We start from the raw sequence: 57,424 nt of genomic DNA, 5'->3' as shown, positions 1-57,424 counted from the left end.
GGGCAGGACGAGTTCGCGCAGGTCCTCGTCGGCCAACAGCGCGGCGTCCGTGCCGCCCATCCGGCCGACCGCGGCGAGCAGTTCGTCGTCGGTGGCGAAGGCGGCGGTGCGCGGGGTGAGCAGGTGCGGGGCCTTGCGGCAGGAGACGGCCAGCAGCGCCGGGGCGATGCCGTGCCGCTGCGCGAGGCGCAGCGCGATCTCGTAGCCGACGGTGGCGCCCATGCTGTGGCCGAACAGGGCGAGCGGGGTGTCGAGGTACGGGGTGAGCTCGGCGGTGATCGCGTCGGCGAGGTCCTCCAGGCGGGTCCACGGGTCCTCGGCGATCCGCTCCTGGCGGCCGGGGTAGCGCACGGCGAGGACTTCGACGTCCTCGCCGAAGGCGCGCCCCCAGCCGTGGAAGAAGCCGGCCGAGCCGCCGGCGTGCGGCAGGCAGAGCAGCCGCAGCCGCGGGGGCGCCTCGGTGGGGTGGCGGCGCAGCCAGATGCTCTCGGTGGCCTGTGTCATCGGGTGGTCCTCCTTGTCGGGTTCGGTGCCGGGGCCCGCCCTGGAACCCCTGCGCCGGCCCCGGTCAGCCCAGTGCGGCCGGGCTGTTCAGCGACACCACCCCGGTCTCCGGCGCGATCCGGCGGATCAGGCCGGCCAGGGTCTTCCCGGGGCCGATCTCGACCAGCCGGCGGCAGCCGAGCTCGTCGGTGAGGGTGCGCACGGAGGGCTCCCAGAGCACCGGAGAGGTGAGCTGGCGGGTGGCCAGGGCGGGCCAGTCGCAGTCCCCGGCGTACGCGCGGGCGTCCGCGTTGGCGACGACCGGCAGGTGGGCGGGGGCGAAGGCGGTGTTCTTGAGCGCGGTGCGCAGCCGTTCGGCGGCGGGCGCCATGTACGGGCTGTGGAAGGCACCGCCGACGGACAGCCGGATCATCTTGGCGCCGATCGAGGGCGCCTCGGCGCCGATCAGCTCGATGCCCTCGGCGGAGCCGGAGACCACGGTCTGGCCGGGCGCGTTGACGTTGGCGACCCACACCTCGGCGCCCTGCGCCCGGAGCCGGTCGGTGAGTTCGGCGACCTGCTCCAGCGGGGCGGCCACCAGGACGCCCATGGTGCCGGGGCGCTCGTCGGCGGCGTCCCGCATGGCCCGGCCGCGGGCCGCCACCAGCGCGGCGGCGTCGGGCAGGGTGAGCGCCCCGGCGGCGGTGAGCGCGGCGTACTCGCCCAGGCTGTGGCCGGCCACGGCGGCCACCGGCCCGTCCAGCGCGCCGCGGCGCACCGCCTCGGCGTACGCGACCATGGCCACCGTGAACACGGCGAGCTGCGCCAGGTCGGTGCGCCGCAGGTGTTCGTCCGGGGTGTCGAGGAGCAGTTCCGCGAGGTCCTCCCCGGTGACCCCGGAGATCGCCGTGACGATTTCCCAGGACGGGGTTTCCCGCCAGGGCTCGCCCATTCCCGCTTTCTGCGTCCCCTGGCCGGGGAACACCAGACCGATCGGGTTCTGGTCCATTGACCCGCCTTCCGCGCCGAATTCACCGGTGGGGGCGGGGGCCCGCCACCGGAGGTTTTCCGGAGGGCGGGTCCCCGCGCCGACGGCCGGCGGTTTCGGGGGAGTACGGCAGGCCATCGGGAAGGGGAATTCCGGGTGCGTGCGGCACCCGCCCCCCTTTCCGCGGCCCATACAACCGAGGGCGCCGGGGGAGCGGCAACAGCCCCTTCAGGAAGCTGCCACTCGCCCGGTGCCCGGTGGTCCGTTCCGGCCTCAGGCGCCCGGGCCGCCGCCCGGGTTGCCGCCGCCGGGCCCCGGCCGGGCGGGCCGCAGCAGGCCGAGTTCGGCGGCCCGCACGCCGGCCTGGAAGCGGGACTGCGCGCCCAGCATCGCCATGATCTCGGCGACGTGCCGACGGTAGGTGCGCACCGAGACGGTGAGCTCCCGGGCGGCGACCTCGTCGGTGACGCCCGCCCGCAGCGCGCCGAGGATCTGCTGGGCGAGCGCGGCCCGGTCCCGGTCGCCGAAGACGATCCGCTCGCCGGCCGGGACGGCGTTGCGCCACACGCTCTCGTACAGGGAGCCGAGGGTGAAGACCACCTTGGGCTCGCGGATGACCGAGGCCCGGACACCGGTCGCCGACTCGGCGACGACCAGCGCGGTCGTGCCGTCCACCAGCAGCGCCTGCAGCGGGGGCACCCGGGCCACCCGGATCGCCACCGGCCGCTCCTTGGCGAGCTGCTCGCGCACGAAGTCCTCGTCGATCATCGAGGGGTTCGTCAGCAGCCGCACGGCGATGCTCTCGGCGGCGCCGTAGATCAGTCTTCGCTCGGCGAACTCGCTGAGCCCCGGCTCCTGTTCCTCGGCACCGGGCATCCGCGCGTGCACGATGTCGATGCTGCGCACGGCACTGCGGATGAGGGCGGCGGCGCTGTCCAGCACCGCCTGGTAGCCGCCCTCGACCGTGGCGATCTGCTGGGCCCTGTGGCTGCGGTCGCGGTGGATCGCCACCGTCGACTCGATCAGCGCCCGCACTTCCAGGAGTGCTCTTTCCAGTTCGTCCTCTGCCTCGATGGGCACGTCGTACTCACCAGTTTCCCCGTTGGTGTTGCTCGCTGCGCCGCGGCTGGTGGGCCGCGGTCCTCCCCGTGTGGTCGGGGACGGCGCCCGGCCCTGCCGCGCAGGGCCCGCAGGGGCGCCGAAGAGCCTGTTTTCGAATCCCCGTCTGCCGTGCGGCGCCGGGGCACGCGCCTCGCCGCGCTGTCGTCGGTCGCCTATGTCCCCCAGCCTGGCGGCCGGGAGGTGCCCCACCGCACGGACGCCCTCCTCCGCCTTGCGATGCACGCACCCCAACGCCGCACGGCCCGCCCTTGCGGGCGGACGACGGGGGTCGCACGACAGGCTCTCATTCGTTGAGCAGGCCCAGCTCGACCGCGCGCACGCCGGCCTGGAAGCGGGAGCTGGCGCCGAGTTCGCGCATGATCTCGGCGACGTGGCGCCGGTAGGTGCGCAGGGACATGCTGAGGTCGCGGGCGGCCGCCTCGTCGGTGTAGCCGCTGCGCAGCCGCTCCAGGATGCTGCGGGTGAGGTCGCCGAGCAGGCGGGGGCTGAGCGCGAGGTGGTCGTCGAGCTTGCGGCCGAGCGACCAGGCGCCGGCGAAGAGCAGTTCCAGGGCGCGGACGGCGGCCCGGTCGTTGACCAGCGTGGCCTGGCCCTTGGCGTTGCCGGCGGCGGCGCGCACGAGGGCGGCGGCGCCGTCGGAGATGACGATGTCGCGCAGGTCGGCCTCGGAGACGCGGATCTCGAAGCGGGCGCCGGGTGCGTGGGCGAGCTTGGCCAGGGAGCAGTCGGCGACGCCGGGGGCGCAGAGGACCCGTACGACGGTGCCGGGGCGCATGGCGGTCAGGGCGTCGCGGGCGATCTGCTCGAAGGGCCCGGTGCCGGTGACGGCGACGCAGACCGAGTGCCGGGCGCCGTGCACGAGCTGTTCGACGGCCTCGCCGAGGGCGGTGACGTCGGTGTGCGGGGCGGGGGGGCTCTGGTCCGGGCGCTGCCGGTAGAGGGAGACCGTGGACTCGATCAGTTCCCGCGCCTGGAGCAGGGTCTTTTCGACGTGCGCGGCATGATCGCCCGGTGTCGATTCCTCCTGGCCAGGGCCGTTCGGCGAACCGGCTGCACTGGTCACTTGCGTCCCCCTTACGGTGGTGGTCTTTCCGTTCATTCGCCGTTCAACTGTTTAATCAAGAACATGTCAGATGACACCTGATCAGACCACCTGTGGCCGACAGTAGTTCGCACGTTCGAAGTCAGTCAACCTTTGCTCAAATCCGCAGGTCAACGGCCTTTGGGCCGGCACTCGGCGGGGGCGTCGCGAGAACGGCGCGAAGGGCGTCGCGGAGGACGGGGCGACGGGCATATATCAGGCCGGGATTTTCCCACCACCGACCTGGCGATTCTCCAGGCGCCCTGGCATCAACCTGCACTCGGGCGCCGGAAAGGAAGGATCGGCATTCCGTTTTCCTCACGAGAAGTAGCCCGCCCCTCACCGCCGGTCGCGGCCCTGTCCCCTTCCGGCCAACCCTGAACTCGCCCGGCTGACGTGGACTTGTCCGACCTTACGGTAAGCGACGTGACCATACGTCAGACGGGGACTTTTCGACCCATGACTTTGCCGGCCCGGCGGGCCACCGGCGCGACGGCGCGGTGGTCCGCGGAGCCGTCGCCGGCGTCCCCGCGCTGAACCGTCCGGTCGCGCCACGCTGCGGGCATCCGCACCCCTGTGGTCCTCAACCCCTGTTCGGCGTGCCAGGCGGGCTGCCCCGGCGCGCCCCGAAGCCAGGAGACAGACGGCCCGTGACCCGTCCCACCAACCTCACCGACCTGCTGCTGGACATCGCCGAGCGGCATCCCTCGGCCGGCATCGGCCACGGTACCGGCACCGCCGGCGCCGGACCGGCCGACCGGACCTACCCCGCCCTGCTCGACGCCGCCCGGCGCGTCCTGACCGGCCTGCGGGCCCGCGGCCTGCGCCCCGGCGACCGGGTGGTGCTGATCCTGGAGCGCGCCGAGGACTTCCTGCCCGCGTTCTGGGGCGCCGTGCTCGGCGGCTTCGTCCCGTGCCCGCTGGCCGCGCCGGCCGCCGCCGACCCGGAGCGCTGGGCGGCCCAGCTGGCCCACGTCGGCGCCCTGCTGGACGGTCCGCTGACGGTCACCACCGCGGGCCTGGCCGCCGTCCTCCCGCCCGACCCGGACCGCCCGCTCGCCGTCCTGGAGGAGCTGGCCGCGGAGCCCGCCGGGGAGCTGCACCGCGCCGCCCCCGGGGACACCGCCGTGCTGATGCTGACCTCCGGGTCCACCAGCGACTCCAAGGCCGTCATGCTCAGCCACGCCAACCTGCTGGCCTCGATGGCGGCCAAGAACGCCGCGCACCGGCTGGACGCCACCGACATCACGCTGAACTGGGTCTCCTTCGACCACGTCGCCGCGCTTCTGGAGTGCCACCTGCTGCCCCTGTCGGTCGGCGCCCGCCAGCTGCACGTCGCCCCCGCCGCGGTGCTCGCCGACCCGCTGGAGTTCCCGCGGCTGGTGTCCCGGCACGGCGTGACGATGACCTTCGCGCCGAACTTCCTGCTCGGTCTGGTCGCCGCGGCCGCCGACCGGCTGGAGGACGAGGAGGAGCGGATCGACCTGAGCCGGGTCCGGCAGATCATCAGCGGTGGCGAGGCCGTCCTGGTCAGCACCGGAGAAACGTTTCTGAAGCGGCTCGCACCGTACGGCCTCGCCGGCGACGCCCTGTGGCCCGCCTTCGGCATGACCGAGACCTGCGCCGGCAGCGTCTACTCCCGCCGCGGCTTCCCGGCCACCGACCGCGGCGCCGAGTTCGCCAACCTCGGCACCCCCGTCCCCGGCCTGTCCGTCCGCATCGCCGGCCCGGACGACCGCCCGCTGCCCGCGGGCGCGGTCGGCGAGCTCCAGCTCACCGGCCCGATGATCACCGGCGGCTACTTCCGCAACCCGGCGGCCACCGCCGAGGCCTTCACCGCCGACGGCTGGTTGCGCAGCGGCGACCTCGGCCGGATCGACGGGGGCCGGCTCACCCTGGTCGGGCGCAGCAAGGACAGCGTCATCGTCAACGGCGTCAGCCACTTCAGCCACGACGTCGAGGCCGTCCTCGAACAGCTCGACGGCGTCGCCCGCTCCTACGTCGCCGCCTTCCCGACCCGCCCGGCGGGCAGCGACACCGAGCACCTGGTGATCGCCTTCCACCCCGAGCTGCCCGAGGGCGACGAGAACGCCCTGCACCGGGTGCTCACCGCCGTCCGCGCGACCGTCGTCGCGCACTGGGGCTTCCGGCCGGCCCTCGTCCTGCCGCTGCCCGCCGAGGCCTTCCCCAAGACCAGCCTCGGCAAGATCCAGCGCGCCCTGATGCGCCGCCGCCTGGAGGAGGGGGCGTACACCGGGCAGCAGTCCGCCGTCCGCGACCTGACGACGCGCATGCTCGGCGGGTACACCGCGCCCGAGGGCCCGGTCGAGCACGCCCTCGCCGCGATCTACGCCGAGCTGTTCGACTGCGACCCGGCCGCGATCAGCGCCACCGCCGGCTTCTTCGACCTCGGCGGCACCTCGCTGGACATCCTGCGGCTGCGCGCCAGGGTGGCCGAGCGACTCGGCGTCACCGGCCTGGAGGTCATCACGCTGCTCACCGCGCCGACCGTCCGCGCCCTGGCCGCCCGCCTCGCCGAGCCCGCCGCCGCCCCGGGCGCCGCCGCCCGGCCCTACGACCCGCTGGTGCCGATGCAGACCGGCGGCGACAAGACCCCGCTGTTCTGCGTCCACCCGGGCGTCGGCGAGGTGCTGGTCTTCGTCAACCTCGCCCGGTACTTCGTCGGCGACCGCCCGTTCCACGCGCTGCGCGCCCGCGGCTTCAACGACGGCGAGAAGCCCTTCGTCTCCTTCGAGGAGATGGTCGACACCTACGTCGACGCGATCCGCGCCGAACAGCCCGAGGGCCCGTACGCGGTCGCCGGGTACTCCTACGGCGCCGCGGTCGCCTTCGAGATCGCCAAGGTCCTGGAGGCGCGGGGCGAACGGGTCGACTTCGTCGGCAGCTTCAACCTGCCGCCGCACATCAAGTACCGCATGGAGGAGCTGGGGCACGCCGAGACGGCCGCCCACCTGGCGCTCTTCCTGGAGCTGATCGACAAGAAGCAGTCCGTCGAACTCCCCGACACCCTGCGGCACCTGCCGCGCGAGGAGCAGGCCGCCCGGCTGCTCGCCCTCGCCCCGCCGCACCGGCTCGCCGAACTCGACCTGGACGCCGACCGCTTCGCGGCCTGGGCGGAGATCGCCGACACCCTCACCGGCCTGGGCCGGGACTACCGGCCGAGCGGCGACGTCCGCTCGATGACGGTGTTCCACGCGCTCCCGCTGCGCGGCACCCGCCAGGAGTGGCTCGACAACGAGCTGCGCCGCTGGGACGAGCACGCCCGCGAGGAGAACCGGTACCTGGAGGTGCCGGGCGAGCACTACACCCTGATGGGCCCGCGCCACGTGTCCGCCTTCCAGGCGGTCCTGCGCCGCGAACTGGACCGCGCGCTCGCCGGGGCCGACGAACTGGCCCGCCGGCGGGCCGCGCACCGATGACGAAGGAGCACAGCAGCACCATGCGGGGGAAGAAGATCCTGATCACCGGCGGCACCGGGCAGGTCGCCCGGCCGGTCGCCGAGGCGCTCGCCGAACACGCCGAGGTCTGGTGCATCGGCCGGTTCGGCACACCGGGCGTCGAACGGGCGCTGGCCGACCGGGGCATCCGCACCCGGCACTGGGACATGGCCGACGGCTCCGAGGCGGCGCTCGCCGGCCTGCCGCGGGACTTCACCCACGTCCTGCACTCCGCCGTCCACCGCGGAGAGGACGGCGACTTCAACGCCACCGCCGAGATCAACGCCGTCGCCACCGGCCGCCTGATGGAGCACTGCCGCAGCGCCGAGGCGTTCCTGTTCGTCTCCACCGGCGCCCTCTACAAGCGGCGGACCCTCGACCACGCCTACACCGAGGACGACCCGGTGGACGGCTCCGCCGACTGGCTGCCCGCCTACCCGATGGGCAAGCTCGCCACCGAGGGCGCGGTGCGCGCCTTCGCCCGGGTGCTCGCCCTGCCCACCACCATCGCCCGGCTCAACATCGCCTACGGTCCCGGAAGTTACGGCGGCGTGCCGATGCTGTACTTCAAGGCGATGCTGGCCGGACAGCCGATCCAGGTGCCCCTGGAGGGCCAGAACTGGTGCTCCCCGCTGCACACCGACGACCTGGTGGCCCAGGTGCCCCGCCTCTGGGAGGCCGCCGCCGCCCCGGCCACCGTCGTCAACTGGGGCGGCGACCAGTCCGTCGGCATCACCGACTGCATCCGCCACCTCGAGCGGCTCACCGGCGTGACGGCGAACCTCGTCCCGAGCGAGGTCACCCGCGAGACGTACCGGTTCGACCCGACGCTGCGCCGGAAGCTGACCGGCCCGTGCACCGTCGACTGGCGCGACGGCATCGAGCGCACCCTGCGCGTGATGTACCCGCAGTACCTGGACGGCCGCCGCGTGGCGACGAAGGGATGAGGACCGACATGACCGACACCGCTCTCACCGCCACTGCCACGACCACCGGCAGCCGCGCCCTGATCGAGCGCGCCTACCGGGCCTTCCACGACCGCGACGTCGCCGCGCTGCTGGACACCCTCGATCCGCGCGTCGAGTGGGTGCACCCCGACGGCATGGCCGAGTACGGCCTCGGCGGCACCAAGCACGGCCACGCGGGTGTGCGCGAGTTCCTCGCGAAGGTGCCCTCCGTGCTCGGCGGGATGCGCCTGCGACCACAGGAGTTCGTGGCCGCCGGGGACCGCGTCGTGGTCTTCGGTGTGCGCGAGGTCACCTCGAAGCGCGGCACCACGGTGACGCTGCCGTTCATCCACTCCTGGACCCTGCGCGGCGGCCGCGCGGTGCGCATGGAGGACGTCTTCGACACCGTGCTCTTCCGGCGGGTGATCGAGAGCTGAGACCCCGCCCCACCTCCCGGGATCCCGGTTCGCGCACGGCGGGCCGGGCTCCCGCCCGCACCGCGCCGCCGGCGCGGAGACCTTGGTCACACGGTGCGCGATCGACCGGCTTGTATTCTCCGGTGATGGCCGTGGTTCTTATATGGCCTTCGTATTGTGCAACCCGGGTGCGGTCCCGACCGTCTCCCAGAGTACGGTGTGCCCGATCATCACGGGCAGCGCTTCCGGCGGTGAAAGGTACGCGGATGGCAGGCAAACGGGGCGAGAGCCCGGCTCGTGGCGAGGACGCGCCCGACGCGGCCACCACGGACGGCGGCAGCGCCGTCCCGCAGCCGCGCGCCGGCGGACGGGCCGAGGCCCGCCGGGCCGCACAGGGCAAGGGCGGCAAGGGCGCCCCGCCCGCGGGCGGCGGCGGCCGCGCGGCGGCCCGCAACAGCCGGAAGCCGAAGAAGAACGTCAAGAAGATCGTCGCCTGGTCGGCGGCGGGCGTCCTGGTGCTGCTCGCCGGCACCGGCGGCGCGATCTACTTCAAGCTGAACGCCAACATCAAGTCCTTCGACGCGGACGCGATAGCCACCGACCGCCCGCCCGAGGCCCAGGCCGACGCGGACGGCAACAGGCCGGTCAACGTGCTGCTCATCGGCTCCGACAGCCGCGGCGGCTCCAACTCCGACCTCGGCGGCGGCGAGGACGGCGGCGCCCGCTCGGACACGACGATGCTGCTGCACGTCTACGCCGACCACAAGCACGCCGTCGGCATCTCCATCCCGCGCAACGCGATCGTCCAGATCCCGTCCTGCAAGCTGCCCAACGGCAAGTGGACCAAGGCCGGCAACGACCTCTTCAACGCGGCCTTCTCGGTCGGCGGCACCGACGCCGGCAACCCCGCGTGCACCCAGAACACGATCGAGAAGCTCACCGGCATCCGGGTCGACCACACCATCGTCGTCGACTTCAACGGCTTCTCCTCGATGACCAAGGCCGTCGGCGGCGTCGACGTGTGCCTGCCCAAGGCCATCTACGAGGGGGACATCAACCCCAACCTGCACAAGAAGGGCGAGCTCGTCCTCCCGCAGGGCAAGCAGACCGTCGACGGGCAGAAGGCGCTCGACTACGTGCGGCTGCGGCACGGCATCGGAGACGGCTCCGACATCGGCCGGATGAAGCGCCAGCAGGCCTTCATGAGCTCGCTCGCCACCAAGGTCAAGACGGAGGGGCTGAGCCCCACCAACCTGCTCCCGCTCGCCGACGCCGCGACCAAGTCGCTGACCGTCGACCCCGGGCTGAGCTCCGCCGACAAGCTGCTGTCCTTCGGCCTGTCGCTGAAGAACATCGACATGCACAACCTCAAGTTCGTGACGGCCCCCTGGCGCTACCGCACCCAGGACGCCAACATCGACCTGGTCCAGCCGGACGCCCAGAAGCTCTGGGACACCCTCAAGGCCGACCACACCATCGACGGCCAGAACGCCACCGGCCAGCAGGACGGCGCCCCCGCCGCCCCGAGCTCGCCGCAGCCCGCCGCGCCGAGCTCGGCCGCCCCGGCGGCCGGTGACCCCTCCAACGAGGCCGTGAAGGTGGCCGTCTACAACGGCACGGTCACCAACGGCCTGGCCGGCAAGGCGACCGAGCAGCTGAAGGCCGCCAAGTTCTCGGCCACCACGGCGGGCCAGGCGGCCAGCACGAAGTACAGGACCACCACGATCGAGTACAGCGCCGGCCAGAAGGCGAACGCCGAGAAGGTCGCCGCGCTGTTCCCCGGCGCCAGCCTGGAGGCCAGCAGCTCGCGGGGCATCTCGGTGATCGTCGGCCAGGACTTCGCCGCCGCCACAGGCGCCGGCACCGGCGCGGCCACCGGCTCCAGCAGCGCGCCCGCGGCCGGGACCCCGGCCGCACCGGCCCCGCTGCCCACCACCGTCACCAACGACGCCCGCTCCGCGGACGACGACATCTGCGCGAACACCACCTACGGCAGCGGCGGCTGATCCCGCCCGCACACCGCTCGCACGACCCCGGGACGCGTCCGTCCCGGGGTCGTGCCATCGCGGCCACGGGGGCCACGAAAGGCGGACCCGTGCCCGAGACCGCCCTCCGGACCGACACCGCCGCCGCGGGTCGATCGTCGTCCTGGACCCGGTCCCGAGCCCCGTCCCGCGACGCGCCGCCGGAAAACCGTCGGTTTTCCGGGCATCACGGACCGATCCCGGGTAAGACTGCACCCATGCTGGGCCTACCGGACGACATCCGCGCCTTCCTCTTCGACCTCGACGGAGTGCTCACCCAGACCGCCGTCGTGCACGCCGCGGCCTGGAAGGACACCTTCGACACCTTCCTGCGCGCCGAAGCAGCCCGCACCGGCGGGCAGTTCGTCCCCTTCGACGCCGTCACCGACTACGACACCTACGTCGACGGCCGTCCACGCCTCGACGGCACCCGTGCCTTCCTGCACAGCCGGGGCGTCGACCTGCCCGAGGGCACCGACGACGACCCGCCGAACGCCCCCACCGTGCACGGGATCAGCCTCGCCAAGAACGACACCGTCCTGCGGATGATCCGCGAGCAGGGCGTGCAGCCGTACGACGGCTCGGTGGCCTACGTGCGCCGCCTGCGCGAGCTCGGGCTGCCCCGCGCCGTGGTCTCCTCCAGCGCCAACTGCCGGGACGTGCTCCGGGCGGCGGGCATCGAGGACCTGTTCGACGTGGTCGTGGACGGGATCGTCGCCAAGCGCGAGGACCTCCCCGGCAAGCCGGCCCCCGACACCTACCTGTACGCGGCCCGGGTCCTCGGCGTCGAACCCGCGCACGCCGCCGTCTTCGAGGACGCCCTCGCCGGCGTCGCCTCCGGCCGGGCCGGAGGCTTCGGGGCGGTGGTCGGCGTCAACCGCACCGGCCAGGCCGGCGAACTGCGCCGGGACGGCGCCACCGTGGTCGTCGACGACCTCGCCGAACTGCTGGGGGAGCAGGCATGACCGTGTCCGGCACCTTCGTCGTCGAGCCGTGGCAGATCTCCGAACACGGCCTCGACCCGGCCTCGATGGCCCGCGCCGAGTCCGTCTTCGCGCTCTCCAACGGCCACATCGGCCTGCGCGCCAACCTCGACGAGGGAGAGCCGCACGGCCTGCCCGGTACCTACCTCAACGGCGTCTTCGAGCTCCGCCCGCTGCCCTACGGCGAGGGCGGCTACGGCTACCCGGAGTCCAGCCAGAGCGTCATCAACGTGACCAACGGCAAGATCATCCGGTTGCTCGTCGACGACGAGCCCTTCGACCTGCGCTACGGCGAACTCCTCGGCCACAAGCGCTGGCTGGACTTCCGCGACGGCCTGCTGCACCGCGAGGCCGAGTGGACCTCCCCGGCCGGCCGCACGATCCGGGTCCGCTCCACCCGGCTCGTCTCGCTCACCCAGCGCGCCATCGCCGCCGTCGAGTACTCGGTCGAGGCGGTCGACGGCCCGGTGCGCATCGTCCTCCAGTCCGAACTCGTCGCCAACGAGCAGCTCCCCGGCGGCCCCGAGGGCGACCCGCGCGCCGCCGCCGTCCTGGAGGCACCCCTCCAGCCCGAGGCCCACCACGCCGACGGGACGAAGGCCGTCCTGGTGCACCGCACCCGCTACAGCGGCATCCGGGTCGCGGCCGGCATGGACCACGTCATCGAGGGCCCCGAGCGGCTCGACACCGTCGCCGAGGCCGGCGCCGACCAGTGCCGGATCAGCGTCACCACCGTCCTCGAACCCGGACAGCGGCTGCGGCTGGTCAAGTTCATGTCCTACGGCTGGTCCGCGACCCGCTCGCTGCCCGCCGTCCGCGACCAGGTCGAGGCCGCGCTGACCGCCGCCCGGTACACCGGCTGGGACGGCCTCGTCGCCGAACAGGCCGACTACCTGCGGGAGTTCTGGAAGACCAGCGACATCGAGATCGAGGGCGACGTCGAACTCCAGCAAGCCGTCCGGTTCGCCGTCTTCCACGTCCTGCAGGCCGGCGCCCGCAGCGAGGAGCGCGCCATCCCCGCCAAGGGCCTGACCGGCCCCGGCTACGACGGCCACAGCTTCTGGGACACCGAGACCTTCGTCCTGCCGGTCCTCACCTACTGCCTGCCCGCCGCCGTCAACCAGGCCCTGCGCTGGCGGCACACCACCCTCCCGCTCGCCCGCGAACGCGCCGCCCAACTCGGCCTGGACGGCGCGGTGTTCCCCTGGCGGACGATCCGCGGCGAGGAGTGCTCCGGCTACTGGCCGGCCGGCACCGCCGCCTTCCACATCGGCGCCGACATCGCCGCCGCCGTCGCCCGCTACGTCCGGGCCACCGGCGACGACGAGTTCGAGCGCGAGTACGGCCTCGAACTCCTCGTCGAGACCGCCCGGATGTGGCGCTCGCTCGGCCACCACGACACCGCCGGCAAGTTCCGCATCGAGGGCGTCACCGGCCCCGACGAGTACAGCGCCATCGCCGACAACAACGTCTTCACCAACCTCATGGCGCAGACGAACCTGCGCGCCGCCGCCGAGGCCGCCGGCCGCCACCCCCGCGAGGCCGCCCTCCTCGGCGTCGACACCGAGGAGACCGCCGCCTGGCGCGACGCCGCCGCCGCGATGTACATCCCGTACGACGAGAGCCTCGGCGTCCACCCCCAGGCCGACGGCTTCACCCACCACCAGGTCTGGGACTTCGAGCGCACCCCGCCCGAGAAGTACCCGCTGCTGCTCCACTACCCGTACTTCGACCTCTACCGGAAGCAGGTCGTCAAACAGGCCGACCTCGTGCTCGCCATGCAGGTCCGCGGCGACGCCTTCACCGACGAGCAGAAGGCCCGCAACTTCGCCTACTACGAGCGCCTCACCGTCCGCGACTCCTCCCTCTCCGCCTGCACCCAGGCGGTCATCGCCGCCGAGGTCGGCCAGCTCGACCTCGCGTACGACTACACCGCCGAAGCCGCCCTCATGGACCTCCACGACCTCGGCGGCAACACCGGCGACGGCCTCCACATGGCCTCCCTCGCCGGGGCCTGCATCGCCCTCGTGGCCGGCCTCGGCGGCCTGCGCGACCACGGCGAGACGCTCTCCTTCCGGCCCCGACTGCCCGCCGGACTCACCAAGCTCGGCTTCTCGCTGATGGTCCGCGGCATGCTGCTCGAGGTCGAGATCACCCACGAGGGGACGACCTACGTGCTGCGCCGCGGCGAGGTCATGCACCTGTGGCACGACGGCGAGACTGTCCAGCTCAAGGCCGGGGAGCCGGTCACCCTCCCGACCACCGTCCCGCCCGCCCAGGAGCGCTGCGCCCAGCCCCCCGGCCGCGAACCCGCCCGCCGCCAGGCCCAGGCCGGCCTCGCGACGGGCAAGGTCGGCCAGAACCCCGACCACCTCGCCGCGGAGTGACGCGGGCCCGCCTCCCCGTTCACCCGTTCGGCCCGCCGGTCGTGCACCTGCGCCCTCCTCCCCGGAGGGTGCAGGTGTCCCGCGTCATCCGGCAGCCGATCGAGGAGACCCCGTGGCGAGCGTGGCCGAACAGATGGTGGAGGTGCTCCGGCAGGCCGGCGTGGAGCGGGTCTACGGCGTCGTCGGCGACAGCCTCAACCCGGTGGTCGACGCCATCCGCCGGGCGGAGGGCATCGGCTGGGTGCACGTCCGCAACGAGGAGGCCGGCGCCTTCGCCGCGGCCGCCGAGGCCGAGCTCAGCGGCCGGCTCGCGGTCTGCGCCGGCTCCTGCGGCCCCGGCAACACCCACCTCGTGCAGGGCCTGTACGACGCCCAGCGCAGCGGCCTGCCCGTCCTCGCGCTGGCCTCCCACATCCCGTCCGGGCAGATCGGCACCGGGTTCTTCCAGGAGACCCACCCCGAGCGGGTGTTCACCGATTGCAGCGGCTGGTGCGAGATGCTCTCGACCCCGGCCCAGCTGCCCCGCCTGCTGCGGATCGCGATCCAGCACGCGCTGGGCGCCCGCGGCGTCTCCGTGCTCGCCTTCCCCGGGGACGTCGCCGCGCTGCCCGCCGCCGGCCCGACCGGCAGCGGCCACTTCCTGACCGAGCAGGCCGTCGCCGCCCCGCCCTGGTCGCAGGTGCAGGCGCTCGCCGAACTGCTCAACTCGGCCCGCCGGGTGGCCCTCTTCTGCGGCGCCGGCGTCCGCGACGCGCACGCCGAGGTGCTGGCCGTGGCGGAGGCCCTGTGCGCGCCGGTGGGCCACTCGCTGCGCGGCAAGGAGTGGATCCAGCACGACAACCCGTACGACGTCGGGATGAGTGGCCTGCTCGGCTACGGCGCCTGCCACGAGGCCCTGCACACGGCTGACGTGGTGGTGCTGCTCGGCACCGACTTCCCGTACGACTCCTTCCTCCCGCAGGCCCGCACCGTCCAGGTCGACCACGACGCCACCCGGCTGGGGCGCCGGACGGTCCTGGAACTGGCCGTCCACGGGGACGTCGCCGCGACCCTGCGGGCCGTCCTGCCGTTGCTGGAGCCGAAGCCGGACCGGTCGTTCCTGGACGAGATGCTGCGCAAGCACTGCAAGGCGCTGGAGGACGTCGTCGGCGCCTACACCCGGGACATCGAGGCGCACCTGCCGATCCACCCCGAGTACGTCGCCTCGGTGCTCGACGACGTGGCCGCCCACGACGCGGTGTTCACCGTGGACACCGGCATGAACAACGTCTGGGCCGCCCGCTACCTCCAGCCGAACGGCCGCCGCCGGGTGATCGGCTCGTTCCTGCACGGCTCGATGGCCAACGCCCTGCCGCACGCGATCGGCGCCCAACTCGCCTGCCCCGGGCGGCAGGTGATCGCGATGGCGGGCGACGGCGGGCTCGGCATGCTGCTCGGCGAGCTGCTCACGGTGGCCAAGCACCGGCTGCCGGTGAAGACCGTGGTCTTCAACAACGGCGCGCTCGGCATGATCAAGCTGGAGATGCTGGTCTCCGGCTACCCCGAGTGGCAGATCGACAACGGCGACGTGGACTACGCCGGGATCGCGCGGGCGATGGGGATCCCGGCCAAGCGGGTGACCGAGCCGGCCCGGGTGCGGGAGGTGCTGGCCGAGGCCCTGGAGCGGCCCGGGCCCGCGCTGGTCGACGTGGTCACCGACCCCAACGCGCTGTCCATCCCGCCGCACATCACGGCCGCCCAGCTGAAGGGCTTCGCCCTGGCGGCCGGGCGCACGGTGCTCTCCGGCGGGGTGGGACGCATGATCGACCTGGCCCGGAGCAACCTGCGCAACATCCCGCGGCCCTGAGCCCGGGGCGGCTCCGCGGGTTTGCCCAGGAGGCAAATTCCTTGCCCCTGCGGCATGCGGGGTGTCCACTGGTCACATGACCACCAGCTCCACCGGCGCCCCCGCCGAAGGCGAGCAGTTCGACGACCAGGAGGTCGCCGGCCTCGCCGCCCGGCTCCGCGAGCACCGGCACAGCAGCCGCCTCACCCTCGAGGTGGCGGCCGCCCGGGTCGGGCTGTCCCCAGCCTATCTGTCCCGGCTGGAGACCGGCCGGCGCCAGCCGTCGCTGCCCGTCCTGCTCGGCCTCGCCCGCGCCTACGGCACGTCCGTCTCCGGGCTGCTGGGCGAGGCGATGACCGAACCCGACCCGGTGGTGCGCGGCGGCGTCATCGAGCCCGGCCGGGCCGGCGGCTGGGGCTACCGGCGGGCCGGCGCCCCCGGCCGGGCCATGCAGGCCCTGCGGGTCCACGTGCCGCCGGGCGTGCAGGACGCCGTCGTCCGGGTCCACCCGGGCGAGGAGTGGCTGTACGTGCTCCAGGGCGCCCTACGGCTGACCCTCGGCGACCGCGTCCACCACCTGGCCGTCGGCGACAGCGCCCACTTCGACTCGCTCACCCCCCACTGCATCGCCGCCGAGTCGGCGCACGGGGTCGAGCTGCTCTTCGTCCACACCCTGCTGCAGAGCCCCGGCGGCGAACTCTGCCTCGGCGGCGGGCCTGCCGCACCGCACTGAGGAGACACCCATGGCCGCTGACCCGACCACCCACACCTCGACCCCCGAGGCCCCCAAGACCATCGACGCCGGCAAGTGGGCCAACCGCCGCGTCGCCGTCCGCCTGGTCATCTACACCGCGGGCATCCACGCCTTCGCCGGCTTCATCATGCTCCTGTTCGAACTGGGCGGCCGGAACAAGTAGTCGGGGCCAGGGGGCCGGGCGGAGCGGAAGGCCCGGATCCGCACGCAGCCGCCACGCGGCACGCCGCACGTCATCGCTCGCGCAGCAACCCGCACAGCGCCGCCAGCGCGGCCGGGAACGCGTGCTCCGCAGGAGCGCCGTACCCGATCACCAGCGACGGCGGTCCGTCGGCGGCGGCCCCGTCCGCCCGGTGCCACGAGAGCCCGTTGAGCGAGACCCCGGCCGCCGCCGCCCGCGCCAGGAGTTCGGCCTCCGACGGCCCGTCCTGCGGCAGCCGCAGCACCGCGTGCAGCCCCGCCGCGATGCCGGTGACGCGGACGTGCGGGGCGTGTTCGGCGAGGGCGGCCACCAGCCGGTCGCGGCGGCGCCGGTAGTGCAGCCGGCAGCGCCGCACGTGCCGGTCGTACGTCCCGGAGGCGATCAGTTCGGCGAGCGTCAGCTGGTCGAGCACCGGCGCCATGATGTCGGTGAGCTGCTTCAGCCGGGCGACCGGTTCGACGAGCGCGTCCGGCAGGGCGAGCCACCCGAGCCGCAGGCCCGGTGCGAGGCTCTTGGCGGCCGTCCCGGCGTACACCACGCGCTCGGGGTCGAGGGCCTGCATCGCGCCGAGCGGCTGCCGGTCGTAGCGGAACTCGCCGTCGTAGTCGTCCTCGATCACGTACCCGTCGTGCTCGCGCGCCCACTGCACCGCCGCCGCGCGCCGGTCGGCGGCGAGCGGCGCGCCGGTGGGGAACTGGTGGGCGGGGGTGAGCAGGACACCCCCGACCCGGTCGTCGAGCAGGTCCACCCGGGCCCCGGCGTCGTCGAGCGGGAGCGGGACGGTCGCGAGCCCGGCCGCCCGGGCGACGGCGTGCTGCGGCGGCAGGCCGTACGCCTCGACGGCGAGGGCGTCGGCCCCGCGGTCCCGCAGGGCCGCGCACAGCAGCCCCAGGCCCTGCGTCACGCCGCCGCACACCAGCAGGTGGTCCGGGTCGGTGCGGACCCCGCGCACGCGCGCCAGGTAGTGGGTCAGCGCCTCCCGCAGCTCGGGGCGACCGAGCGGCGAGCCGTACCCGAGGACCTCGTGCGGCGCGGTGGCCAGCGCCCGGCGGGCGGCGGCGAGCCAGGCGGTGCGCGGGAAGAGCGACAGGTCGGGCCGGCCGGACATCAGGTCGTGCCGCGCGGCGGGGCGTTCCGGCAGCGGCCGGGCGGTCCGGTGCACGGGCGGCCGGGGCGCGGTCCTCCCCCAGCCTCCGGCCGGGGGGACCCCCGTGGCGACGGTCGTGCCGGAGCCCTGCCGGGAGGTGAGCCAGCCCTCGCCGGTGAGCTGGCCGTACGCCTCGACGACGGTGTTGCGGGCGATCCCGAGGTCCTCCCCGAGCGCCCGCGAGGAGGGCAGCCGGGTGCCGGGGGCGAGCCGTCCGTCCTGCACGGCCTCGCGCAGCGCGTCCTCCAGGGCGGCCCGCAGCCCGGTCCCGGCGGCGCGCCGCCCGGTGAGGTCGAGGTGCAGGTCGCCGCCGAACGCGCTCCACGAAGTGCTCATCGACGGGATTATCCCGCGTCGCCGCCGAGCCGCGGGTGGTGACGGTGCATCGCGGCGAGGACCTCTTCGAGCGGGACGGGGAGGGCGTTGGCGGCGATGTTCGCCGGTCCGTACCCGAGGGAGCGGTTGGGGCCGGCGCTCGCACGGACGAGCCGGGGCGCGCGGGCCAGGTAGGCGTCCGGGTCGTGCAGGACGACCTCGATCATCTGCTGGGAGCTGCCGCGGACGCTCATCGTGCGGAGCCGCACGCCGGCGATCTCGGCCCAGCCGATGCGGCCGAGCTGGACGTGCTCCAGGCCGTCGGCGTCCAGCACCAGTTCGGGCCGGTTGCGCACGAGCCGGCGCAGGAGCACGAAGGAGCAGAACCCGAAGAACGGCACGGCCAGCGCGCCCCCGACGAGGCCCTTGAGGGTGGCGTGGTGCCACAGCAGCACCGCGCCGCCGACGGTGAACCCGATCGAGGCGAGCAGGAGGAGGAGAACGTTGCGTCTCGACAGCGCGTAGACGGTCGGAGGAAGGCTTTCGTTGATCATGGCCGGTCACCGTAGCGCCCACCCGGGGACCCGCCGGACCCGGGATGCCCGCCCGTCGTGAAACCCTAGAGCGAGAGGTAGACCGCGCTGCCGACGCCGGCCACGAAGCAGTAGACGGCGAACGGCGTCAGGCTGCGGGTCTCGAAGTACTTGGTGAGGAAGCGCACCGACACGTACCCGGCGACGAAGGCGGCGATGCTGCCCGCCACGACCGGGCCGAGGACGGCGGAGTTCTCCGGCTTGAACAGCTCGGGCACCTTGAGCGCCGAGGCGGCGATGATCACCGGCGTGGCGAGCAGGAAGGAGAACCGGGCGGCGTCCTCGTGGTGCAGTCCGCGCAGGATGCCGGTGCTCATGGTGACGCCGGAGCGGCTGATGCCGGGGAAGAGCGCGAGGATCTGGGCGGCGCCGATCCAGGTGCCCCGCCGGTAACCGAGCCGGGCGATCCGGTGGTCGGAGGCGATCGCCGGGTCCAGCCCGGGCTCGTCGGGCTCCGGGGCGGCGTGCCCGGCCCGCCGGCGGCCGGTGCCGCCGCGCTTGAGGCGCTCGGCGCCGAGCAGCACGAGCCCGTTGAGGGCGAGGAAGACGGCGGCCGGGACCGGCTTGCCGAGCGCGTTGCGCAGGGCCTTCTCGAAGGCGAGGCCGGCGATGCCGACCGGGATCGTGGAGACGATGAGCAGCCAGGCGAGCTTCTCGTTGCGGGTCTCCACGCGGCGGTGGCGGATCGAGCTGAACAGGCCGCCGATCACGCGCAGCCAGTCCTTGTAGAAGAAGACCACCAGCGCGAGCGCGGTGGCGAGGTGCAGGCCGACCAGCACGGAGAGGTACGGGGAGCCCTCGGCGGTCATGTCCAGGTCGTGCTGGACCTTCCCGCCGATGATCGCCGGCAGCAGGATGCTGTGGCCCAGGCTGGAGACCGGGAAGAGTTCCGTCACACCCTGCAGCAGGCCGACGCCTATCGCTTCCGGGTAGGTCAGGGTGGACATCGCGCACCTTCGCTCGGGGATCTGATCAGGGGGAGCCCCGGCGAAGCTACTACGGGGATGTAGACGCCCGGCAGGCCTGAGGCCGGAAGTTCATCGAGTGGACGTCTCGCCGCAATCCGGCGCGGCAGAGCGCCCGTTCAGGCGGCGGCCGGGTGCGCGACCCGCGCGTGGACGAGCAGCACGTGCACCCACACGGCGAGCAGCGCCCCGGACGACACGGCGTGCTCGGCCGCGTGGCTGAGCGCCAGCGCGGCGCCCGCGGCGACGAGCGCGGTGCCGGTCACCAGCAGGGCGGCGGTCAGGACGTCCGCGGGGCGGGGGCGGTTCATCGTGGTGCTCCCTCGGGGTCGACGGAGCACCACGATGCAACCTCCCGCTGCGGCAGGTTCAAGCGCTTTTTCGCCGACGGGCCGCGGAACCGTCCCGGCTCAGCCGAGCGGCACCCGCCGCCACGCCGCCTGCCCGGCGGCGACCGTGGCCGGCCCGAAGTCGTAGCGCAGCCGCTGCGGCCCGAGGGCGAGCAGCGAGATCGAGGACGAGCCCCAGATCCGTCCGTCGCCGAAGTCGCGCCGCTGCACGAGCGCCGCGTCGTCGTCCGGCGCGAGCCCGTCCCCGCGGACGACGGGCAGCCAGGCGCCCCACGCGTCCTCGACGGTCCCGTGGGCGCCCGGCTCGGGCCGGGGCTCGGCCTCGAAGCGGGCCCGGAAGTGCGCGGCGCGGGCGGCCATCAGGGCGCGGATCCGCTCGGAGGTGGTCCGGCTGTGGGCGAGGCCCTCCGGGCCGTCGTTGAGCACGACGCTGAGGCCGGTGGGCAGTGGGTGCTCGACGAGCCGCCCGTCGCCCCAACTGGCCACCCGGGCGCCGTCGGGACCGGCCAGCACGAGGTGGAACGGGTCGTACGGGGTGAGGTCGAGGTGGCCGACGCCGCCCTCGCGGAGCGCGGTCAGCGGCAGCCGGCCGCGGGAGAGCCGCGTCCCGGCGGGGGCGAGCGGCCCGAAGCCGTTGAGCAAGCACGCGGTCGTGCGCCGCCCGGGGTCGGCGGCGAGCCAGGTGCCGCCGGCGGCGAGGTCGAGCCCGCCGACCAGCTCCGGGTGCTCGGGCCAGTGGCGGGCCGGCGGGAGCCAGCGGCGCCCGAGGTACTCGTCCCGGACGGCGAGGAGCAGGAGGGGCACCGCCGACCCGGGCTCGATGCTCACGAACGCCGTACACACGATCCTGTCCCCCTGGTTCCGTCCCGTTTCAGCGATCCTCGCACGCCAGTTCGCCCACCGGAACACCGGTGGGCCCCGGAGAACGGACCGGGGAAGTGGCCCAAGAACACCACGGCTGAATGCACCATGCCGTAGGGCCATTCCGTCCCTACGCTGGTGATCATGACGACGACGAACGAGACCGCGAGCACCACCGGCGCGCCGGTCCCGGCGCCCGCCCAGCGCCTCGCGATGCACCGGCTCGCCCCCGAGTACTACTCCGCGATGATCGCCGTGGACCGCGCCTCCCGGACCGGCCTCGACCCCCGGCTCGCCGAGCTGGTCAAGGTCCACGCCTCGATGATCAACGGCTGCGCCTTCTGCATCGACATGCACGCCACCGACGCCGCGAAGGGCGGCGAGCAGGACCACCGCCTGATCTCGCTGCCGGCCTGGCGCGAGACCCCGTGGTTCACCGCGAAGGAGCGCGCCGCCCTGGCGCTCACCGAGTCCGTCACCCTGCTGACCCGGGGGCACGTGCCGGACGCCGTCTACGACGAGGCCGCCGCCCACTTCGAGGAGGCCGAACTCGCCCAGCTGATCGGCCTGATCGCCACCATCAACGCCTGGAACCGGATCGGCGTGACCTCGCGCCTCAGCCCGGCCGCGAAGTGAGGGGGAGCGCCGTGACGACGCAGCAGGACAAGGCCCGGCTCCTGCACGGGCTGCACCGCGCCGGCGAGCCGCTCGTGCTCGCCAACGCCTGGGACGCGGTGAGCGCCCGGTTGGTCGCCGACGCCGGTGCCCGGGCCGTCGCGACGGCCAGCGCGAGCGTCTCCTGGACGCTCGGCAGCCCGGACGGCGGCGGCGCCGACCGCGACCTGGTGCTGGCGCAGACCGCGCTCGTCGTGCGCGCGGTGGAGCAGCCGGTCACCGCCGACCTGGAGAGCGGCTACGCGGACACCGCCGCCGGGGTCGGCGAGACGGTGACGGCGCTGCTCGCCACCGGCGCGGTCGGCGTGAACCTGGAGGACGGCGGCCGCCCGCTCGACGAGGCGGCCGAGCGGATCGCGGCGGCCCGGGCGGCGGCGGACGCGGCCGGGGTGCCGCTGTTCGTGAACGCGCGGACGGACGTCTTCCTGCACGGGATCGGCGAGCCCGAGGGCCGCCTGGAGGACGCGGTGCGCCGCCTGCGGGCCTACACGGAGGCCGGAGCGGACGGCGTCTTCGCGCCCGGTGTGGCCGACCCGGAGACGATCGCCGCACTGGTCGCGGCGGTCCCCGCCCCGCTCAACGTGCTGGCCGCGCCCGGCTCGCCGTCCGTCCCGGAACTGGCGAAGCTCGGCGTCGCGCGGATCAGCCTCGGCCCGGGCCTCGCCAAGGTGGCGTTCGCGGCGGTCCGCCGGGCCGCCGAGGAGGTGTACGCGAGCGGCACGTACACCGCCCTCGACGGCGGGCTGACCTACCAGGAGCTCAACGGGCTCTTCCAGGGCTGACGGGTTCGTCCGGGCCGGCCGGGCCTGCCGGGGCTGCCGGACCTTCCGGGCCCGACGGCCCGGACGCCCGTGCCGGCGACGGCGGATCGGCCGACCGCACCGGGGTCGGTCAGCCGATCTGCCCGCTGAGCCCGGGGTGGGTCATCTGGTTGGTCCCGATCTTCTCCACCTCCTGGGCGGTGTGCCCGACCACCGGAAGCCGGCCGGCGGTGTGAATGGCGAGGTCGGCGGGGGAGACGGTGAGCCCGTCGGTCAGACCGCCGGTGGCGTCCGGGGAGGAGGCGGTCTGGCTGGTGGCGGAGGCGGCGGGCGCGGCGAGGGCGAGGCCCGCCATGGTGAGGGCGGCCAGGGTGGCGAGTTTCTTCATGCCCTGCCGAACGACCCGGGCCGCCCTCGGGTAACCGGACGGCTCAGACCGTCACCCTCAGGGTTCGCACGCTGTTGCTGATGAACGAGGCGATCGGCTCCGGCTCCGCGTCCGGCGCGAGGGCGAGGCCGGGGAAGCGCTCGAACAGGTGGCGCAGTGCCGTCTCCGCTTCCAGCCTGGCCAGCCCGGAGCCGAGGCAGAAGTGCGGCCCGTGCCCGAGCGACAGGTGCCGGTTGGGCCGCCGGGTGATGTCGAAGGCGTCGGCGTCCTCGTGGTGCCCGCCGTCGCGCCCGGCCGCCGCGTACGAGGCGAGCATCGCCTCCCCGCGCCGGATGACGACGTCCCCGACCTCGATGTCCTCGATCGCGTACCGCAGCGGGAACTGCCCGACCGGTGAATCGTGGCGCAGCGTCTCCTCGACCACCGCCGACCACGGCTGCTCGCCGTCCAGCACCAGCCGCAGCTGCTCGGGGTGGGCCAGCAGGGCGCGGACGGCGTTGGTGATCAGGTTGAGCGTGGTCTCGTGCCCGGCGACCAGCATCAGCAGCAGCGTGCCGACGAGTTCGGCCTCGCTGAGCTTGTCCTGGGCCTCGCGGGCGGCGATCAGGTCGCTGGTCAGGTCGTCGCCGGGTTCGGCCCGCTTGGCCGCGACGACGGACGCGAGCAGCGCGTTGAGGCCCTGCTGCGCGGCGATGGCCGCGGCCGGGGTGGCCGAGCTGGAGACGAGCGTGTCGGACAGCTCGTGCAGCTCGTCCTGCTGCTCGACGGCGAGGCCGAGCAGTTCGCCGATCACCTGCATGGGCAGCGGGTAGGCGAAGTGGGCCCGCAGGTCGAACGGGCCCTCCAGCTCGGCGACGGCGTCGAGCAGGGCGACGGCCCGCGCCTCGATCGCGGGCGCCAGGTCGGCGATCCGGCGCGGCGTGAAGGCCTGGCTGACGAGCCCGCGCAGCCGCCGGTGGTCCTCGCCGTCGGCGGTGACCATCCCGGGCACGGTGACGAAGTTGAGCAGCGGCCAGCCCTCGGGCAGCCGGCCCTCCCGGAAGTCCGTCCACAGCCGGGCGTTCTTGCCGACGCGGGGGTCGGCGAGCAGCGTCTGCAGCGTGGCGTGGTGGGTTATCGCCCAGACCACCACCCCGCCAGGGAGCTCCACCAGGACCGCCGGGCCGGCGTCCCGGAGCCGGGCGTTCTCGGTGTGCTGGTCCCGTCCGAAGGGGTCGAGTCGGACGGGCCGGGGGCCGGTTCCTCTGGGAGCGTCGGCGGTGTCCATGCGGGCCTCTCGGGGGTGGGCGGACGGGGCGGGGTGAAGGCGCTGTAGAGCACCGGCAGGCTGAGCAGCGCGCGCGACCACGGGGAGGGGCGCCAGGCCAGCTCGACCGGCGGAACGGCGAGCTGGAGGTCCGGCAGCCGGTGCAGCAGGGTCTCGACGGCGGTCTCGACGATGATCCGGGCCGGGTGTTGCGCCGGGCAGACGTGTTGGCCCGCGCCCCAGGCCAGGTGGGCGCGGTTGCCGCCGAGCGAGCCGTGCGCGGCGGCGGCCACGCCCTGGGCGGCGGGGTCGGCGTTGGCGGCGGCCAGACCGAGGACGAGCATGTCGCCGGCGCTGATGTACTGGCCGCCGAGCACGGTGTCGGTGGTGGCCCAGCGGCCGGGGAAGTTCTGCGTCGGCGGGTCGCGCCAGAGCACCTCCTCCAGCGCGTCGGAGACGGTGAGCCGGCCGCCGGTGAGGGTGGCCCGGAAGCGGCGGTCGGTGAGCAGCAGCCGCAGCGTGTTGCCGGTCCAGTTGATGCTGGTCTCGTTGCCCGCGACCATCAGCACCACCAGGTGGTGCACCGCCTCCTCGTCGGTCAGCCCGGCCGGGTGGGCGAGCAGCCAGGAGGTGAGGTCGGCGCCGGGGGCGGTCCGGCGGCGGCGCACCAGGTCGACCAGGATCGCCTGGAACTCGGCGCTGGCGCGTACCGATTCGCGGCCGCTGTCGACGAAGTGGCTGATCAGCTCGATCAGTCGGGGGCCGGCCGCGGCGGGCAGGCCCACCAGCTGGGTGAAGACCAGCAGCGGCAGCGCGCGGGCGTACTGGGCGATCAGGTCGGCGGTGCCGTCCGGGCCCCAGCTGTCGATGAGCCCGTTGGCGGCGGCCTCGGTGGTCCCGCGCAGCTGGTGGTGATCGATCTGGGCGAGGGTGTCCGCGACGGCGGCGCGCAGCCGCTGGTGCTCGGCGCCGTCCAGGTTGAGCAGCGTGGGGCGCCACGCGGTCATCGGCAGCAGCCGGGAGTCGGCCGCCAGCCGGCCCTCGGCGGGCACCCGCCAGCGCCGCGAGTCCTTGGAGAACAGCGTCTCGTTGCGGGTGAGTTCGAGCAGTTCGGCGTAGCCGAGGACGAGCCAGGCCTCGACCCCGGGCTCCAGCTCGATCGGCGCGACCGGCCCGTAGCGGGCGCGCAGCCGGGCGTACAGGCCGTGCGGGTCGTCGGCGACGGCGGCGCCGTACAGCGGGGTCAGCGGGACACCGGTGGGCAGGCCGCCGCCGTGGCCGGCGGGGCACCCCGAAGCGGTCGGCCGTTCGGGCGTGCTCACGCGGCCGCCTCGCCGTGCTCGGCAGGGACGTTCGCCCGTGCGCGCCTCTCGGTCACTCTCCGCAGGCCTCCGGCCGGGGGGACCCCCATGCTTCGTTCGCTCATCCCTGGAGCTCCAGGACGGACGTCCGGTGCAGGTGGTCCACGAAGTCGATCAGCAGGTCGTAGGACTGCCGCCGGTCGCGGGCGTCGCAGTAGAGGATCGGCACCTCGGGCAGCACGTCGAGCGCGGAGCGCAGTTCCTCCTCCGGGTAGGTCGGGGTGTCCGGGAAGACGTTGACGGCCACCGCGAACGGGATCCGCTGCTCCTCCAGCCGGCCGAGCACCTCGAAGCTCTCGTCCGGCCGTCGCAGGTCGACCATCGCGATGGCGCCGAGCGCGCCGCGCGACAGGTCCTCCCACAGCGGCCAGAACCGCTGCTGCCCGGGCGTGCCGAACAGGTACAGCGCGAGCCGGGGGTTGAGCGTGATCCGGCCGAAGTCCAGCGCGACCGTGGTCGTGGTCTTGTCCCCGCGTCCGGTGAGGTCGTCGACGTGGCTGCTCGCGGCCGTCATCGTCTCCTCGGTGCGCAGCGGGGTGATCTCGCTGAGCGAGCCGACCAGCGTCGTCTTGCCGACCCCGAACGGGCCGGTGACCAGGATCTTCACCGCCCCCTGGACGGAGGACGGCAGGTACTGCGGGTCGGCGGGCGCGGGGACGGCTTGCGCGGGCGTGGCTTCAGCGGAGTTGGCGGAGGCCAACGAGCACCTCTTCCAGGAGTGTTGTGGGCAGGCGTTCGGCCTGCGGGACGGGCGGGAGCACCTGCACGGCGCCGAGGTCCCACAGGTCGCCGACCAGCACCTTGACGACGCCGAGCGGCAGCCCCAGGTGGGCCGCCACCTCGGCGATGGACAGCAGGCTGCGGCACAGGCCGAGGATGCGCCGGTGCTCCCGGTTCAGCAGGGCGTGGTCGGGGAGTTCGGGCGCGTCCGGTAAGACGCTGACCAGACTCTCGATCGCGAGCTCGGGCCGGGTGGAGCGGCTGCGGCCGCCGGTGATGACGTACGGGCGGACCGGCCCGTTCACCGCGGGTCCCCCGCCGCGTGGTCGACCCGCGGCGGGCTGGTGAGGTGGGTGCCGATCCGCTCGACCAGGACCTGCATCTGGTAGGCGACCAGCCCGGCGTCGACCGCCTCGCCGGTCACCACGGCCAGGTGCGCGCCGGCCCCGGCGGCGACGATGAACAGGTACCCGCCCCCGTACTCGATGATGATCTGCCGGGTCGCGCTGGCGGGCCCGCCGAAGCCCACCGCGACCCCGCGCGCCAGCGACTGCAGGCCGGAGCAGGCGGCGGCGAGCCGCTCGGCGTCCTCGCGCACGATGCCCGCGGTGCGGCCGATCTCCAGGCCGTCGTTGGAGACGACGACGGCGTGCTGGACCTCGGGCACGGCGACGATGTCGGCGAGGAGCCAGCCGAGATCAGGGGTGGTGGTCATGGAACTCTCCGGAGCGCTGGGGAAGTCGGGGGGACGCGGGACGGAAGGGGTCGTCGTGGGCCTGGGCCCGGGCGGCCGAGCGGCCGCTGGCGGTGCCGGCCTGGAACATCGCCATGAACGCCTGCGCGTCCCGGGCCGAGCGGTACGGCGGCGCGGGCGGCGCAGGCGGGGGAGCGGCGTGCTGCCCGGTCTTGCCGGCACGGTCGCGCCGGTGGCTCCGGCGGGGCAGCGGCGGCGGAGCCGGGTCGTCGGCGGGGGAACCGGCGGAGGGGGGAGGACCTGCGGACAGGGGGGCCGCCGGCGGCGGGGTGTCCAGCAGGGGGTGGCCGCCCACCACGGGGGAGTGGTGGGGGCCGGCGCCGAACGCCCGGTCGTCCGGCCCGAGGCCGGGGACGGTCGGCGGAAGCGGTTCGGTGAGCAGCGCGTTCGGCAGCAGCACGACCACGCGCACGCCGCCGTACGGTGAGGGAGCCGAGCTGAGCGTGACCCGGAAGCCGTACTGCTCGGCCAGCCGGCCCACCGCCGCGAGGCCCAGCTGCGGCACCTCGCCCAGCCGGGACACCTCCAGCGTGCTGCCGCCGGCCAGCGTGGCCGCCGCCTTGGCGACGGCCTGTTCCGGCATGCCGACGCCGCCGTCGTCGATCTCGATGACGGCGCCGTTGTGCACCGGCATCAGCGTGACGAACACCTGGGTGCTGGGCGGGGAGTAGCGGGTCGCGTTGTCCAGCAGCTCGGCGACGGCGTGGATCAGCGCCTCGGCGGCGGCGCCCACCACGGCGGTCTCGATCCGGCTGCGCACCACGACCCGCTGGAACGGCAGGATGCGCGACTGGGCGCCGCGCACGACGTCCTCCAGCGACACCGGTTCCGGCCAGTGCCGCCCGGCCCGCGCCCCGCACAGCACGGCCAGCGTCTGCGCCAGCCGGGCCTGTTGGGCCGCGGCGTGGTCGGCCTTGAGGAGGCCCTCCAGCAGTGCCGGGTCGTCGTGGGTGCGCTCCATCTCGTCGAGCAGGGCCTGCTGGTCGTGGGCCATGACGAGGATCCGGCGGGCCACGCTGAGGAAGGCCCGCTGGGTGGAGGCGGTGTGCTCCTGCTCCTGCTGGACGGCCGCCAGTTCCTCGCCCCGGCTGGAGAGTTCGGCGGCCAGCTGTTCCTGGAGCCGGGCGACGTCGCGGCGCAGCCGTTCGGCCCGGCGCCGGTGGGTGACGGAGACCGCGTGGTAGCGGGCGGCGGTCACGAGGGCGAGCGCCGCGAGCACGCCGGCTGCCGTTGCGCACCACTGAGTCATCGTCACGCGGCGAATTCTAGGGTGATGATCCTACGAAGGTGTGAACGGATCTCGCCAAGTGACCGGATCTCGTCAAAATCCAGTCAATTCGGCGCCGATCCAACCTCGTTCGCCCTCGATCGGCCTGCCGGGCGGCCGCACTTCCCCTGCGGTTCCTCCCTACTCGGACACTTCGGACACGTGGGGAATGGCCGAGTCGCGTCCCGGGATGTGTGGGGAACGTGTGCACGGTGTTGCGGACGGGATCACATCCGGTGCAGGAGCAGCAGGGCCACGTCGTCCGGCCGGGAGCGGCGCCCGGTCACGTTCAGGGTCAGCAGGTCCGCCAGCCGCTCCAGCGCGGGCTCCGGGCCGATCCGCCCGGGCCCGGTCTGCCGCGCCCACAGCTCCAGGCCGCCCAGCATCCGCTGCACCGACTCGTCGTAGTCCTCCTCGCGGTCCTCCACCAGCCCGTCCGTGTACACCAGCAGCGTCTCGCCCTCCGCGAGCCGTCCCGTCGTCAGGTCGTAGGGCTGCCCCGGGTCCACCCCCAGCGGCGGACCGCCCGGCAGGTCCAGCTCGACCGCCCGCGCACCGGCGATCCGCACCGGCGCCGGATGGCCCGCCCGGGCCGCGGTCATGCGGCCGTCCGCCGGGTCCAGGGTCAGGTAGAGGCAGGTCGCGAACAGCTCGGTGTCCAGCTCGGCCAGCAGCCGGCTGGTCCGCCCCAGGGTGGCCGCCGGATCGTGCCCGTCCGTCGCGTACGCCCGCAGGCCGCTGCGCAGTTGGCCCATCACCGCGGTCGCCTCGGCGTTGTGCCCCTGCACGTCGCCGATCACCAGCCCGATCCGGCCGTCCGGCAGCCTCAGCAGGTCGTACCAGTCGCCGCCGATCTGCATCCCCTCGGTGCTCGGCAGGTAGCGGGCGGCGCTCGCGATGCCCGGCAGCCGGGGCAGCGTGCGCGGCAGCATCGCGCGCTGGAGCTCGCCGGCGCGGTGGTGGTGGGTGTCGTACAGCCGGGCCCGCTCCAGCGACTGCGCCAGGATGCCGGCGAACGCCGAGTACAGGGTGCGGTCCTCGTGGCCGAAGGTCCGCTCGGTCGCGAAGGTGATCAGGCACGAACCCACCTGCCGTCCGGAGGCGACCAGCGGCAGCACCGCCCAGGCCGCCGGGCCGTTCCCGGCGGGCGTGCGGCCGGGCTCGCTGAACAGCGGGGCGGAGTGGGCCGACGACCGCTGCATGACGTCCTCGGACAGGTCCGCCGACCGCGTGGGGTCCGCGTGCAGCACGCCTCCGCGGGCGGTGTGCGCGTAGGGCAGCAGCCGACCCTCGTCCACCAGGTCCAGCACGATGCTCGCGGCCCCGAACGACGGCCGGGCCACGTCCGTCACGGCGGCGGTGACGTCCCGCACGGTCACCGCCCGCGACAGCGCCCTGGTCAGCGTCAGCAGCAGCGCCGTGCGCGCCGCGCCGGCCGTGTCCCTGCCGTCCTGCCCGCCCTGTCCCGGCCGCTCCCCGGCGGCGGCGCCCTGCTCCGCGAGCAGCCCCGCGACGCGCACCGGCCGGTCGTGGACGTCCAGCATCACCTCGCCCGACTCCTCGACCCGCACCACCCCACCGGACCGGCGCACCACCCGGTACTCGATCCGGTACGGGCCCCCGGCGGCCAGCGCCTGCGCCATCGCCGCCCGCACGTCCGGCAGGTCCTCCGGGTGGACGATCCGCTCCAGCTCCGGCGCCGAGCCGTCCGGCGCCACCGGCTGGCCCGTCACCCGGAACGCCTCGGCGTCCCACGCGCTCTCGCCGGTCACCAGGTCCCGCTCGAACGCCCCGTGCCGCGCGGCCCGCGCGGCGAGCGACAGCATCGGGCGGCCCGGCGCCCCGGCCCGCCCGGCCGGCGGGCCCTGCGGCAGTCGGCCGTCCGCGTGGTCGAGCAGGTGCGCCAGCCGGTGCGCGCACGCGTCGCCGATCGTCTCCAGCACGTCCAGGTCGCGCAGCGGCACCGTGCCCCGGTGGGCCAGCGCCAGCGCCAGCACCCCGATCGGCCGCTCGTCGACGATCATCGGCAGGGCGATCACCGCGACCATCCCGGTGCCCGGCCCGGCGTCCTCGTTCGGGTGGTCGGCACTCGTGTGCGCGGGCGACAACAGGTACGGCCGGCGCAGTCGCAGCGCCGTCGCGGCCGGCAGGTCACTGCCCGGATCGATCGTCCCGTACCGCTCGTGCGCCCACCGGGGCAGCCCGTGCGAGGCCGTCAGCCGCAACATCCCGGCGGAGTCCAGCAGGTAGAGCGCCGAGCCCTCCCCGGTGATCCAACTGGGCCCGTCGGCGAGGACGGTGGCCAGCATCTCGGCCGCCGTCGTGCTCCTCAGCAACAAGCGCACGCAGCGCATCGCACTGCGCACCGCCCGGTTCTCATCCTCGACGGGAGCCACTGGTTCTTCATACCTCATTTCCCCACCCCACGAGCCCCAGGCACCTCCCCCGCCCTGGCGGCCACGCCTCCACCCCGGCACCCGGTTCCCACCCCACCCGGGCCCGCCCCCTCCTGCCCGCGGCGGGCTGTCCCTTGCCCCCTCAGCCAGCGGGTCCCTCAGCCGGCGGGCCCCAGCCGGCGTACCAGCACCAAGGTCCGGTCGTCGGCGACGTCCCGTGCGATCGTCCGCACGAGCTGCTCCGCCGCGCCCCGGGTGAGCTCCTGCTGCGTGCGGTGGGTCCGCAGCTCCGGTTCCGCGGCGGCCAGCAGCCGGAGCACGCCCTCGTCCAGGTCCCTGCCCGGCACCTCCACCAGGCCGTCGCTGAACAGCAGCAGCGAGTCCCCGTGCGCCAGTCGCCCGGTCGAGGCCGGGTAGGGCGCGCCGGGGATCAGGCCCAGGGCCGGGCCGCCGTGCGCGGCGAGGTCCCAGCGGCCGCCGTCCGCCCGGCGGAAGCGCGCGGGCGGCGGGTGGCCGGCGTTGAAGAGGCGGTAGTCGCCGGTGGCCGGGCGCAGCGCGAGGTGGACGGCCGTCGCGAAGTGGTCGTCCCAGCCCATCCGGACGAGGTGGTCGTTGGCCGCCGGCAGGAACGCCTCCGGCGGCACCCGCCCCAGCAGCATCCCGAAGGCGCCCGACAGGTGCGTGGACCGCGCGGCGGCCCGGCTGCCCTTCCCGGACACGTCCACGAGGAGCAGCTCCAGCAGGTCGTCCTCGGGGCGGTGGGTGCAGAGGAGGAAGTCCCCGGAGAAGGAGGTGCCGCCGGCGGGGGCGAGGGCGCTGTCGAAGTGCCAGTCGAGGAGGCGGTCCGGGAGCCGGGCGAGGGTCCTGGTGTGCTCGGCGAGTTCCAGGAGCATGGAGTCGCCCTGGGTGCCGCGCAGCCCGAGCCGGTGCCGGAAGCGGTTCGCGACCAGCACCGTCGCCCCGGTGGCGGCGAGGACGAGGGTCACCCCGAGCCGCACGCACTGTGGGTCCTGCAGCGCGGCCCCGAGCGCACTGCCCGCGACGGCCGCGCACACGAGCACCAGCAACCGCCCGCGCGGCAGCACGAGCCCGCCCACGACGAGCGGCAGCACGAGCGCCGACGGGGGCCAGCTGTACGGCAGGGCGAGCGGCAACAGCCCGAGCAGCACCGTGAGCCCGAGCAGCACGACAAGCGCGTCCCGCCCCGCCCGCACGTCCCCGTCCAGCAGCCGCCCGTACCAGCGCCGCACCAAGCCCTCCACCAGAACAACGGTGGGCGGCCCCGATCATGACCCCCCAGTCAGCCCCGCCACACTAACCCCCGGCAAAACCGCCCCCTCACCCACACCAACGTCATACGCCCTCCCGACCCCCGCCACCTTCTCTCCTCACCCAGGAACCCGCCCCTGCCGACGTCCGACGCACCCGGGGCGCCGGACAAAGACGGTCCTTTCCGCCGCGCCCCGCGGGCTCCTGCCGCCGCCCCGCGCGAGAAGTCGGTCCCGGCGACTTCTCGATCCCGACTCAGGCCTTCGGCCAGGTGTGGAGGCCGCTCGTCAGGGTCGTGATGAGGCGGTCGTGGGTGACGGTGAGGTCTTCGGCGAGTTGGAAGGCGCCGGTGATCGAGAGGGAGGCGAAGCCGTGGGCCAGGGAGCGGACGGTGCGGGCGGCGTGGATGGCTTCGGAGCCGGCGAGGCCGTACTCCCGCAGCACCGCGACGATCACCCCCACCAGCCGGGCCGCCGCCGTGTCGAGGTCGTCGTCCGCCTGGGGCGCCTGCGGCAGGGCGTTGTAGCGGTGCGGGTACTCCGTCGCGTAGGCGTGGTACGCGCGGAGGACGGCGGCGACGGCGTCGTCCCCGCTGCGGCCGACGGCGGCGTCGGCGAGCCGGGTGGCCAGTTCCTCGGTGACGCGGACGGCGATGAGCCGCCGGAGTTCGGCGAGGCCGCCGCTGACGTGCTTGTACAGGGAGGGGGTGGCGACGCCGGCCCGGGCGGCGACGGCGGCGAGGGTGAGGCCGTCCGCTCCCTGGTCGTCGATGAGGGCGAGGGCGTGGTCGACGACCTGCTCGGGCGTCAGTCCGACTCGGGGCATGGCTCGGTCTCTCGGTCTCTCTGTTTCGATCCGGGGAGGGTGCTCAGGCGATCTCGGCGAGGAAGGGCAGCAGGGCGTCGGCGACGGCCTGCGGGTTGTCGGCCATCGGGTAGTGCCCCGACCCGTCGATCATCACCTTCCGGGCGCCGAGCGCCGCGGTCTGCCGGTCGGCGACGACCTCCGGCTTCGGGAAGTCGGGGTCCTTGGTGCCCATGAGGACGAGCGCCGGGCACCGCACGGCGGCGCTCCAGCCGACGGGCGAGGAGTCGCCGCGGACGTGGCCGCGGGTGGCGGTCCTGCGGCCGGGGGTGCGCAGCGCGTCGACGAGCCCGGCCACGTACGCGTCGAAGTCGGCCGGCTTGGCGCCCGGGTAGGCGAGCTTGCGGTGGTAGAACCCCCAGAACGCCGGCCAGTTGATCACGACCGTTCCCATGGCGTGGACGACGCCGCGCATGAGGGCGTTCTGCGGGAGGTTCTCGATGAAGGCGTCGATCAGGACGATCCCGGCGACCCGTTCGGGCGCGTCCCCGGCGACCTTGACGACGGTCGCCCCGGTGTAGGAGCTGCCGGCCAGGACGGCCCGCTCGATGCCGAGGTGGTCGAGCAGGGCGAGGACGTCGGCGGCGATGGCGCCCGGCGCGTAGTCGTCCCAGACGATCGAGGACTCGCCGAAGCCGCGCAGGTCCATGGTGATGACGCGGCGGCCGGCGGCGGTGAGCAGCGGGACGAGGTGCCGGTACGAGCGGCGGCTGTCGAGCATCCCGGGGAGGAGGACGACGGGGGTGCCGTCGCCCTTCCGGGTGTCGTCGAAGGCGATCCGGCCGCCGGGAACGTCGAGGTACTGGGTGTCCGGGGTGGTGGTGCCGTTCATGGTGGGCCTCCTCGGTCCGCTGCTGCGGTGGCTACCGGCGGTGCTGCCGATAGCCATAAAGCTAAGGCTAATAGCCTTAGCCGTCAAGCTGCCGGCCTACTCCGATGGGAAGAGGCCGCAGCGCCGAGCGGCAGCCCCGCCCCTGGGGTGCCCCCGCCGCTCGGGCGCCCCGCGTCCTCAGGTCCCCTCGACCTTGAACGGGTCGTGCTCGCTGAGCAGCTTCTCCAGTCGGGCCTGGTCCACCCGGGTGACGATCTCGTTCGTCTCCTGCCTGTCCCGGATGACCTTGGCGAGCGTGAAGGACGAGGTGACGGTGTAGAGCAGGCCGATCCCGAGGAAGGCCCGGGTCCAGGCCCCGACCGGCAGGTAGGCGATCCCGATGGCGAGGGCGGTGCCCGACAGGGCGAAGGAGAGCACGGCCTGAAGGTGGTACGCGGCCGTGGTGCGGGACTGCATCGGTGCGTTCATGGCGCCAGGATCGCGGCGGCCGGGCCCGCCGCACATGAGTAGGGGTACTCAGATGGGCCCGTTCGGGCCGCCGTGCGGTGACGCCCGATCACGTTAAGTGGTGTCAGGGGTGGGCAAGAGGCGCAAATCAGTCATAGGGCACAAGCCGCCCGCCCGGTTGTCGGCCGTCCCGGGCGGACGGCTTGGAATCAGGGCGTCCTAGGATTAACGTTTGATAACGCAGCGCGGTCGAAACGCCGTACCCAGACGGCACCGTGCGCCGTCGCCTAATCCCGCCGGCCGGCCTCCGGGCAGGTCAGGGAGCCGGGGAACCACGTTCCTTGGGGTGAATCGGCGGGGCCCCGGCCCGGCCGTAGGAGACCTTCCTGCTCCGAACCCGTCAGCTAACCCGGTAGGCGCGAAGGAAGGAAAGGAGCACGCCTCCGTGGCGTCGACGCACACCCCGGCACAGCCCGCCGGCCCTGCCGCCGGTACCCAGCTCCTCGACCACCCCCGTCCGGTCGAGGACGAGTTCCCGGCCCCGGAGGCCGAGGCCAACCGCCACCGGATGCCGCGTCAGACCCGCGGAGCCTCCCCGCTGCTCGGCGTCACCGCCGTCGCCGCCACCCTGGGCGCCACCGGCTTCGCCTCCGCGACCCCGGCCGCCGCGCCCGCCGTCGAGGCCCCGGACGAGGCCCCGGTCGCGCTCTCCGCCGACCCCGGCCTCGCGCTCGCCGCCCGCATCCAGCAGCAGGCCGACGGCCAGCGCACCGCCGCCGAGGAGAGCGCCCGCGTGCAGGCCGCGCAGGAGGCACAGGCCAAGGCCGCCGCCAAGGAGGCCGAGGCGAAGAAGGCCGCCGACGACGCCGAGAAGGCCAAGGCCGCCGCCCTCACGCTGCCGGTGCGCGACTACAACCTGAGCGCCCACTACGGCCAGAGCGCCCGCTACTGGGCGCACCTGCACACCGGCCTGGACTTCGCCGCCGACACCGGCACCGCCGTGTTCGCGGTCGGCCAGGGCACGATCACCTCGGCCGGCTGGTCCGGTGCGTACGGCTACCGGATCGTCGAGACGCTGCCCGACGGCACCGAGATCTGGTACTGCCACCTCTCCTCGATCATCAAGGGCAGCGGCCAGGTGACCTCCGGCCAGCAGATAGGCAAGGTCGGCGCCACCGGCAACGTCACCGGCCCGCACCTGCACCTGGAGGTCCGCCCGGGCGGCGGCGCCCCGGTCGACCCGGAGACCTGGCTCCAGCAGCGCGGCCTCAACCCCTGAACCCCCGCCGAAGAGCAAGGCCCCGACCGTCACCGGCCGGGGCCTTCCCGGTTCAGTCCCCTTCCGGCACCTCCGACGCCTCCGATCCTTCCGGAGCTTCCGGCAACCGGGCCAGGTACGCCTCGATCTCCGCCGACCCCGGCTCCGGCGCGAGCTCCGGGAACTCCTCGACCAGCAGCCGTGGCAGTCCCGGCACCGTCCACTCGCCGAACAGCGCGAGCGCCGCCTCCACCGCCGCGTCCTCGAACTGCCCGAAGTCCCCGGCCAGTTCGTCCGGCATCGGCCGCCCCAGCGCGTTCAGCTCGGCGAGGTTGCGGTAGCTGCGCCGCATCAGGCCCTGCTCCAGCAGCCGCCGCGCGCCGTCCGTGGCCATGCCGACCGAGAGCACCCGGCCGGGGCCCCAGCCCTGCTCGTCCGGCTCGTCCAGCCACCCGGCCTCCGCCAGTGCGCCGAACGCGTCCAGCCGCTCCTCCTCGGCCAGTTCGAGGAACCCGGCGAGCCAGTCCCGCACCGCCTCCCCGTCCGCGACGTCCACTCCGTGCGCGCGCAGCAGGACCGCGTACAGCCGGGGCCACGTCACCAGGTCGGCCCGGCGCAGCAGTCCCGCCGCGACCTCGCCCTGCCACTCGGCCTCGGCGTGCAGCCGCTCCTGCCGCTTGGCGTTGAGCCGCTTCGCCGCCCGCTGGTGGTCGACCAGGAGCCGTACGGCCTCGCCGTACGCGAACGGGTCGTCGTCGGGGGCGGGCTGGACGTACAGGTGGAGCCGCTCGTACAGCAGGTGCTCCACGGCGTCCGAGGTCAGTTCGGGCCAGCCGTCGCGCATCCTGCCCTCGCCCAGCTCCAGCAGCGCCAGCACCGCGCGCACCGGCGCCTCGGCCACCGGGGTGCGGCCCTCCGCCGCCGCCCAGGCGAGCAGGTCGGCGGCCCTGGTGCGCGGGGCGAGCCGCAGGTCTTCGTCGTTCATAGCTCGAACGGTAACCGCTGGTCGGGGGTAGGGTCGGCAGCCATGGTCCCCGTACGTCTCACCGGCCCCCGGCTGGCCATCCGCGAGTACCGCCACACCCCGGAGGAACTGGACGCGCTGCACGCGCTGTTCGGCGACCCGGAGGTCACGCGGTACCTCCCGTTCGAGCCGCGCGACCGCGAGGACTGCGCGGACCAGCTCGCCCTCTACCTGGAGGGGGCGATGGAGGAGGAGCGCGACACCTACCGGCTGGCCGTCACCCTCCACACCGGGCCCGGCGCGGACGACGACCCGGCGGACGCCCCGCCGATCGGCCAGGCCGCCCTCACCGTCGGCCCGTACCGGTCCGCCGAGCTCGGGTACGTGCTGCGCCGGGACGTCTGGGGGTACGGCTACGGGAGCGAGATCGCCCGGCTGCTGTGCGTCCTCGCCTTCGACCGCCTCGGCCTGCACCGGCTGGCCGCGTCCGTGGACGTCGACAACACGGCCTCCGTCCGGGTGCTCGGGAAGCTCGGCTTCCAGCGGGAGGGCCGGATCCGGCACGACGTCCTCAAGGGCGGCATCTGGTCCGACTCGTACCTGTACTCGCTCCTCGCCGACGAGTGGCGGGGGAGCGGTACGGGCGAAACGGTGGGCACGGGGGGTTAACCCCACCCCCGATCCGCCAGGTCTCCGGATGCCGCCGCACCACCCCGCCCCACAAGAATGAGACCGTCAGCAGGGGACGAGACGAACAGGGGCCGGGGACATGAGCAGTACCTCCACCACGCACGACCGCGACTGGGGCTTCCTGGACGACCGCGACACCCGTGGCACCGAGCAGGCCGGAAGCCGCCCCGCCCGGGCCCGCCGCACCGAGGAGCCGCCGCCGTTCTGGCGGGCGCCGTTCTCCGCGCACTACTACCGCGAGGTCGGCTACGTCCTCACCGGCCTGCCGGTCGCGATCGCGGGCTTCACCGTCGCCGTCGTCCTCTTCTCCTTCGGCGCCGGCACCTTCGTGACCGTCCTCGGCCTGCCCGTCCTGGCCGGGCTGACGGTCGTCGCCCGCGGCTTCGGCCGGCTGGAGCGGTCCCGGGCCCGCGGCATGCTCGGTCTGGACGTGTCCGGCCCGGAGCCGGTGCGCCGGAGCCGGCCGGGCACGTGGGGCGCGATCACCGCACGGCTGGCGGACGCGGCCGGGTGGAAGGGCGTGCTGCACCAGGTGGTCATGTTCCCGTGGGCGGTGTTCAGCTTCGCCATGACGCTGGTGTTCCTGCTGGTCGGCTGGACGATGGCGCTCTACCCGCTCTATCACTGGGTCTTCCCGACCTTCACCTCGTGGCGGGGCTACAGGCTGTTCGACTACACGGACGGCAAGGGCGTCGAGCACGTCTACTTCGTCGAGGGCGCCGGGCAGATCGCCGCGGTGTCGGTGGCCGGCATCGTGATCGTCTTCCTCACCGCGCAGCTGGTCCGCGGCCTGACCAACGTCAACCGGGCCGCGATCCAGGGCCTGTGCGGCCGCTGAGCCGCCGAGCGAGCCCTCCCCGTGGCCGCCCACGGCCCCGACCGCGCCCCGGCACGCTCCGGATGCGGCCGGGGCCGGCCCGTGTTCGGATGGCCGCGTGGCCGACGACACCCCAGCCGCGGACCCGGACCTCCTGGTCACCTCCCGCCCCCTGGACGAGTACTGCGCGCTCTTCGGCCTCACCCGCGCCCGGCTCGCCGCCCTGCCGGGGCCGGTGCTCGACTGCCCCGGCGGCGCCGCCGGCCTCCCCGCCGAAGCCCGCGCCCTCGGCTGCCGCGTGATCGCCGCCGACCCGGCCTACGCCCTGCCCCCGCCCGCCGTCGCCGCCCACGCGCTCGCCGCCCGGGCCGCGATGGCCGCCGCGATGACCGCCCGCCCCGAGCTCTACCCGCCCGCGCGGCTGATCCCGCCCGACCGCTACCTGCGCAGCTGGGACCGCGCCCGCCGGCTGTACGTCGCCGACGCCGCCGCCCACCCGGAGCGGTACGTGGCCGCCGCGCTGCCCCGACTGCCGTTCGCGGACGGCACGTTCGCCCTCACCCTGAGCGGCTACCTGCTCTTCGCCTACCCCGAACGCTTCGGCCCGGCCCGGCAGGTGGACGCCCTGGCGGAGCTGGTCCGGGTGACCTCCCCGGACGGCGAGGCGCTCGTCCACCCGCTGCACGACGGCCGCGGCCGGGCCTGCGGCCACCTCGACGCCCTGCGGTACGCGCTCGGGCAGCGCCGGGTCACCAGCGAGATCCGCCGCTTCCCGCGCGCCGGGGACGGTCACACCCGCCGCGTCCTCGCGCTGCGGGCCGCCGACCACCGCCGCCGCGAGGCCGGCCGCACGGCCTAGGAGCCCTCCCCCGGAGCCGCTTGCTGCGGCGGAACGGCGGCGGGTACGGCTACCGCTGCCTGCGGATCGGTCAGTGCCCCCAACCGGGACAGGATCTTCTCCGCCAGCCAGCTCCGGTCCGAGCCGTACGGAATGCCGTTCGGCAGCATCAACTGCCCCGCCACGGCGTCCCTCAGCCGCTGCGCCTCCGCGCCCGCCAGCCCGGAGAGCAGGCCCCGCGCGGCCAGCAGCGCGTGGTACTGCTCGAACCCCGAGCGCGGGTGCTCGATCGCGTCCAGCACGCTCGACAGGTCGGCCAGTGCCGGATCGCCCTGCATGAGCGCGAGCGCCTGGATGCGGCGGCCCTCCGAGCCGTCCGCGTAGAGGTCCCGCACCTGGTCGGCGGTCAGCGCCGAGCGGCGCGCGGTCGAACGGACCTCGGCCACCACGCCGTCCGGCCCGGCCGCCGCCGACACCGCGGACGGCGGCAGCTGCGCGGCGAGCGCGCCCGGCCGGTCCGCGCTGCCACCCAGCACGCCGAGCTGTTGCATCGCGCGCACCCGCAGGTCGTCCGCGCCGACCTTGTCGCCGTGGCGGTCGCGGTCCTGCCCGGCCAGGAAGAGGTCCAGGGCCTGGTCCGCGTCGGTCAGTACCTGGGGCAGCGCGAGGCGGGTCACCAGCCAGCCGGCCAGGAAGCCGAAGACCACGAAGTACAGCACCAGCGCCGCCGCGAACGGCACCGCCGCGTCCTCGCCGCCCAGCGCCGGCGCTAGCGCGGTGCCGAGCTGGTGCAGCCGCTCGCCGAGCGAGCCGAGCTGGGTCAGCCCGACACCGAGCAGCACCTTGGTCAGCCAGTCCGAGACCTGCTCCAGGTTGGTGTTCGGCGCGTACGAGCCCTGCGGCTCGCCGGAGCCGTTGCGCACCCGCGGCACGCCGAACAGGAAACCGAGCGCACCGCCGACCACCGACGCCGCCCCGACGATCACGAGCCCGCCGCCGAGCGCCTGCCAGGCGTGGGCCCGGCCGAGCGAGAAGAGCAGCAGGCCGAGCAGACCCGTCCCGAACAGGACGGCGGCCGCGGCCCGTTGAGCCGTCCGCAGGGCCGCCGTACCCGTCCGCCGCCGCGCCTTCGTCATCGCGTACCCCCTGTGCCCGCGTCGCTCCGCTCCGGAACCCCGGCCGACTCTAGCGCCGTGATCACGTCACGGAAACGCCCTGGTGCCGCGGCGACGACCGCCGGAGAACGCAGACGGCCCGTGGGCTGCTCCTCCGCGCCGGCCCGTGCACTGGCCGGGCGCCGAGGCACCGGGGATGTACCGGTGAGCCCACGGGCCGGGTGACTGCTGTGGATTTCGCCTGCCGGGAGCCCACGGGCTCCACCCTGCGCAGGCAGGGGCGGCTCTAGCGAGCAGCCACCTCACGCATCCTGATGGAACTCAATTCAGGATCACCTCCTTTCAGTGTGCCGCCACTGTAGGCAGCGCTCCGAGGGGAGGGCAACGGATTATTCGGCGGGACCGCTCGCCGGAACGTCCACGGGAACGCGAAAGGCCCGGAGGACGGATCCTCCGGGCCTTTCGGCTACTGAGTAGCGGGGACAGGATTTGAACCTGCGACCTCTGGGTTATGAGCCCAGCGAGCTACCGAGCTGCTCCACCCCGCGTCGGTGAACCCAACAGTACGGGAAAGTTGCCGAGATGGGAAACGAGATCGAAAACGGGCTCGGAAACCGGCCCGGGCGCGGTCCGGGGAACGCGAAAGGCCCGGAGGACGAATCCTCCGGGCCTTTCGGCTACTGAGTAGCGGGGACAGGATTTGAACCTGCGACCTCTGGGTTATGAGCCCAGCGAGCTACCGAGCTGCTCCACCCCGCGTCGGTGAACCCAACAGTACGGGTAAGTCGCCCGAATGGGAAATCGGTTCTCCGCCGGGCTTCTCGTGGGGCGCCCCAGCGGGCCGCGTCACCCCGGCTCGGCGGCCCGCTTGCGGCGCCGGGCCGCGTGCCGCACGCCGCGCGACCTCGCCCACGCCGCGAAGCCGACCAGCGCGCCGAAGCAGGGCACCATCAGCACCGCGTACACCAGCAGGAACCCGTGCGTGCCGAGGTCGGCGGCGGCGTTCCAGGTGCCGTGCAGGGCCATCGCCAGCAGCAGCCCGACCGGCGCGGCGATCCGGGCCAGCCAGCGGCGGTGCGTGGTGAGCGCGACCGCCACGCCGAGGCCGGTCAGCGCGGTGAACAGCGGGTGGGCGAACGGGGAGAGCAGGCCGCGCAGGACGAAGGTCTGCACGGTGCTGTCGAAGTCGCGCAGGCTGGGCGGCTCACCGAGGCCGATGCTGTCCAGCCGCTGCTGCTGGTCGCTGGAGAAGGCCCGGCCGAGGTAGAGGGCGTTCTCGGTGAACGCGAACCCGCACGCGGCCATCCCGCCGAGGACCACCCCGGCCGCCAGCGTGCGCGGCCGGGAATGGAGGGCGCGCCCGGGCCCGGACGCGCCGGCGGACGGCGGGGCGGGCCGCAGGTACGGCAGCGGGCGCAGGTAGGGGCGCAGCCCCAGCCGCTCGCGGGCGTGCACGCTGGCGGCCCGGCGCGCGTACGGGCGGGCGCTCCGGGGGGTCGGCAGGCGGCGCAGCAGCGGCGCGCAGGGGCGCCCGCCCCGTCGTCCGGGGCAGCGCAGGCGCCGGCCGACCGGCAGCAGGAGGACGAGCAGGGCGGTGCCCTTGGCGGTCTCCTCGATGACCGGGGTGACGATGCCGGCGCCCAGCAGCTCGCCTAGCGGACCCTGGTGGCCGGTGAGGTGGCTGCTGGTCCAGTTGTTGGCGAGGATCGCGACGGTGGTCGCCGCGCAGGCGCCCCAGCCGAGGCAGAACACGGTGTGCCGCAGCGGCACCCGGGCGGTCAGGTTGAGCCAGGCGAGGCCGCCGAGCACGAAGGGCAGCGGCACCATCGCGAGCCCGAGGCCGACCAGCAGCCCGGTCGTGCCGGTCTGCCGCTGGACCAGTTGCAGGATCAGCACCCCGCACGCGCCCAGGGTGAGCACGGCGGTCGCGGTGACGGAGGAGAGCGCGAACGAACGGCCGCGCCCGGCGCGCGGGGCAGCGGCCGGGAAGGTGCCCGGCCAGGGCAGGAACCGGTGGGCCCGGCGCTTCCGCGGCCCCGGGATCGTCCGGGTGCCGCCGGTGCGCGGAGCCGTCTGCGGTGCGCCGGCGGCGGCTCGGACGGTGGACCGGAACCCGCCGCCCGACGGGCTGCTCACGCGGCTCAGGGTAGGCCACGGCACGGGCCCGGAGGGAGGACTCGGGACGAATCGTCCGGTTCGCGCCGGGCCCGTCGGTGGCCGCGGCCGGGCCGTTCGAACGGCCCGGCCGGCTCAGCGGCGGCGGAACAGCAGGTCGTGGACCACGTGCCCCTTGGCGATGCCGGCCCGCTCGAACTTCGTGACGGGCCGCCACTCGGGCCGCGGCGCGTACCCGGGAACGCTGCCGTCCGGGTGGTCGGCGGGCTCCAGCCAGCCGGTGCCGTCGCCCTCGGGGTGCAGGTTCTCCAGCTCCGGCGACGCCGACAGCACGTCGAGCATCTGCTCGGCGTACGGCTCCCAGTCGGTGGCGCAGTGCACCAGGGCGCCCGGGGCGAGGCGGGGCAGGACGAGGTCGAGGAAGGACGGCTGGATCAGCCGGCGCTTGTGGTGCTTGGGCTTGGGCCACGGGTCGGCGAAGTACACGCGCAGGCCGGCCAGCGAGGCGTCCGGCAGCATGTCGCGCAGCAGGATGACCGCGTCCCCGGCGGCGAGCCGGACGTTCTCGGAGCCGTCGCGCTCCAGCAGGCCGAGCAGGTTGCCGTGGCCGGGGGTGTGGACGTCGGCGGCGAGGATGCCCTTCTTCGGGTCGGCGGCGGCCATCGCGGCGGTGGTCTCGCCCATGCCGAAGCCGATCTCCAGCGTCACCGGGAGCTCGCCGAACAGCTCGCGCAGGTCGAGCGGGGTGCCGTCGATCGGGATGCCGTACGTCTCCCAGCCGCGGTCCAGGGCGCCCGCCTGGGCGTTGGTCATCCGCCCCCGGCGCGGCTGGAAGCTGCGGATGCGCCGCTCGCGGTGCTGGGCCTCGGTCGCCTTGTGCGGGTACATCGGCGCGGGGTAGCCGGCCGGCGCGGCGGACAGGCGGGCGGACGGCGATTGCTGGGGGATGGGGGCGGTGGCAGTCACAATTCCCCGAGTCTACGGGGCCGCGCGGGGCGGCCGGAGGGGCGTGTGACGCGGTTCATCCGCCCCTCCGCGCGCCGCCCGTCCACCCCTCCGGACGCCACCCGGACCGCTCACCCCTCCGGACGCCACCCGGACCGCTCACCCCTCCGCCTCCAGCGCGGCCAGCGCCCGGCGGGCCACCTCCCGCCCGATCGGCAGCGAGGCGGTCGCGGCGGGGGAGGGGGCGTTGAGGACGTGCACCAGGCGGCGCGGGGAGCGCGGGTCGGCCGGGTCGAAGCCGGCGAACGCGAAGTCGTCCAGCAGCGAGCCGTCCCTGGCGATGGCCTGCGCGCGCACCCCGGCGGTCGTCGGCACCAGGTCGTCGGCGGTCACCGCGGGCAGCAGCCGCTGGACGGCGGTGGTGAACGCCCGCTTGGACAGCGAGCGGTGCAGCTCGCCGACCTCGTAGCGCCAGTGCCGCCGCAGGATCCGCCAGGTGCCGGGGAAGGCCAGCGTCCCGGCCAGCTCGCGCGGGTGGACCGTCCGCCAGTCGTACCCCTCGCGGGCGAGCGCGGGCACGGCGTTCGGGCCGACGTGGACGTCCCCGTGGACGCCCCTGGTGAGGTGCACGCCGAGGAAGGGGAACGCAGGGTCGGGCACCGGGTAGACCAGGCCACGCACCAACTCGCGGCGCTCCTTGACGAGTTCGTAGTACTCGCCGCGGAACGGCACGATCCGCAGGCCCGGGTCGTCGCCGGCCAGCCGGGCGATCCGGTCGCTGTGCAGCCCGGCGCAGTTCACCAGCACCCGGCAGCGCAGCTCGCCGGTGGAGGTCTGCACCGTCACCCCGTCCGCCCGCCGGTCCACCGCCCGCAGCTCGCAGCCCGGCCGCAGCACCGCGCCCGCCTCCCGGGCCAGCCGGGCGTAGGCCGTGGCGACGGCCGGGAAGTCGCAGATGCCGGTGGTGGCGACGTGCAGGCCGGCCAGGCCGGTGACCTCCGGCTCGTGGCCGGCGATCCCGGCCCGGTCCAGCTCGGTGACCGGGATGCCGTTCGCCCGCCCGCGCTCGGCCAGTGCCGCCAGGCGCGGCAGTTCGTCGGCGCGGGTGGCGACGACGAGCTTGCCGGTCACCTCGTGCGGGATCCCGTGCTCGCGGCAGAACGCGACCATCTCGGCGGCGCCCGCCACGGCGAACCGCGCCTTGTACGAGCCGGGCCGGTAGTAGAGGCCGCTGTGGATCACCCCGCTGTTGCGCCCGGTCTGGTGGGCGGCGAAGCCGGGCTCCTTCTCCAGCACCGCGATCCGCAGCTCCGGCCGGGCCGCCGTCAGCGCGTACGCCGTCCCGAGCCCGACGATCCCGCCGCCCACCACCAGCACGTCGAAGTCGTACGTCACCGCCGCTCCTCGCAGTCCGTCCGCCCGGCCGGCCCGCGCCCGTCGCCGGGCACGGGGCCGCGTTCGCCGCCGATGCTGCCACCTCGGGCGGGAGCGGTCGAGGGTGCGTGGGCCGGCGCACGGCCGCCGGTGCGCGGGCGGGCGGTCACGCCGGGGCGACGATCACCGCCCGGGCGCGCTCGGCCAGTTCGCGCACCCGCCGCTCGCCCTGGAAGGGCTCGAGGCGGCGCAGCATCTCGACCACGTACTCCCGGCTGCGCTGCGAGGAGATCCGCCCGGCCACCTCGACGGCGCGCTCGCCGGCGGCGACCGCGGCGTCCAGGTTGCCGGCCTCGGCCTCGGCCATCGCCGAGACGACGAGCCGCAGGCCGTGCGAGCGGACGAAGCCCTCGGTCGGCTTGGCCAGCGCCTCGCGGGTGAACTGGCGCACCTTGGAGGGCACCCCGAGGTCCCGGAAGCACTCGGCGGCGTCGGCGGCGAGGCGGTCGTAGGCGTAGAAGTCGATCCAGGAGGGATCCGGGTCACCGGCGCGCGCTCGTTCGAGCGCGCTCTCCGCCGCGCCGAGCGCCGTCGCACACGCCGCCGCATTGCGGGCCTTGGCCTGGGCCCGTGCCTCCACCAGGTGGAAGAAGCTCATCGTCCGGGCGGTGGCGAGGCCCCGGTTGCGCTCCAGGGCGGCCTGAGCGAGGTCCACCGCCTCCTCGGCGAAGCCGCGGTAGCCCGCCTGCAGGCTCATCGAGGCGAGCACGTAGCCGCCGAGCGGCACGTCGGCGGCGGCCCGCGCCAGGCGCAGGGCCTGGATGTAGTAGCGCTGGGCGGCCTCGTGCTGCCCGGTGTCGAAGGCCATCCACCCGGCCAGCCTGGTGAGTTCGGCCGTCGCGCCGAACAGCGCCCGGCCGACCGCGTCGCTGTACGAGGCGAGCAGCAGCGGCGCCGCCTCCACCCGCAGGCACTCCGGCACCATGGACGAACGCCAGTCCCCGCCGCCGTACTTGGAGTCCCAGCGGCGTGCCTCCTGGGCGGCCTCGCGCAGCTTGGCGGCGTCCGAGTGGCCGACCCGGAAGGGCGCCGACTCGCTCGCGGCGCGCGGCACCTCGCGGGCCACCGAGCCGTCCGCCGGGTTGATCAGCCAGCGGGAGACGGGCGTCGCGTAGGCGGCGACCGAGAAGGTGCCCGTCAGGCTGTCGCTCCAGCGCCCGGCCCCGGGCCCGCGGCGCAGGTCGAGATCCACCCGCCAGAGGTCGGTGGCCGAGCGGACCGCCTCGGAGACCTCCCGGGGGAAGGCCAGGCCGAGTTCGGGCGCCGGGTCGGTGTCGCCGAGGCCGATCTCCTCGAGCGGGACGGGCCGGCCGAGCTTGCCGCCGATGGCGGTGGCGATCAGGTGCGGGACGGGCCCCTGCGGGACCATGCCCTTGCCCACCCAACGGGCCACCGAGGTTTTGTCGTAGCGCAGTGTCAGCCCGCGCTGGGCGCCGAGGTCGTTGACCCGGCGGGCCAGCCCCGCGTTGCTGATCTGGGCGAGGGACAGGAGCGTGCCGAGCCGTTCGTTCGGTCCTCGTGGGCTGACGGTCATGGTGGCGGCGGCACCTCCTGCGGCCTTGTGCGCGGGGCCCGGGCGGCACCGGGCCGTAGCTGCTGTACCTAGAGTAGTCGGACGCGTTCCGACGGTTAAGAGACCTCATTCCGGATGGCGGGATCGCGCACCCGGCGCCCCCGCGCGGGGAGTTCGGGCGGCCGGGCCGCGGCCGCCCGGAACGGGCCGGGGGCGCCGCGCGCCGGAGCGCCGTGCTCCGGTCCCGTGTTCACGTGCGCCCGGCCGTGCCCCCTGGCCCGACCGGCGGCGCGGCGATTCGCTGGTGGTCGTGGGTCGGCCCGCCGTCGAGGACCCGGCGGGCCGGGGGATGCCGCTGCCTCAATCCCCGCGGGTGGCGGCGACGTCCGGGAGGGCATGCGGATGCCCTCCCGGGCCGGACGACGCCTTTCGGCCATCTCGCGATGCCCATGCCAAAGGCGTTCCCCCGGGCGGTCCGGGCCATGGAGGGGGAGGCCCGGCCCGCCCGGCGGGGGACGACGCCCACCGCCCACCGAACGGATCCGGCCGCACACCGGCACCGGGCGCACCGCCGCGCCGAGGGGCGCGTCCGCCGTCGCTTCGGACCCGAACGTCCCGCCCGCCCGGGGACCGGACCCCCGCGGCACGCAACCGGAACCGACAACACCGGTCACCGCGGCGCCAACCGGTGGCACGATGTCTCCTGACGGCGCACCGGAACGGACCGGGCAGCCGCCGCGGCGCACGCGACGAGCCGGCCCGGGGCTGCCCGCCGGCGGACGTGCCGCACGGCGGCAGGTCCTCGTCCGGTGGAGGCGCGATGCGGTGGCTGACGGGCTGGAGCACGGGCGCTCCCCGCACGGGCGCACCGGCGCACGAGGCGCTCGCGACGGTCGTGCCGATCGCCGCCCACGCCCTCTGGACCGGCCCCAACCCGCTCTGGGCGGTGGGTGACTGGCGCCCCGAGGAGATCCGCCTCGTCACCCTGCGCCCCGGCGCCCGCCCCGCCGTCACCGGCGGGTTCGCCGCCCCCGACCCCGTCGAGGACACCCCCGCCACCACCCGGCTCGCCGTCCTCGGTCACTGCGGCGCCACCGACGCCGAACTCGCCGCCGGCCTCGCCGCCGCCCGCGGCGGCGCCGTCCGCCACCTCACCGCCTGGCCCGGCAGCTACACCGTCGTGCTGCGCACCGGCACCCGCTCCACCCTGTTGCTCACCGACCTGGCCGGCGCCCAGCCGGTCTTCCACACCCCCTGGTGCGGCGGCACCGCGTACGCCACCGCCGCCCTCCCTCTCGCCGACCTGGTCGGCGCGCCCCTCGACACCGGCCACCTCGCCGCCCGGCTCGCCTGCCCCGAGTCGCCCGAGGCCCTCGGCGCCGGCACCCCCTACGTCGGCGTCCAGCGGGTGCCGCCCGGCCACGTGCTCGCCGTCCGCGGCGGCCGGCCCTACCTCGACGCCTACGACGAGACCGGCGCCGGCGCCGACCAGCCGCGCGGCGAGGCGCCCGCGGTGCGCGAACTCACGCGCGCCCTGCTGGAATCCGTCCGCTCCCGGGTCCGCACCACCGCACCCGCCCCGTCCGGCGGCGCCCGCCCCCGCCTCGGCGTCGACCTGTCGTACGGCACCGCCTCGGCGACCGTCGCCCTGCTCGCCGCCGCGGTACCGCTGCCGTCCGCGCCGCCGGTGGCTTCCCCCGGAGGCGGGGAGGAGCACGGGGTCGTGCCGGCGATCGGTGCGCGGACGGGCGCGGTCAAGGGCTCCTGGGCCCGTACGGCCGTCCAGGAGCCCGCCGCCCCAGAGCAGTTGGCCGCCGTCACGCTCGGCGAGACCGACCCACCGGCCACCCTCGCACTCGCCCCCGACACGCCCCGGCTGCGGCACACCGTGCTCGACCCGGGGCCCGACGCCCTCCCGTACGCGAGCCTGCGCAGCGACCCGCAGTCCGGGCGGCTCACCGACGAACCCGGGCCCGAACTCGTCGCCGCCGCCCGCGCCGAGGCCCGCTTCGGCGCCGGCGGTACCGACCACCTCACCGGCTACGGCGCCCGCCAGGTCCTCGACGGCCACCCGGCCCGGCTCGCCGACCTCATCCGGGCCGGCCGCCCCCGCGAACTCCTGCCTCCCGTCGCGGCGTTGGCGGGCGCCGACCGCGCCACGGCCGGCGTTCTCACGGGCGCCCTGCGCACCCCGCTCACCGTCGTGCGGGCCGCCCACCGACTCTCCCGGATCCGCTACGCGGAGGCGCTGGATGACGCCGCGGCGAAGCTCACGGCCCGGCACGTCCCCGACGGCGGCGGCACGGCGGGCCACCGCTCGGCCGGCGACCTCGCCTGGTGCGTCCCCGGTCCGGCCGCGCGCTGGCTCTCCGACGACGCGCTCTCCTCGGTCGCCCTGCGGCTGCGCCTGGCGGCGCGCAGACCGGCGCCCGAGGAACACCCGGGCGCGCGGCGGGCCAGGCACGCCCTCTACCGGCAGGCGCACTCCTTCCGCACGCTGGTCCACGCGGCCGAACAGCCGGGCCAGCGCCTCCACGCCCCCTTCCTGGACAACCAGGTGGTCCGTGCCGCCCGACTCCTGCCCGACGACGTCCGCCTGCAGCCCGGCGCCCGGCACGCCCTCCTGCACGCCGTCCTCACCGGCGCCGGCCGCACCGACCTCCCGCCCGACTGGGGCCGCGGCCCCCGCCCCGACCGCACCGCCCCCGCCCGCGCGGGCCTGCGCCTCGCCGCGGACGGCCTGGCGGAACTCTTCGACGCCCCCCTCCTCGCCGAAGCCGGCCTCATCGACCTTCCCGCCGTCCGCGCCGGCCTCGCCGACCCCGCCACCCTCCACTCCCCGCACGCCCTCGCGGGCCTCGCCGACCTGGTCTCCACCGAACTCTGGCTCCGCCGCGTCCGCGCCCGCCGCCACGGCGCCTGCTGGACCGGCCTTCCCCAGCCCATCCGCCCCGCCCTGACCCCCTGAACCACGCACACCCCAGGCGCACCACACCCACCACGCGCCCCTCCGCGCCACCACGAGCCCGCTCTTTTGGCCGAGCCCAGCGCAGGCCGCGCCCGCTCACCGGCAGGCCTGCGATTCCCACCCCCTCCGCTCGGAGGGAGGCTCACCTCCGTCTCCCCGCACCCGGCCGCTCGTCGCGGCGGTGCCCGCACCTCCATCTCCTCGCCCCCGCCGCGCGGCTCGGCGGTGCCCTGGGCGGGGCGGGTGATGATGGCGGGGTTGCCGTTGGGCGCGGGTGTGAGGAGGCGGTCGTGGTCGCGGTGAGCCAGGAGGAGCCGGTGCCGGTGGTGCTGTCGGTGCTCGGGCGCCCCCCGACGGGGCGTCCGCCGGGGGTGCTGGCGGCCTGCGACGGGTCGGACGGGTCGCTGTGGGCGCTGGACCGGGCGATGACGGAGGCGGAGCTGTTCGGGCTGCCGCTGTACGTCCTCGCGGTGGTGAACCCGGCGCCGGCCGGTTACCCGCCGGGGATGGCGGAGCTGGTCCAGGAGAGCGTCGAGACGCTGGTGGAGAGCATGGCGGACGGCCTGCGCCGGTCCGTCGCCGCCGTGCAGCAGCAGCGTTCGCGTCCGTACGCGGGGGAGTTGTCGCTGCACGTGGTGCTGGGGAGCGTGATCGAGGTGCTGCTGGAGGCGTCGACCCGCCAGCACACCCTCGTGGTCGGCACCCGCGGCAACGGTGGCTTCAGCCGGCTGCTCCTGGGTTCGGTGAGCACGGCCGCCGTCCACCACGCGGCCTGCCCGGTCCTGGTGGTGCCGGCGCCGTCCCGGGTCTGAGTCGCCGGGAATGTCCCGAGATGGTTCACCGTTCACCAATCTCGTCAGACGCATCCCACCCCTGGAGCCCCCGTCATGAAGGTCGAGATCTACTCCGACATCGCCTGCCCCTGGTGTTACATCGGCAAGCGCCGCTTCGAGGAGGCGCTGGACGGTTTCGCGGGCAAGGAGGGCGTCGAGGTGGTCTACCGGCCGTACCAGCTGGTCCCGGACGCGCCGGCGACGCCGAGCCCGCACCGGGAGTGGCTGGCCGAGCGCTACGGCCCGCAGTCCGTCGCGATGGACGCGCACGTCGCCGAGTTGGGCCGGGCCGAGGGCATCACGTACGACTTCGACGCCGCGCTGCACGCGAACACCTTCCTCGGCCACCGCCTCCTGCACCTCGCGGAGACGGAGTACGGCGCCGCCGTCCAGGGCCGTCTGAAGGAGGCGCTGCTCAAGGCGCACTTCACCGACGGCGTCGACGTCGGCGACCGCGCCGCGCTGACGGACGTCGCGGTGGCCGCGGGCCTGGAGCGCGAGCGCGTGGCGGCCTACCTCGCGGGCGACGAGGGCTCCGCCGAGGTGCGCGCGCAGCTGGCGGAGGCCCGGGAGCTGGGCATCACCGCCGTCCCGACCTTCGTGTTCGAGGGCAAGTGGGCGGTGCAGGGCGGTCAGGAGGCCGAGACCTTCCGCCAGGTGCTGGAGCAGGTGGCCGCCGAGATCGGCGAGCGCAGGCCGGCCCCCGTCCAGATCGCTCCGGCCAGGGAGGCCTGCGCGGACGGCTCCTGCGCCGTCTGACAGCAGCCACGGCTCCCCCGGAGGCCCGTTTCAGGCGCACCCGACGTTCAGGAGCACCGCAAGCGGGCCTCCGCCCAGTCGGCCACGTTCAGCGCCGACCAGATCCCGTGCACCGGCGTGACGACCAGCCGGATCGAGGTCTGCCCGGCCAGGGGCACGTGCACGGGCACCGCGTCGTGCCCGGCCGCGAGCGCGGGGGAGCGCCACAGGGTGGTGCCGTCGCCGCCCTGCACCGAGAAGACGACGCCGCCGGGTGACACCGTCAGGTCGTCGACACCGGCGACGGCGTCGAAGGACGTGCAGGCGCGGTTCAGGTCGATCTGCGTGGTGGCGGGGGCGTGCACGGTGAGGGCGTGCGGGTGGTACTCGCCGCCGATCCAGGCGCCGCCGTGCTGCCAGAACCAGTCCGTGCCCTGCTGCCGGATGGCGGGCCCGGGCGGCGGCACCCGGTGCTTGCCGGGCTTGTGGACGGGCAGCGAGTCGGCCCAGAAGTCGGTGGGTCCGGGCGGGGTCGGCGGCGTGAAGGTCGGCGTCGGCACCGGCGGAACGGTCGGCGTGGGCACCGTCGGGGTGGGGACGGGCGGCACTTCGGGGGTGGGCACGACCGGCGTCCCGGGGACCGGCACGGTGGGCGGGGTGACGACCGGACGGCTGTGCGTCGGCGTCGGGGCCGGTGTGCTCGTGGCCGCGGGCGGCGGCGTGATCTTGCGCGCCGGGCTCGGGGCGGACGTCGGCGTCGGCCTGGGGGAGGGGGCGGGCGGCGGCACGGGAGCCGGCGCGGCGCTGCTCGGCGTGGGCGCCGGTGCCGCGGCGGGTGCGGGTGCGGGTGGTTCCGGGGCCGGCGCGGCGGCGGACGCGGACACCGTGGGCGCCGCGACCGGGGGCCTGGCCTCGGGCGAGCCGGTGAGCGCGTAGGCGGCGACGGCGGCCGCGGCCACCGCGACGGCGGCGGCGATGCCGGCCTTGGCGGCCGTGCCGAGGCCCTCCCCGGCGATCGCGCCGGCACTGGACCCGCTCCCGCCCGCGGCACCCCCGGCACCGGCCGCTCCGGCCCCCGCACCACCGGCGCCGGCCGCAGCCCCCGCGGTGCCCGGCACCGTCCCGGCCGTCGCGGCAGCCGCCCCGGCGGCGGCGCCACCGACCGCTGCGGCACCGCCCACCGCGGCCGCGGCGGCGCTGAACCCGCCGACGCCGACCCACACGAGCACCCCACCGGGCAGCAGCGCGCGCAGACCGGTGTTGATCTCGGACAGTTCGAGGTAGGCCGCCGTGCAGCGGTCGCACTCCTTGAGGTGCCGTCCGACGTCCGCCGAGGCCCGCTTGCGCAGCGAGCCGCGCGCGTACGCGCCGAGCCGGTTGGCGTACCCCTCGCACGCGCTGTCCTGGCTGCCGGAGACGTGGGCCTGGAGGAACGCGGCGGCCAGCCGGTCCCGGGCCCGGTGGGCCTGGACGGCGGTGGCGTTGGCGGTCTTGCCGAGCATCACCGCGACGGTCTTCGGGGACTCCCGCTCGACCTCCGTGTGCCAGAGCACGACCCGGTCGTCCTCGGGCAGTTCGGCGTAGGCCTGCATGACCATCCGCTGGTCGGCCAGGGCCATCGCCCAGGCGTCGGCGCCCGGGTCGGCCAGGTCGAGGTCGACGACGGCGGCCGAGCTCTGGGCGAACACGCCGAAGTCGTCGACGAGTTGTTCGCGCCGCTCGCTGCGGGTCCAGGCGGCGGCGACGTTGCGCACGGCGGTCAGCAGGTAGGCGCGGACGGCGAACTCGGGGCCCTTGCCCGCCTTGAGCGCCTGCAGGGTGCGGGCGAACACCTCGCCGGCGAGGTCCTCGGCGGTGAAGCTGTCCCGGCAGCAGGTGCGCGCGTAACGGCGGACGGAGTCGACGTGCCGGCGGTAGACCTCCTCGTACGCGGTGTCGTCGCCGGCCCGCACCCGGGCGGTCAACTCGGCGTCGGAGGGCGGGCGCTCGCCGTCCACCGGGTCGGCGGGGGCGGGCACCGTGGGACGGGTGGGCCGGGCGCCGCCGACGAAGGCCTCGGGGGCGACGCCACCGCGGCCGGCCGGGGCCTGGCCGGGCACCCGGGCCGGCGGGAGGGCGGCGGCGGAGGCGGACAGCGACTCGCGGCTGGGCATCCCGGCCTGGTCCGGGACGTGGCCGGTGGCCGGTCCCGCGGCCGATCCCGCTGCGCCGCCAGGCACTTGGCCGGACGCGGGGCTGGCCGCGCCGGAGGACGACGCGTCGGACCCCTCCGCCAGGCCGCCGGAGGGACCGTCGGCGGTACCGTCGGGCGAACCGCCCGCATGACCGCCCGGACGGCCGTCAGCGCGGCCGAAGTCGAGCCCGTATCCGTAGTCGTTCTGTTCCTCGGCGCTCACAACGGACCCCAGACTCCACGACAGCCCCCGGAGCGTGGCAGAGCACGCGGGCGTGCGTGGGCGCACGGTCCCCCGTCGTACGGCGCCGGCGGCGCCAGAAGGGCGCGCATCGGGACATTGGCTCCAACCACGGGCAAAGGATGGCATAGCGCAGGGAGGGGCGGTAGCCGGACCGGCCGGTACCCACTCTTCCGAGGGGCCGTCGCGGATGTGTTCGCCCAGCGCTCGACGGCCGGTTGCGCGACGCCCGCACCCGGCGCGCGCCCAGTGCCCGCGCGCCGGTCACGCGTCCAACTCCCGTGGCGGTCACGGCAGCCCGCCGTGCCGGGCCGACCTCTGGGTCGTGCCCGGGATCACCGGCCCCGGCGGTAGCGAGCCCGCCCGCGGGCCGTCAACGCGCCCGCAGGCCGTCCAGGAGGATCTGCAGCAGCCGGTCCGAGGGGCCGGCCACCGCGTGCCCGTCCGCCTGCGGACCGCCGACCGCGAAACCCGACACCCCGGCCACCGCCGGGACCGTCCGCGCCGCGTGCACCGGCACCGACGCGGTCAGCACCAGGACGACGTCCGCGACCGTGACGCCCGGCCGCAGTTCGCCCGCCGCGCCCGCGCGGGCCACCAGGGCGGCCAGCAACTGGAGCAGCAGCCGCGGATCGGCGTCCGCCGCCGTCGCCTCGTCCGCCGTCCGCGCCTCGTCGCCGCGCAGGTCGAACCGGGCGGCGAGCGCCTGTTCGGGCGCGCGCTGCTCGGGCACCCGGCCGAGCTCCTCGGCGTACCGGAAGGCCTCCGGCGGCAGCAGCCGCCCGGCACCCGTGCTCACCGCGCGCGCGAGGTACCCGGCCAGCGACTCCCAGGCACCGCCGCCGCCGTACAGCGACTCGCGCGCCTGTGCGGTCAACCAGGCCACCTCCTCGGCGGCGATCCGTTGGACCAGCACCTCCTTGCTGGGGAAGCGCCGGTACACCGTGCCGACACCGACCCCGGCACGGCGGGCGACCTCCTCCATCGGCGCGCCGTACCCGAATTCGCCGAACACCTCGCGGGCGGCGCGCAGCACGCTCTCCAGGTTCCGCCGCGCGTCCACCCGCAGCCGGGCGCCCGGCACGGCGGTCTGCGGCGGCTCCGCCCGGTACGGGACACCGGCGTACGAGACCGCCGACACCCCGTGCTGCTGCGGCAGCTCCACCGGCCCGCGCTGCTCCGGCACCGTGCCCTGGACGACGTGCGGTACACCCGCCCGCCCCAACATCTGTTCCTGCTCCATCATCTCAACTCTCCCCCGCAGGCGTCCGATCCCGGACCCTGTCGTCGCCCGCCCCTGCACCCCCCGGTGCAGCTCAGCCCGTCAGAAGTGACCTGATGACCCATCGCTCGTGCCGTCCGTCCCGTTCCGGTGACCACGGTCGTGCCACCGGGCCGGGTCACGCGTCCGGCTCGGTGCGTCGGCACCGTCCGGGGCCTCGTCCGGGAACTACCCTTCCCCGGATGACCGTCCCGCAGTCGGGTTCTCGCGCCAACGCTGGAACTGGCCGTAGTGGCCGCTCCACGGTGCGTCGCCGCCGGTTGTCATGGCGGTGGCCGCTCCGGCACACAATCCGACCATAGTTCACGCCTCTCCGTAGCCGAAAGTGCGTCAGAAAGTGGCCCGGACAGCACAACTGGCCACACGGGTCACTCGCGCCGCATCCGGCCCGGTACGGACTGTGGACAAGACGGCCCCCCACGGTCCTTCATAGGGGGGCGCGTCGGGGGGATACCCCCCGAACGGGGGACGGCCCGGGGCCCCGTGACCGGGACGGAACACCACACGAACGCGACACCGCCAGGAGGTGCACCATCAGGATCCTGATCGCCGGAGGCGGCTGCGCCGGGATGGCCACCGCGCTGCACCTCCAGCGCGGCCTGCGCGACCGGCTGCGCCGGGGCGAGGTGGAGATCACCGTCGTCGAGCCCCAGGCCTACCTCACGTACCACCCGCTGCTCGCGGAGGTGGCGGCCGGTTCGATCGACCCCCGGCACGTGGTCGTGCCGCTGCGCCGGGCCCTGCCGGACTGCCGGGTGCTCACCGCGAGGATCACCCGGATCGAACACGCCGCCCGCCGGGCCCTGGCCGACGCCGCGGCGCCCGGCGAGACGCCGACGCCGCTCGAGCTCCCGTACGACGTCCTGGTGGTGGCGCCCGGCTCGGTCTCCCGGACGGCCCCCGTGCCCGGCCTCGCCGAGCACGGCCGCGGCTTCTCGACCGTCGCCGAGGCGGTCGGCCTGCGCAACCACGTCCTGGAACAGCTGGACCTCGCGTCCGCCACCCGCGACCCGGCCCTGCGCCAGGCCGCCCTCACCTTCGTCTTCGTGGGCGCCGGCTACGCGGGCGTCGGCGCGCTCGCCGAGCTGGAGGACATGGCCCGGTACGCGGTGCGCGGCTACCACAACGTCGCCCCGGAGGACCTGCGGTGGGTGCTGGTCGAGGCCACCGACCGGATCCTCGCCGAGGAGTCGCCCGAGCTCGCCGCGCACACCCTGGGCCAGTTGCGCGAACGCGGCGTCGACGTCCGGCTGCGCACCGTGCTGGAATCCGCGGCCGGCCGGGTCGTCACGCTGTCCGACGGCAGCCGCTTCGCCGCCCGCACGCTGGTCTGGACGGCCGGGGTGCGTCCGTCCCCGCTGCTGCGCGACACCGACCTGCCGCTGGACACCACCGGCCGGGTCCGCTGCCTGCCCACCCTCCAGGTCGTCGGCCCGGACGGACGGGCGCTGCCCGGGGTCTGGGCGGCCGGCGACTGCGCGGCCGTGCCCGACCCGCACGCGGACGGCGGCCCCTGCGCGCCCAACGCCCAGCACGCCTTCGCCCAGGCCGAGCTGCTCGCCCGCAACGTCGCGGTCGCCCTGGACGGCGGCCCGCACTCGCCCGACCTCGCCGAGTACCGGCCGGGCCCGGCCGCCTGTTCGACCTCGCTCGGCCTGCGCCGCGCCGTCGCCCACACCCGGCGCGGCGGGCGGCTCACCGGGCGCCGCGCCTGGTGGCTGCACCGGGCACGGCACCTGCGCCGGTTGCCGAGCGCGGACCGGCGGGTGCGGGTGCTGATGGACTGGGTGCTGGGCGGGCTGTTCTCCCGGGAGGTCGTCTCGCTCGGCACGCTGGGGCACCCGCGTTCGGAATTCGAGGCCGGGTTCGGACCGCGCCCCGAACGCGGGCCGGACACCCCGGCGTGACGGACCGGACGGCCACGCCGAGCGCGCGCGACTTCCGGAATCGGCCCTCCGCCTGACAGGATCAGCCCCAACCGAAAGTCATTACCCCGTGTGCTGATGTGCACACAAAAAGTGATGATATGACTGGAAAACGAGGAAGCGGCCGTCGTTTGAACCTCATGCGCTGGAGCGCCCGGCTCACCGGAGTCCCCTGGCGTGCCGCCCCGCAGACCGCGGTCGGCACGGAGGACGGCGTGCCCTCCGGCGACGTCGTGGTCCCCGGCCCGCGCGACCCGACCAGCCCCGCCACCGCGGCCGAACTCCTCGACCCGCACAAACCGCAGCACCTGCGCGAGGTCCTCAACCGGATCCCCGCCCCCGTCGCCGTCACCTACGGCTCGCTGCACCAGCTCGCCTACGCCAACCGCGCCTACCGCGAACTCTTCGGCGAGCGCCCCACCGGCCTGCCCGCGTGCGAGGCCCTGCCCGAGCTCGCCACCCTCGGCGTCCTGCCACTCATGGACCAGGTCATCCGCGGGGGCCGGCCCCGCAGCGTCAAGGCGCGCTGCATCCTCGGCCTGACCGGCAACCGCTACTACAACGTCTCCTGCGTCCCGCTCGGCACCGGCGACCCCCGCGACCTCCGCGACACCAGGGACGCCTCCACCGACGGCCCGCCCGCCGGCGTCCTCATCTTCGCCGCCGAGGTCACCGACCAGGTCCTCGCCGCCGCCCGGCTCCGCGAGGCCGAACGCCGCCAGCGCGAGGCCGCCGTCACCCTCCAGCGCAGCCTGCTCCCGCAGAAGCTCGACCAGCCCGCGGACCTCCGCGTCGCCGCCACCTACCAGCCCGGCGGCGCCGAGGCGGCGGTCGGCGGCGACTGGTACGACGTCATCGCCATCGACGGCGGACGCACCGCGCTCGTCATCGGCGACGTGATGGGCCGCGGACTGCGCGCCGCCGCCGTCATGGGCCAGCTGCGCACCGCGGTCCGCGCCTACGCCCGCCTCGACCTCCCGCCGCACGAGGTCATGCGCCTGCTCGACGGCCTCGCCATGGAGATCGACGCCAACCAGATCGCCACCTGCACGTACGCCGTCTGGGACCCGCGGCGCCGCACCCTCTCCTACGCCTCCGCCGGCCACCTCCCGATGCTCCTGCGCTGCCCCGACGGAACCATCCTGCGCAGCGAGGAGCAGAACGGCCCGCCCCTCGGCACCGGCGGAGGCCTGCACGTCTCCCACACCCTGCGCCTCCTGCCCGGCACGACCGGCGTCCTCTATACGGACGGACTGGTCGAGCGCCGTGACGAGGACATCGACCAGGGCCTCGACCTCCTCGCCCGCACCCTGACCGGCGCGATCGGCGCACCCGAGGTGATCTGCGCCCGCCTGCTCCGAGCGATGGGCGTGACGTCGGAGCACGACGACGACGTGGCCGTCCTGGCCTTCCAGCTGCCGGCCGGCGACACGGCGGAGGAATCCCCCGAGGCGGCCCCTATGGAGGTCGCCGCGGAGGTCGCCGCGGAGGCCGCCGTGGAGCGCGAACCCGCGCTTGACTCGGTCTCCGGAGAGGTCTAGTGTTCTTCGAGCTGCCTGGCAGGGAGCACCGGACACGCATCGGCGCGGACGGTCCCGGGGCGGCCAATCCTCTGAAACACCACTTCCCAGCTCGGGCCGGGTCGCGTCTTGTCTTGTCGCGGCCTGGTGCGTATTCGGCGTGTGCGTTTTATT

General features: G+C 75.0%; 49 protein-coding genes, 2 tRNA genes and 1 riboswitch (1 of these 52 cut by a window edge). Of the genes, 20 read left to right on the top strand and 31 right to left on the bottom strand.

The window, feature by feature from the left end:
- The 4 genes from PUR71_RS15140 to PUR71_RS15125 form a co-directional block, all read right to left on the bottom strand.
- Positions 1-504, bottom strand: the 5' portion of a protein-coding gene (locus tag PUR71_RS15140) for a thioesterase II family protein (RefSeq protein WP_329927507.1). It extends 255 nt beyond the left edge of the window; only the first 504 of its 759 coding nucleotides appear in the window; its start codon is at positions 502-504; the stop codon falls past the left edge of the window.
- 64 nt (positions 505-568) lie between these two features.
- Positions 569-1,492, bottom strand: coding sequence for an ACP S-malonyltransferase (locus PUR71_RS15135; protein ID WP_329927506.1), 924 nt, complete (start codon positions 1,490-1,492; stop codon positions 569-571).
- Positions 1,493-1,744: 252 nt separating this feature from the next.
- Positions 1,745-2,551: a LuxR family transcriptional regulator gene (locus PUR71_RS15130; protein ID WP_329927505.1), complete on the bottom strand. Its 807-nt coding sequence runs from the start codon at positions 2,549-2,551 to the stop codon at positions 1,745-1,747.
- 325 nt (positions 2,552-2,876) lie between these two features.
- Positions 2,877-3,656, bottom strand: coding sequence for a helix-turn-helix transcriptional regulator (locus tag PUR71_RS15125; RefSeq protein ID WP_329927504.1), 780 nt, complete (start codon positions 3,654-3,656; stop codon positions 2,877-2,879).
- A gap of 668 nt (positions 3,657-4,324) precedes the next feature.
- Here PUR71_RS15125 and PUR71_RS15120 point away from each other — a divergent pair.
- From PUR71_RS15120 to PUR71_RS15080, 9 genes are all read left to right on the top strand, one after another.
- Positions 4,325-7,114 (top strand): non-ribosomal peptide synthetase, encoded by a 2,790-nt coding sequence (locus PUR71_RS15120; protein WP_329927503.1) that lies wholly within the window; start codon positions 4,325-4,327, stop codon positions 7,112-7,114.
- A 20-nt stretch (positions 7,115-7,134) separates the two neighbouring features.
- Positions 7,135-8,079: an NAD-dependent epimerase/dehydratase family protein gene (locus PUR71_RS15115; protein ID WP_329927502.1), complete on the top strand. Its 945-nt coding sequence runs from the start codon at positions 7,135-7,137 to the stop codon at positions 8,077-8,079.
- Positions 8,080-8,087: 8 nt separating this feature from the next.
- Positions 8,088-8,516, top strand: coding sequence for a nuclear transport factor 2 family protein (locus PUR71_RS15110; RefSeq protein ID WP_329927501.1), 429 nt, complete (start codon positions 8,088-8,090; stop codon positions 8,514-8,516).
- Positions 8,517-8,761: 245 nt separating this feature from the next.
- Entirely contained in the window at positions 8,762-10,501 is a 1,740-nt protein-coding gene (locus PUR71_RS15105; protein WP_329927500.1) for an LCP family protein, read from the top strand.
- 236 nt (positions 10,502-10,737) lie between these two features.
- The gene (locus tag PUR71_RS15100; protein WP_329927499.1) at positions 10,738-11,484 is read left to right on the top strand and encodes an HAD family hydrolase; all 747 of its coding nucleotides are present in this window, start codon (positions 10,738-10,740) and stop codon (positions 11,482-11,484) included.
- A complete protein-coding gene (locus PUR71_RS15095) occupies positions 11,481-13,889 on the top strand; it encodes a glycoside hydrolase family 65 protein (RefSeq protein WP_329927498.1) in 2,409 nt (802 codons plus the stop codon). The genes PUR71_RS15100 and PUR71_RS15095 overlap by 4 nt, the downstream gene beginning before the upstream one ends.
- A gap of 133 nt (positions 13,890-14,022) precedes the next feature.
- Positions 14,023-15,735 carry a pyruvate dehydrogenase gene (locus tag PUR71_RS15090; RefSeq protein WP_443077452.1) on the top strand — a complete coding sequence of 571 codons (1,713 nt, stop codon included), beginning with the start codon at positions 14,023-14,025 and terminating at the stop codon, positions 15,733-15,735.
- 76 nt (positions 15,736-15,811) lie between these two features.
- Positions 15,812-16,447: a helix-turn-helix domain-containing protein gene (locus PUR71_RS15085; RefSeq protein ID WP_329927496.1), complete on the top strand. Its 636-nt coding sequence runs from the start codon at positions 15,812-15,814 to the stop codon at positions 16,445-16,447.
- Between the two features lie 10 nt (positions 16,448-16,457).
- Positions 16,458-16,631 (top strand): DUF6126 family protein, encoded by a 174-nt coding sequence (locus tag PUR71_RS15080; RefSeq protein ID WP_329927495.1) that lies wholly within the window; start codon positions 16,458-16,460, stop codon positions 16,629-16,631.
- A 70-nt stretch (positions 16,632-16,701) separates the two neighbouring features.
- Here the strand turns inward: PUR71_RS15080 and pdxR are convergent, their stop codons facing one another.
- From pdxR to PUR71_RS15055, 5 genes are all read right to left on the bottom strand, one after another.
- Entirely contained in the window at positions 16,702-18,153 is a 1,452-nt protein-coding gene (pdxR, locus tag PUR71_RS15075; protein WP_329927494.1) for a MocR-like pyridoxine biosynthesis transcription factor PdxR, read from the bottom strand.
- Positions 18,154-18,161: 8 nt separating this feature from the next.
- Complete coding sequence (locus tag PUR71_RS15070) at positions 18,162-18,686, bottom strand: STM3941 family protein (RefSeq protein ID WP_329927493.1); 525 nt, start codon at positions 18,684-18,686, stop codon at positions 18,162-18,164.
- Positions 18,687-18,751: 65 nt separating this feature from the next.
- The gene (locus PUR71_RS15065; protein ID WP_329927492.1) at positions 18,752-19,672 is read right to left on the bottom strand and encodes an undecaprenyl-diphosphate phosphatase; all 921 of its coding nucleotides are present in this window, start codon (positions 19,670-19,672) and stop codon (positions 18,752-18,754) included.
- A 137-nt stretch (positions 19,673-19,809) separates the two neighbouring features.
- Positions 19,810-20,001, bottom strand: coding sequence for a hypothetical protein (locus tag PUR71_RS15060; protein WP_329927491.1), 192 nt, complete (start codon positions 19,999-20,001; stop codon positions 19,810-19,812).
- A 99-nt stretch (positions 20,002-20,100) separates the two neighbouring features.
- Positions 20,101-20,868: an NRDE family protein gene (locus PUR71_RS15055; RefSeq protein WP_329927490.1), complete on the bottom strand. Its 768-nt coding sequence runs from the start codon at positions 20,866-20,868 to the stop codon at positions 20,101-20,103.
- A gap of 177 nt (positions 20,869-21,045) precedes the next feature.
- On the opposite strand from PUR71_RS15055, the gene PUR71_RS15050 reads away from it, so the two are divergent.
- Both PUR71_RS15050 and PUR71_RS15045 read left to right on the top strand, forming a co-directional pair.
- Complete coding sequence (locus tag PUR71_RS15050; protein ID WP_329927489.1) at positions 21,046-21,537, top strand: carboxymuconolactone decarboxylase family protein; 492 nt, start codon at positions 21,046-21,048, stop codon at positions 21,535-21,537.
- Positions 21,538-21,548: 11 nt separating this feature from the next.
- Entirely contained in the window at positions 21,549-22,358 is an 810-nt protein-coding gene (locus PUR71_RS15045) for an isocitrate lyase/PEP mutase family protein (RefSeq protein WP_329927488.1), read from the top strand.
- Positions 22,359-22,467: 109 nt separating this feature from the next.
- Here PUR71_RS15045 and PUR71_RS15040 read toward each other — a convergent pair whose 3' ends face one another.
- The 12 genes from PUR71_RS15040 to PUR71_RS14985 all read right to left on the bottom strand — a co-directional run bounded on the left by PUR71_RS15040 (position 22,468) and on the right by PUR71_RS14985 (position 33,902).
- Complete coding sequence (locus PUR71_RS15040) at positions 22,468-22,725, bottom strand: hypothetical protein (RefSeq protein WP_329927487.1); 258 nt, start codon at positions 22,723-22,725, stop codon at positions 22,468-22,470.
- 43 nt (positions 22,726-22,768) lie between these two features.
- On the bottom strand, positions 22,769-23,875 hold the full coding sequence (locus tag PUR71_RS15035; RefSeq protein ID WP_329927486.1) for a cytochrome P450 family protein: 1,107 nt from the start codon (positions 23,873-23,875) through the stop codon (positions 22,769-22,771).
- Complete coding sequence (locus tag PUR71_RS15030; protein WP_329927485.1) at positions 23,839-25,293, bottom strand: cytochrome P450; 1,455 nt, start codon at positions 25,291-25,293, stop codon at positions 23,839-23,841. Before PUR71_RS15030 ends, PUR71_RS15035 begins: the two co-directional genes overlap by 37 nt.
- Positions 25,294-25,393: 100 nt before the next feature.
- Positions 25,394-25,963 (bottom strand): GTP-binding protein, encoded by a 570-nt coding sequence (locus PUR71_RS15025; RefSeq protein ID WP_329927530.1) that lies wholly within the window; start codon positions 25,961-25,963, stop codon positions 25,394-25,396.
- A 46-nt stretch (positions 25,964-26,009) separates the two neighbouring features.
- Positions 26,010-26,357 (bottom strand): DUF742 domain-containing protein, encoded by a 348-nt coding sequence (locus tag PUR71_RS15020; RefSeq protein WP_329927484.1) that lies wholly within the window; start codon positions 26,355-26,357, stop codon positions 26,010-26,012.
- On the bottom strand, positions 26,354-26,767 hold the full coding sequence (locus PUR71_RS15015; RefSeq protein WP_329927483.1) for a roadblock/LC7 domain-containing protein: 414 nt from the start codon (positions 26,765-26,767) through the stop codon (positions 26,354-26,356). The genes PUR71_RS15020 and PUR71_RS15015 overlap by 4 nt, the downstream gene beginning before the upstream one ends.
- Positions 26,751-28,055 (bottom strand): sensor histidine kinase, encoded by a 1,305-nt coding sequence (locus PUR71_RS15010; protein ID WP_329927529.1) that lies wholly within the window; start codon positions 28,053-28,055, stop codon positions 26,751-26,753. The genes PUR71_RS15015 and PUR71_RS15010 overlap by 17 nt, the downstream gene beginning before the upstream one ends.
- 245 nt (positions 28,056-28,300) lie before the next feature.
- A complete protein-coding gene (locus tag PUR71_RS15005) occupies positions 28,301-30,469 on the bottom strand; it encodes a SpoIIE family protein phosphatase (RefSeq protein ID WP_329927482.1) in 2,169 nt (722 codons plus the stop codon).
- 158 nt (positions 30,470-30,627) lie between these two features.
- Positions 30,628-31,731 carry a PP2C family protein-serine/threonine phosphatase gene (locus PUR71_RS15000; RefSeq protein ID WP_329927481.1) on the bottom strand — a complete coding sequence of 368 codons (1,104 nt, stop codon included), beginning with the start codon at positions 31,729-31,731 and terminating at the stop codon, positions 30,628-30,630.
- A 262-nt stretch (positions 31,732-31,993) separates the two neighbouring features.
- On the bottom strand, positions 31,994-32,563 hold the full coding sequence (locus PUR71_RS14995; RefSeq protein WP_329927480.1) for a TetR/AcrR family transcriptional regulator: 570 nt from the start codon (positions 32,561-32,563) through the stop codon (positions 31,994-31,996).
- Between the two features lie 43 nt (positions 32,564-32,606).
- A complete protein-coding gene (locus PUR71_RS14990) occupies positions 32,607-33,434 on the bottom strand; it encodes an alpha/beta fold hydrolase (protein WP_329927479.1) in 828 nt (275 codons plus the stop codon).
- A gap of 177 nt (positions 33,435-33,611) precedes the next feature.
- Positions 33,612-33,902: a YiaA/YiaB family inner membrane protein gene (locus tag PUR71_RS14985; protein WP_329927478.1), complete on the bottom strand. Its 291-nt coding sequence runs from the start codon at positions 33,900-33,902 to the stop codon at positions 33,612-33,614.
- A gap of 253 nt (positions 33,903-34,155) precedes the next feature.
- Positions 34,156-34,314: riboswitch (cyclic di-AMP (ydaO/yuaA leader) on the top strand.
- A 12-nt stretch (positions 34,315-34,326) separates the two neighbouring features.
- Between PUR71_RS14985 and PUR71_RS14980 the strand changes: the two genes are divergently transcribed.
- Positions 34,327-35,160, top strand: a complete 834-nt coding sequence (locus tag PUR71_RS14980; RefSeq protein WP_329927477.1) for a M23 family metallopeptidase — start codon at positions 34,327-34,329, stop codon at positions 35,158-35,160.
- Between the two features lie 52 nt (positions 35,161-35,212).
- On the opposite strand, the gene PUR71_RS14975 is transcribed toward PUR71_RS14980, so the two are convergent.
- On the bottom strand, positions 35,213-36,124 hold the full coding sequence (locus PUR71_RS14975; protein ID WP_329927476.1) for a hypothetical protein: 912 nt from the start codon (positions 36,122-36,124) through the stop codon (positions 35,213-35,215).
- Positions 36,125-36,166: 42 nt separating this feature from the next.
- Between PUR71_RS14975 and PUR71_RS14970 the strand changes: the two genes are divergently transcribed.
- The 3 genes from PUR71_RS14970 to PUR71_RS14960 all read left to right on the top strand — a co-directional run bounded on the left by PUR71_RS14970 (position 36,167) and on the right by PUR71_RS14960 (position 38,469).
- Complete coding sequence (locus PUR71_RS14970) at positions 36,167-36,772, top strand: GNAT family N-acetyltransferase (RefSeq protein WP_329927475.1); 606 nt, start codon at positions 36,167-36,169, stop codon at positions 36,770-36,772.
- A gap of 100 nt (positions 36,773-36,872) precedes the next feature.
- A complete protein-coding gene (locus PUR71_RS14965; RefSeq protein WP_329927474.1) occupies positions 36,873-37,631 on the top strand; it encodes a sensor domain-containing protein in 759 nt (252 codons plus the stop codon).
- A gap of 97 nt (positions 37,632-37,728) precedes the next feature.
- Positions 37,729-38,469, top strand: a complete 741-nt coding sequence (locus PUR71_RS14960; RefSeq protein ID WP_329927473.1) for a hypothetical protein — start codon at positions 37,729-37,731, stop codon at positions 38,467-38,469.
- Here PUR71_RS14960 and PUR71_RS14955 read toward each other — a convergent pair.
- From PUR71_RS14955 to PUR71_RS14925, 7 genes are all read right to left on the bottom strand, one after another.
- Positions 38,466-39,584, bottom strand: a complete 1,119-nt coding sequence (locus PUR71_RS14955) for a hypothetical protein (protein WP_329927472.1) — start codon at positions 39,582-39,584, stop codon at positions 38,466-38,468. The two genes, PUR71_RS14960 and PUR71_RS14955, sit on opposite strands and share 4 nt — an antisense overlap.
- 453 nt (positions 39,585-40,037) lie before the next feature.
- Positions 40,038-40,111 (bottom strand) — tRNA-Met (locus PUR71_RS14950).
- Between the two features lie 137 nt (positions 40,112-40,248).
- A tRNA-Met gene (locus PUR71_RS14945) sits at positions 40,249-40,322 on the bottom strand.
- 87 nt (positions 40,323-40,409) lie between these two features.
- Entirely contained in the window at positions 40,410-41,699 is a 1,290-nt protein-coding gene (locus tag PUR71_RS14940) for a PrsW family intramembrane metalloprotease (RefSeq protein ID WP_329927471.1), read from the bottom strand.
- Positions 41,700-41,813: 114 nt separating this feature from the next.
- Entirely contained in the window at positions 41,814-42,644 is an 831-nt protein-coding gene (gene trmB, locus PUR71_RS14935; protein WP_329927470.1) for a tRNA (guanosine(46)-N7)-methyltransferase TrmB, read from the bottom strand.
- A 138-nt stretch (positions 42,645-42,782) separates the two neighbouring features.
- The gene (gene lhgO, locus PUR71_RS14930; RefSeq protein WP_329927469.1) at positions 42,783-44,018 is read right to left on the bottom strand and encodes an L-2-hydroxyglutarate oxidase; all 1,236 of its coding nucleotides are present in this window, start codon (positions 44,016-44,018) and stop codon (positions 42,783-42,785) included.
- A gap of 145 nt (positions 44,019-44,163) precedes the next feature.
- Positions 44,164-45,591, bottom strand: coding sequence for an MFS transporter (locus tag PUR71_RS14925; RefSeq protein WP_329927468.1), 1,428 nt, complete (start codon positions 45,589-45,591; stop codon positions 44,164-44,166).
- Positions 45,592-46,390: 799 nt separating this feature from the next.
- On the opposite strand from PUR71_RS14925, the gene PUR71_RS14920 reads away from it, so the two are divergent.
- The 3 genes from PUR71_RS14920 to PUR71_RS14910 all read left to right on the top strand — a co-directional run bounded on the left by PUR71_RS14920 (position 46,391) and on the right by PUR71_RS14910 (position 50,130).
- Positions 46,391-48,538, top strand: coding sequence for an asparagine synthase-related protein (locus PUR71_RS14920; protein ID WP_329927467.1), 2,148 nt, complete (start codon positions 46,391-46,393; stop codon positions 48,536-48,538).
- 290 nt (positions 48,539-48,828) lie between these two features.
- Positions 48,829-49,350, top strand: coding sequence for a universal stress protein (locus tag PUR71_RS14915; protein WP_329927466.1), 522 nt, complete (start codon positions 48,829-48,831; stop codon positions 49,348-49,350).
- Positions 49,351-49,425: 75 nt separating this feature from the next.
- Positions 49,426-50,130, top strand: coding sequence for a DsbA family oxidoreductase (locus PUR71_RS14910; protein WP_329927465.1), 705 nt, complete (start codon positions 49,426-49,428; stop codon positions 50,128-50,130).
- A gap of 47 nt (positions 50,131-50,177) precedes the next feature.
- Here the strand turns inward: PUR71_RS14910 and PUR71_RS14905 are convergent, their stop codons facing one another.
- Complete coding sequence (locus PUR71_RS14905; RefSeq protein ID WP_329927464.1) at positions 50,178-52,505, bottom strand: sigma-70 family RNA polymerase sigma factor; 2,328 nt, start codon at positions 52,503-52,505, stop codon at positions 50,178-50,180.
- 391 nt (positions 52,506-52,896) lie between these two features.
- Positions 52,897-53,769: a TetR/AcrR family transcriptional regulator gene (locus PUR71_RS14900; RefSeq protein ID WP_329927463.1), complete on the bottom strand. Its 873-nt coding sequence runs from the start codon at positions 53,767-53,769 to the stop codon at positions 52,897-52,899.
- Positions 53,770-54,338: 569 nt separating this feature from the next.
- On the opposite strand from PUR71_RS14900, the gene PUR71_RS14895 reads away from it, so the two are divergent.
- Together PUR71_RS14895 and PUR71_RS14890 are read left to right on the top strand one after the other, a co-directional pair.
- Positions 54,339-55,712, top strand: coding sequence for an NAD(P)/FAD-dependent oxidoreductase (locus tag PUR71_RS14895; RefSeq protein WP_329927528.1), 1,374 nt, complete (start codon positions 54,339-54,341; stop codon positions 55,710-55,712).
- A gap of 149 nt (positions 55,713-55,861) precedes the next feature.
- Complete coding sequence (locus PUR71_RS14890) at positions 55,862-57,271, top strand: PP2C family protein-serine/threonine phosphatase (protein WP_443077450.1); 1,410 nt, start codon at positions 55,862-55,864, stop codon at positions 57,269-57,271.
- The last annotated feature ends 153 nt before the right edge of the window (positions 57,272-57,424 follow it).

Origin of the sequence: Streptomyces sp. SP17BM10, assembly GCF_036322405.1 — a bacterium.
Taxonomy (GTDB): domain Bacteria; phylum Actinomycetota; class Actinomycetes; order Streptomycetales; family Streptomycetaceae; genus Kitasatospora.
The sequence above is the reverse complement of the archived record's forward strand: the minus strand, read 5'-3'. Positions and strand labels throughout refer to the sequence as shown.

Bases quoted from the DNA above. Each gene is read 5' to 3' on its own strand.
- PUR71_RS15135 (WP_329927506.1), bottom strand. From the start codon at position 1,492: ATGGACCAGAACCCGATCGGTCTGGTGTTCCCCGGCCAGGGGACGCAG.
- PUR71_RS15115 (WP_329927502.1), top strand. From the start codon at position 7,135: ATGCGGGGGAAGAAGATCCTGATCACCGGCGGCACCGGGCAGGTCGCC.
- PUR71_RS15110 (WP_329927501.1), top strand. From the start codon at position 8,088: ATGACCGACACCGCTCTCACCGCCACTGCCACGACCACCGGCAGCCGC.
- PUR71_RS15105 (WP_329927500.1), top strand. From the start codon at position 8,762: ATGGCAGGCAAACGGGGCGAGAGCCCGGCTCGTGGCGAGGACGCGCCC.
- PUR71_RS15100 (WP_329927499.1), top strand. From the start codon at position 10,738: ATGCTGGGCCTACCGGACGACATCCGCGCCTTCCTCTTCGACCTCGAC.
- PUR71_RS15095 (WP_329927498.1), top strand. From the start codon at position 11,481: ATGACCGTGTCCGGCACCTTCGTCGTCGAGCCGTGGCAGATCTCCGAA.
- PUR71_RS15090 (WP_443077452.1), top strand. From the start codon at position 14,023: ATGGTGGAGGTGCTCCGGCAGGCCGGCGTGGAGCGGGTCTACGGCGTC.
- PUR71_RS15085 (WP_329927496.1), top strand. From the start codon at position 15,812: ATGACCACCAGCTCCACCGGCGCCCCCGCCGAAGGCGAGCAGTTCGAC.
- PUR71_RS15080 (WP_329927495.1), top strand. From the start codon at position 16,458: ATGGCCGCTGACCCGACCACCCACACCTCGACCCCCGAGGCCCCCAAG.
- pdxR (WP_329927494.1), bottom strand. From the start codon at position 18,153: ATGAGCACTTCGTGGAGCGCGTTCGGCGGCGACCTGCACCTCGACCTC.
- PUR71_RS15070 (WP_329927493.1), bottom strand. From the start codon at position 18,686: ATGATCAACGAAAGCCTTCCTCCGACCGTCTACGCGCTGTCGAGACGC.
- PUR71_RS15065 (WP_329927492.1), bottom strand. From the start codon at position 19,672: ATGTCCACCCTGACCTACCCGGAAGCGATAGGCGTCGGCCTGCTGCAG.
- PUR71_RS15060 (WP_329927491.1), bottom strand. From the start codon at position 20,001: ATGAACCGCCCCCGCCCCGCGGACGTCCTGACCGCCGCCCTGCTGGTG.
- PUR71_RS15050 (WP_329927489.1), top strand. From the start codon at position 21,046: ATGACGACGACGAACGAGACCGCGAGCACCACCGGCGCGCCGGTCCCG.
- PUR71_RS15040 (WP_329927487.1), bottom strand. From the start codon at position 22,725: ATGAAGAAACTCGCCACCCTGGCCGCCCTCACCATGGCGGGCCTCGCC.
- PUR71_RS15015 (WP_329927483.1), bottom strand. From the start codon at position 26,767: ATGACCACCACCCCTGATCTCGGCTGGCTCCTCGCCGACATCGTCGCC.
- PUR71_RS15010 (WP_329927529.1), bottom strand. From the start codon at position 28,055: ATGACTCAGTGGTGCGCAACGGCAGCCGGCGTGCTCGCGGCGCTCGCC.
- PUR71_RS14995 (WP_329927480.1), bottom strand. From the start codon at position 32,563: ATGCCCCGAGTCGGACTGACGCCCGAGCAGGTCGTCGACCACGCCCTC.
- PUR71_RS14990 (WP_329927479.1), bottom strand. From the start codon at position 33,434: ATGAACGGCACCACCACCCCGGACACCCAGTACCTCGACGTTCCCGGC.
- PUR71_RS14985 (WP_329927478.1), bottom strand. From the start codon at position 33,902: ATGAACGCACCGATGCAGTCCCGCACCACGGCCGCGTACCACCTTCAG.
- PUR71_RS14975 (WP_329927476.1), bottom strand. From the start codon at position 36,124: ATGAACGACGAAGACCTGCGGCTCGCCCCGCGCACCAGGGCCGCCGAC.
- PUR71_RS14970 (WP_329927475.1), top strand. From the start codon at position 36,167: ATGGTCCCCGTACGTCTCACCGGCCCCCGGCTGGCCATCCGCGAGTAC.
- PUR71_RS14965 (WP_329927474.1), top strand. From the start codon at position 36,873: ATGAGCAGTACCTCCACCACGCACGACCGCGACTGGGGCTTCCTGGAC.
- PUR71_RS14955 (WP_329927472.1), bottom strand. From the start codon at position 39,584: ATGACGAAGGCGCGGCGGCGGACGGGTACGGCGGCCCTGCGGACGGCT.
- PUR71_RS14925 (WP_329927468.1), bottom strand. From the start codon at position 45,591: ATGACCGTCAGCCCACGAGGACCGAACGAACGGCTCGGCACGCTCCTG.
- PUR71_RS14920 (WP_329927467.1), top strand. From the start codon at position 46,391: ATGCGGTGGCTGACGGGCTGGAGCACGGGCGCTCCCCGCACGGGCGCA.
- PUR71_RS14910 (WP_329927465.1), top strand. From the start codon at position 49,426: ATGAAGGTCGAGATCTACTCCGACATCGCCTGCCCCTGGTGTTACATC.
- PUR71_RS14900 (WP_329927463.1), bottom strand. From the start codon at position 53,769: ATGATGGAGCAGGAACAGATGTTGGGGCGGGCGGGTGTACCGCACGTC.